This window comes from Bacillus sp. B1-b2 (assembly GCF_009183415.1).
GTDB lineage: Bacteria > Bacillota > Bacilli > Bacillales > Cytobacillaceae > Niallia.
Genome location: NZ_WEHU01000002.1, coordinates 1 through 57,671, shown reverse-complemented (window position 1 = coordinate 57,671; position 57,671 = coordinate 1). Strand labels below are relative to the sequence as shown.

Here is a 57,671-nt window from a genome sequence, read left to right as displayed (position 1 = left end):
GCATTTTGTTTAGAACTATCCATCATATGTAACAACAGGGAATTATACTCTTCATCTGATAAATTCCCTTTTACGTCTTCTTCTCTCCTAATTTCCGTATTAGGTGCTACCAAACCATATAACCAAATATATGGATTACTTGCCTTAATAGAATAAACGGTTGTTAAATTAAGACTACCTTTTTCTGATTTTTCTCCATCCTGCACAGTAACCTTAGGGGCCAGTTCCTCGATAGATCCTGGTTGATTTAGATAATATGGTGTTGGGATAAACAATAGGATAATTAATACCCCAAAAAGTATGGTTAACCATCTTTTCTTAAAAATGCTTCTTAACGTATTCATATTCACATACTCCTTAGGATCATTTAGCTAATTTCTTTTTCGTTTCTATTATACATTTACCTTGCTTCTATTAAAAAGATATGAATTTCCAATAGAATTTACATGAGAATATACTATGTTCTTAAATAAACCTTATCTAAGGATTTTCTCCTTTATTAAGATTTCTTTTAATAACGCTACCCCTTTTGTTATCTCTTCAGGTGTTAATCCTCCGTAACCCATGACAAACCGATTTGCATGTACACCTTTATGTAAACTATATTCGTCAATAGGATAAATTTTGACTCCTTTTGTTTCTATCACCTTAGCCAATTCCCTATTTATATGGACATCTGGTAATTCTACCACTAAATGCATGCCAGCAGACTTTCCTATAATTCTGGCTTTTTTAAAATATTTTTGAACAGCATGAACAAGTAATTCTCTTTTATCTTTATAAATTTTCCTCATTTTTCTTACATGTTTATCTAGATGGCCTTCTTCAATAAATTGTGCTAATACTAATTGCTCTATTGAAGAGGTATGCCTATCCGTGTACCACTTTGCCTTCTTAAATCTTTCCACTAAATGTTGTGGCAAAATAAGATAGCCTATTCTTAATGCTGGCGAAAGAATTTTACTAAATGTACCTACATATATAACATGATTTGGTGCAATCCCTTGAATAGCAGGAACAGGAGCTCCTTCATAGGTAAATTCACTATCATAATCATCTTCTACTATATAGCTATCCATTCTTTGTACATAATCAATCAATTGTAGCCTTCTTTGGATAGACAATATCCCACCTAATGGATATTGATGAGAAGGTATAACAAAAATACATCCAGGTCGTTCTTTCGGTAAATAAGCTGGATTGATTCCAAACTCATCAACTGCGACTGGAACAAGCGATGCATGAGCAGACGTGAATATATTGCGCATTTCATCTGTGACAGGATCCTCGATTGCAACTGTTTCTCCCTCAGTAATTAGAACATCAGTAATTAATTTTAATGCTTGAGTGGCTCCTGAGGTAATAATGATTTGTTCTGTTTGGCATGAAACTCCTCTAACTCTTTGCAAGTATCTTACTAATACTTCTCTTAATTCCTCCATACCATACGGTTCTGCATAACCAAAAATAGAATCAGAGGCATGTAAGCAAACATCTTTAGTTAACTGCGCCCACTTCTTTCTTGGAAAATACTCAATAGCAGGATTTCCACCTTTAAAATCAATATAATGCCTTTTAACCCGATCTTTACTAGTTAATTGCTCCATTAATTCTTTTTTCTCGTTATAAAGAATAGAAGTTCCTTCAGCAATAAAAGTACCAGATTGGGGTCTTACCTCTAAATATCCTTCTGAAATGAGGCGTTCATAGGCTTCTAGAACAATATTTCTTGAAACCCCTAATTGGCTAGCCAGTTCTCTAGAAGAAAAAATCCTCTCCCCTTCTTTCCATTCTTTTGCCAAAATACTTTTACGAATCTGTTCATAAATTTGTTGAGTAAGAGAAGCAGCAAGCGTGCGATCTACTTTTATAAAAATCACTGTTTTTCCTCCTAACTAAACATCCGACTCTAACTGGTACTATAAAAACAACCATTTTCTGGACCTAGTATATACCAGTATACCATGCTATGATGAAAAAAATGCAAAAAGGATTGGAGAATGCACATGAAAACTATAGGATTAATTGGAGGATTGAGCTGGGAATCTTCTGTTGAATATTATCGTCATCTTAATGTACTAGTTAGGGAACAACTAGGAGGATTACACTCAGCTAAGATACTAATGTATTCTTTTGATTTTGAGGAAATTGTATGCTTACAAAAAAGTGGAGATTGGGAAACCGCAACTCAAAGAATGATTGATGCTGCTCAAACCTTAGAAAAAGGTGGTGCTGATCTCTTGCTAATATGTACGAATACTATGCATAAAATGGCGGATGAAGTACAAGCTTCTGTTTCCATTCCTTTAATTCATATTGCTGATGAAACGGGGAAAGAAATTAAAGCAAGAAACCTGAAAAAAGTTGGCCTCCTTGGAACTAGATTTACTATGGAGCATCCTTTTTATAAAGAGCGTCTACTAGCAATGGGAATAGAAGCAATTGTTCCGAACAAGGAAGACCGAGATATCGTACACAACATTATTTTTGATGAGTTATGTAAAGGAATCCTTTTACCAGAATCTAAAAAAGCTTATTTAGACATTATGAATAAACTAATAGAAGAAGGTGCCGAGGGAATGATTTTAGGATGTACGGAAATTCCTTTATTAATAAAGAAAGAGGATAGTACCATTCCTTTATTCGATACTACTGCTATACATGCAAAGTCAGCCGTAGCTTTTGCGTTAGAAGAAGAAAAAATGGCAGTAGGTATAAAGTAAGAACGAGCAGATATTTCTGCTCGTTCTTCTCTATATATAATAATTAATGACTAAATTCTACATCTTGACTAATTGCTTTTGAAAGAGTAGCAACAATAGAAATATCCTCAAATGATAATCCTAATTGAATAGCCGTCGTTGCTATCTCAGGTCTTATCCCAGAGAGTGTAGTTTTTACTCCAATAAGCTTTAAACCATGAATAAGCTGAAAAATTTGATGTGCAACCATCGTATCTATAATAACAACTCCAGAAAGATCAATAAATAAATGAGAGACCTTCTTTTCTGCACACTGACTTAAAGTATTATCCATAATAGCAGCTGCACGTGCTGTATCAATATCCCCTACTAAAGGTAATAGTGCTCTTGTTTTACTTAATGTAATAACAGGTGAGCTCAATTCATTAATCAACTCCTGCTGAGCTGTAAGCTGATTATAGGAGTGTTGATGAACTTCCTCTGATACTCTCAATATTATTTCATCAAAAAGTTTTACAATCGCTTTGTTCCATTTATCTATTACATCTTGGTCTATTTCATTCTTACTATTCACAAACTCTCCCATTAATAAAATATATTGCTCTCTTGTACGGATAAATTCACGAATAATAAAATGTATAGGTGTATCTAAATGCTTTTGATCTGTAGCAATTCTTACTATCCAGGGTTGGAAATCTTGAAAAAATGCCTCTTCACTTGTTATAAAAATTCTGGCCAAATGATAATGGAATTCATTATTTTGCTTTTTAACATTAGCTATGACCGTAGGATCTTTTGATGCATATACACCCTTTGGATCACTCTTATCCAAACTTACATACCAATCTTCTGTTAATTCATCAGCATGATCAATGAAGTATTGATATATTTCAGTATTTTTTTGCATTTTTCCCACCTCATAATCTCTCTTTCCTCTATCAATACTTTAGGAATATAATTAAAAGTTTAAATGACAATGAGGGAAATTAGCAATTAATATCCATTACTTTTTATTTTAAATGTATTATATTCCCTGAAGGATCTTTGGTAATAATTACATCTTCTTGCTCTTGAAAGTCTATATTCATTGTGGAAAGCCTTGCTTTTATACGTTCTACTGCCTCACTATTTGGTAGCTTAATCGTATAGTACTTTAACCCAATATGCTTCTCTTCTGACGGTGGAGCACCAATTCCATTCCACACATTTAATCCAATATGGTGATGATAGGAGCCTGTTGAAAGGAAATATGCTTGAGATCCGTATTTTTGTACAATCTGAAAGCCTAAGCCTTTTACATAAAAATCAACCGTTTCATTTAAATCAGCAACGTGTAAATGAATATGTCCAAGAATCGTTCCATTTGGTAAACCACTCCATTCTAATCCATTTCCTTCAGCAAGTACTCCATCTGCATCCATCTGGAAAGTTTCCATTTTTACAAAATCGCCTTCCCATTCCCATTCATCTGAATCTCTATCTCGGTATATTTCAATTCCATTTCCATCTGGATCTGCCAAATAGATTGCTTCACTAACATGATGGTCAGAAGCACCTTGTAATGGATAACCACTTGCTAATAAATGATTTAATACCATTCCAAGATATTTTCTAGAAGGAACCAATATAGCAAAATGATAGAGCCCTGTTGTTCTTCTAACCTTTCTTTCCACTTCTGTTAGCTCCTCAAGATGTAGAAACACATTATTGGAACCAGCGCTTAAAGAAGCATGATTATTTTCTTTACCAGCTAATGTAAAGCCGATAATATTTTCATAAAACATAATTGACCTTTCTAAATTACTGACTTTTAATGTCACACTTTCTACATACTCATTTGGATATTCATGAAACCTCATCACATTCTTCCTCCTATCACTTACTTTATGTAAGTAATTATATTTTATATAGTTTATTAAGTAAAGTAACTAAATTATAAAACATAATATTTTTACTTTAAATAATAATTATTGTATACTATTAGTAAGAGGAGTGATGCACATGAACCAATCCACTATTTGTCCAAGGTTTGAAAGAGCCATGGGAATACTTAGCCAGCGATGGACTGGATTGATCATTTATCAATTATTAAATGGTCCTCAGCGTTTTTGTTCCATTGAATCTTCTATTGGGATAAGTGGGAGACTTCTTTCTGAAAGACTAAAGGATTTAGAACAGCAAGGTATTGTAAAGAGAGAGGTATATCCAGAAATACCTGTTCGAATAGAGTATTCTTTAACCGAAAAGGGCCATTCATTAGAACCTTTAATGAAAGAATTGGAAGTCTGGTCTAAAAAATGGTTAACCTTATAGAATTATAGTGAAGAAATTTTTATATAAGTATTAAAAATAGGGAGTTTTGATTTCCCCTCTGGAAATCAAAACTCCCTATTTTCTCTTCTCTCTAAAGGAAGATCTAGTCTTCGTCCTTAATATCTTTATCCTCAGGTATTGGTTCATTCCATACTTCTTCTACATATTTCTTATATTTCTCCATTTGTTTAAAATGTGTTTGAAATTGCTCTTTATTAATTAAATATCCGTTCCCATCATAGAGTGCTCTAATCTGATTTTGATAGATTAATTTCTCTACCTTTTTCTCTGAGATAGAAAGCAAATCTGCTACTTCCTGCACAGTTAAGTACATTTTACCTTCTCCTTTTAAAAAAATTTTGGATTCACGTCAATTACATCATGAATTTATTTCAGCTTAAAAATACATGCCTATAATTTATCTAACATTCCTAATTTAAGGAGAATTATATAAATGAGTTATCTTTCAAATAGCTTATTTTTAGCCTCTCTTTTTATATTTTATCAATCTTTTTTCCAAAAACAAAGAAGCAATAAAATGTAATAGCCCTCATCTTTACCTATACCATACACTGTACACTTTATAATCCAAAACAAGAAAAGGATCATCCTTTTCTTATTTCAAAAGAAGGGACGATCCTTTTTTAACTTTCCTCTATTAAAAATTGACTTTCGTAATCATTTATCCAAAATTCTGCATCCTCTATTTTCATTGGCTTTGCAAAATAATAACCTTGGATAACTAAGCATTGATTAATGGAAGATAGGAATTCTACCTGTTCTTTCTTTTCTACCCCTTCAATAACTATTTTAAGGTGTAGGGAAACTCCTAATGCAATAATTGCTCTTATTATTTCGCTATCTTTTTGGGAATTTGGAACTCCATCAATAAAGGATTTATCAATCTTTAGCGTGTTAACAGGAATCCTTTTTAAATAGGAAAGAGATGATAGACCTGTTCCAAAATCATCTAAAGATACTGATAATCCATATTTTCTAAATGCTTCTACAGATTGGATAGCTGCCTCAATATTATCAACAGCACTTGTTTCTGTCATTTCTAATTCTATTAGCTCTGTAGGAATATTGTATTTATTAATGCACAATCTTAAAGTACGCATTAACTTAGGAGAAGTGACATACGGACCAGGAATATTAATGGCAATAGGGATATGTCTATCACGCATTTGCCACGCAGAGATTTGTTTTGCCACTCTATCAATAATCCAATCAGTAACATCAAACATCTTTTCTGCTTCTTCTAAGATTGGTATGAAATTAGCTGGAGATAACTCCCCATAAATAGGATGCTTCCATCTTAGTAATGCCTCAAATCCACTTATTTCTCGTGTTTCTGCATTTATTTTAGGCTGATACACTAAATAGAAGTTATTTTCATTAATGGCTTCTTCTACATCATTTACAAGCTGATTTGCATATGATTGTCGATGTTTTTCAGGATCATATTTGACTAGCTCATTTTCATAACGAATAGAATAATGAGCAAGAACTGCTAAAGTATTCTCATAGAGTTGCTTCGCTTCTTCTTTCTCTTCACTAGTAGAGTAAGCAACAACTGTATGAATTTTCACCATTTTATCATCAATGGTAATTGGGTTAGATAAAACGGTTGATAGAATTTGAAACTCTCTCAATAAATTCTCCATTTCTTCCTTTGTTCTACTTAAAAAGACGAAACGATTTCCTTCTATCCGAAACATTTCTATTGTACTTGGTTTTAGCTTAGTACATAGGTCCTCAATATAGCATATAAGTTGATCTCCAAAATAATACCCATACATATTATTCCATCTATTCATATCATGTATGTGAATAGCAGCTACTCCATAAAAAGAAGTGGAAGTATCTAAATACTTTTCAAACTGTCTACGGTTTGGCAATTTTGTTAATGCATCATAGTAATTTAATCGATAATCCACATAACGATCTAGCAAACTAGATAAAGAGGACAGTAATAAAAGAATGACAATTCCAATCGTTACGCTAAAGATGATAAAGGACATATCCATATGATGATTATGATGAAGAGATAGTGCATCTGTTGATCTTACATAATACTTTATTGCATGCATTCCAGTGTAATGCATACTTGAGATGGCCAATCCCATTAATAGAGCTGTTAGTATTTTTACTAATATATTATTCATAAATCGCTGAAGTCTTGAAAAAATATAAAGTGAAACAAAGGAAACAACAATGGCAATGAGGATAGAAACGATAAAATAGCCCATATGATATGCATATTCTGCTTCAAGCACCATGGCTTTCATCCCAATATAGTGCATAGAACTAATTCCTATGCCCATAATAATACCTGCCATTGCTACGTCCTTCCCTTTTCTTGCGGTATTACTAGAAATAGAGAATGCTAGAAAGGCAGCTAGTATTGCAGGTAAAACGGATATAAAGGTTAAGAATAAATCATATTTCATCTCTACTGGCAGCATAAATGCACTCATACCAATAAAATGCATTGCCCAAATGCCGAATCCCATCGTAATGGATGCTAATGTAAGCCAAACATAGCGATGAAAAAAACTATTATAGACAATTCTTTCATTTAATGAAAGAGAAGTAAATGAAGCTAAACAGGCTATTACAATGGACAAAAGGACAATGGGAACGGAATATTCTCCTTGGATATAAATGACTTGATCTGGATTAGGTAGTGTAAAAATAAGAATTCTCCTCTTGCTGACGTATTTTCTTTTGGCTTCCTCCATTGTTCCTAATTACTTCTTCTTTATAAAAAAGGACTTTTTTCCTAGTTCTATATATTGAATATAAAGGATTCTTTGTGTTTACACAATCATTAATTGTCGCTTTTTGTCGTCCATTTTCTTCCACAATTTTCTGATAATCACACAAATCTGTTTTGATAGATGAGAAACTGATCTTTACTACCAAACTCCAGCTCTCCTACTTTTTGAAATAAAGAATGGTTATTCATTAAGTATTGGTATTCTTCAGAGGGGAAGTAAAGAACAATGGTAATTAATCGTTGCTTCTGATCTAAGGAGAGTAAAACATTATCTAGTATTTTTCTAAATATATGAATAGAAAAGGGATTGAAAAAATAAAAATAATTGTCTTGTTGCTTAATGGTATACTCTTCTGCTTTCCCATGATAAAAATGTATTTTCTCTCTACACTTTCCATGTCGTTTCGCGTACTGTTCTAAGTTTTGTAATGCTTGAAGATAAAAATCCTCATTCAGCTCAATACCTGTAACACTAGCCTTAGTGAAATGATGAAGAAAAAAATTCAATCTTCCTTTTCCACAACCAAAGTCAACAACATAGTCGGATGGTTGAAGTGGAACAGCATGTATCAGTTTTTCCAGATACTCATAAGGTGTTGGCTCATAGCGATGATACTCATACGACTTATTAAAACCTAATTGTATTTTTTCTGTCTCTATTTGAAAAAAATGATCAAAATGCATTTTCTATCAGCTCCACTTTAACTTTATCGGTAAATCTGTCTTAATTTGTACTTTCTTAATAAAATATTAAAGAATTATTGATAATTTTGTCATCATTTATTTATATTTATTGGTTATTATTAAGACATATTCATCATAAAGCTTTTTTCAAGTCCCCCCTTGAAAAATAGATATGGCAGAGGATGTCCTTAGTGGCATCCTCCTTTTTTTTGTACGTTTATATTTTTTTATTCTCCGCTTTAAGTGTAAATCCATTAAATATTTTCCCCATAATGTACCATATTTTAAAATGAACGCAAAAAAGACTCTGAAATCTCAGAGTCTTTTTTAGTGGAAGTATGTATAAAGATTAATTTAATACTTTCACTCTTACTGTTTTTCTTCCCCAAGCTAATGCATGACTACTTGATGGCATTAATACATCTATTTTATGGCCTTTAATCGCACCACCAGTATCCCCAGCTATCGCTTCTCCATATCCTTCTACCCAAACTTTTGAGCCTAATGGAATAACTCTAGGATCTACTGCGATTAATTTCATCGTATTGTTTTCTTTTATATTATAACCTAGTGCTGTGAAATCAGACTTGGTATCCTCATGGCTATATGCTGTAGCTGTTACATACATGTATTCTCCAGATGCTTGATTACTCTCACTACTAGAAGAAGAGTCTGTAGAAACATTTACTACATTAGGTGTAGTCGCTTCTTTAGCTGCAACTGCTTGTGCTTGTTCTTCTTTTATTGCTGCCTCTGCATTACTAATTTGACTTAATACTGCATTCTTTTGGCTCTCAGCAAGTTCTACTTCCTCTGAAATAGCAGCAAATTTTTGCTGTACTTCATTTACTTTACTTTGTCTTTTTGCAAGATTTTCTTGCAAATCATTTTGTGTTGCCGCAAGTTGATCATACTGACCAGTTAATTCTGTTTCTTTCTGATCAATTGCTTTTTTCTCTTTTTCTATTTGATCTAAATCTGCCTGTTGTTGTTCTAATATATCTTTATCACCATCAAACAACATAGTAATAGCTGTAGCTCTACTAATAAAGTCTCCAAAATCCTTCGCGTTTAGTAGTACTTCTATCACCATATTTGTTGAATCTGTTTTTTGCAAGGATACAAGACGCTCTTTCATTACATCTTTACGAGCCAATACCTTATCTTCTAAAACAACAATTTCTTCTTTTTTCTGTTCAATTTGTTGTTTTGTTTCTGTTATTTTCGCTTGAAGATCAGCAATTTTTTCTTTATTTCGATTCATCTCTGTTTCAACTGTATTCAATTCAGTTTGAACAGCTTCAAGTTCTTTCGAAATAGATTGCTTTTCTTCTTCTTTTTCGTTAATTAGATTCTCACTCTGATCTAATTGACTTTTTGCTTTATTAAGTGTTTCTTGACTCGTCTCTGCGTGAACCATGATAGATGATGTCATAAATAGGACACCACTTAATGAAATGGCCATGATTTTTTTTAAGGAACTCATCTTAAAACCCCTTTCTCTATCTGTTATAACACAAGAAAGGGGCTTATAAATTACGATTCTATTAAAATAGTAAGACATTTAATTTAAAAATAGTTTACAAGCTAGCAAGCAAAAATAGATTTTTTTCATGAGAGAGTAAGGATACTCCTATTTATCCACACGTGTAATCTTTGTAATAAATCTATTAATTACTAATTTTTATCTTTTTCAGTTATGGATTTTATATCCATCATTAACCTAATCATATCTACACATGGAATTCCATTTTCAAAGATTGGTTCTTGATAATGTCGAAGGAAAAAATCCTTATCAACATATGTTATACGAAAACCACATTTTTGATATAGAGCTAATTGATTGATGCTACTGTTTCCAGTTCCAACCTCTATGGTTTTATAACCTAAATCTTTTGCTGTTTCTATGGCATGTAAGACTAATTTTTTTCCTATCCCCATGCCTTGCTTTCTTTCTTCTACTGCAATATTAACTAACTCTATTGTTTCTGGACGTGTTGGTAGAAGTACATAAACACCTACGATTTGATCTTGTTCTTTCGCAACATTGCATATTCCTCTTTTTATATACTCCATCACTAGCGTTTCTGAAGGATCTGCTGTTAACAATAAGCACAATGGAAATTCATCTTTATTACTTAAAGCTTTGATATCTATTATGCTCACATCCCTTTATTATTGATTAAACTTTTTTTCTGATAGAATAAATCTAATAGACACCCGATAAATATCCCTGTTGTATATCGAATAAGATCAACTAATAGAAAACCTTTCCCTAATACAAGTGCGCCTAACGTTGTCGACCGCAATGTTTGAATCCATTCTGCTTGATAAGTTTGACTAAACTCTATTCCAAAACTAAATAGAATACTACCTATTAGTGCAAAATTAGGGCTTCTTTTAGGGAAGAGAAATCGAAAGCCAAAATAAATCATCATTGCCCATAAGGCATCACCTGCGTTATCAGATATGAAAAGAGGAAGATTAGAAGCATATCTTCTAGAGGCTAAGCCTAGGAACATAATGATGAATATAGCGATTAAATAGATGAACCTTTTCTTCGTTCTATGTATAGTCAACTTGACACCTACTTTTTTTCCGAAAAACAGAATTAACTCCCTAGATTTTAGAGGTTTTAGTATCCTTTTTTTCTTAGTAAGAATAAAAGGAATAATGCATTTAAACCTTTAGCATTATTCCTGTATTGATCAACCAAAGAATAAATCTAATATATTTGAACCAGCCGAAGTTTCTTTATTATAGAACTCTGAATATCCACATTTCTTACAGAAAACAACTGTGAATGTATTGTGTTGCATATCAAAAAGCTTCGAAAGTCCTGTTCCTGTCATTGCTACATCTTTCGTTCCTACATTCGTTCCACCGCATTTTATACAGCCTTTACTTTCCACTATTGAGCATCTCCTTTTATAATGAAATGTTTCTGTATACATGTATACGGATATAGGATTCCTTTTGTTTCACATATGCACGAATTTTTTGAAATGACATAATTCTAGAAAAGCTGCTCCCTTACATCTCTTCTTCCTTCGTATATTGTTCGATAAGCCGTTTTGGAACGTCTGTCGTTTTCTTTATGTTTAGATCGTAAAATAAACCAGATTGCTTTCCTATACAGTGTGTATAATCTGCAGTAACAATTTCAAACTCCATTTCCCATTTCTTGTCCCCTAAATAAGTAACCCAGCATCGTCCAACTGGTTTATCAAAAATCGTTAAATATTTCTGATATTGACATTCTGTTTGTATTAAAATGGGAGATATCTTTAAGGAGAACATTTCATCAAACGGGTAAAACTTGTCTAAAAATGCCATACGTAAATCCTCAAACCATCTAACATAGACAATATTGCTCACTATCCCCATGACATCTATATCATAGCCATTAATCTTTAATTCCTCTTCCATTAACATTCTTCTTTGTTTCATTGAATAATCCTCCTTATTAATAACTCATATATGTTATTCAAAGAAATCAGTAAGGTTGATAAAATGGTTATTAGCTCTATTTATTACCCCTCTAGGATAAGAAAAAAGGTTCTGCTAGTATGATTAAACTAGCAGAACCTTTTCTATTTATAAGGTAAATTTATTAACAAGCTTTTTCAGTTCCTCTGCTTGCTTTGCTAGATGCTCTGAGCTTCCAGCAATTTCTTCCATCGATCCACTTGCTTGTTGAGCAGAAGCTGCCGTTTGTTCTATACCTGCTGCAGACTCTTCTGAAACAGCAGCTACCTCTCCTATGGAATGATTCATTTCTTTACTGTTAGAGGCAATTTCGGCTAGAGAGTCTGAAACAGCCGTTATATTTTGAACCATTTCTTTTACTGCCTGACTTATTTCATCAAATGTCATACCTGTTTCTTCAATTTGGTTTGTACCTTGCTTGACTTCACTGTACCCATCTTTTAAAGAACTCACAACGATATCTGATTCTGTTTGAATATTAGCTACAATACTAGTTATATCATTAACAGATATGGAAACTTGCTCAGATAGTTTTTTTACTTCTCCCGCAACTACTGCAAAGCCTTTTCCTTGTTCTCCTGCTCTTGCAGCTTCAATGGCAGCATTTAAAGCTAGAAGATTCGTTTGTTCTGATATATCTTTAATAACAGAAACCAATTTAGAAATTTCTTGCGTTTGTTGATTTAATCTTTGCATTTTTTCCATAGAATCTTTCACTATGGAATTAATACTTTTCATTTGTTGAGTTGATGTGTGCATAAATTGACTTCCTTTATTGGTCAATTCAAGTACCTTATCTGAATTCACTTGTATTTTCACACCATTTTCATTGGCTTCGTTCACTTTGTGAGAGAAAGTATCCATATAGGTCGTTAATTCACTCGTATGACTCGCTTGAGTTCCTGCACCTGTTGCAAGCTCATCCATCGTTGTAGCAATTTGTTCTACCCCTATCTTCACTTCACTAGCTCCTTGGGTCAATTCTTCACTTTGTCCCAATACGTTTTCTGAAACAGCATTTATTTTCATTAATAATGCTCTTGTGTTACTAGACATTTCATTTGAAGCAAGAACTAATTGACCAATTTCATCCTGAGATTTCATCTCCAAGGATGCTTGACTCAGATCACCTGCAGCAATAGTCTTCATTCTATCTCTAACTGCCATAATAGGTTTCGAAATTTTACTAGCAGTTATAATTGCTATCGTTAAACCTATTAAAAGTACAATAATAGATACAACAGTATATACTACTAACGCAGTATTACCATATGACTGAATCTCTTCTCCAATATTAGAAATCTCTGATTCTCTATTTGCTGCCAATTCTTTAAAACCTTTCAAAATTTCACTCTCTAATGGCAATACTTCTGTTTCCATAATCCGCATTGCTTCATCTCGGTTTCCTGCATCATATTGTTCAAATACAGAATTTGTTGCTTGTCCCCATTCTATTTTCCTATTTACAAGCTCTTGTGCTTTTTCAGAATCACTTAATTTCAATATCTCATTTTCCAATGCAATACTTTCTTCTATAAAACTATCAAATTCTTCTTTAAAGCTGGGATCTCCATAAAGTAAGTATCCACGAAGTAATGATGTTCTCTCCGTCATATTTATGGTCATTTTTTCATCAACTATTAAAAGTGGAATTTGATCTTCTATCAGTTTATTAGAATTTGTATTAATGCCCTTTATAGCATAAAAATTGTAAACACCTAATAATACAACAATGAACAAAACTAACGAAAAACTAAACAAAAGCTTCTTTCTAATACTGTTTAAACGTAATAAATTCTTCTTCATTCCCTAATCTCCTTACATTCTCAAAATGTGAGAATCCCCCAATACTCACGTGTCCTTCTTTTCTACAACCCAAACTATGTATGATTGGCCGAAACCACTCGGTAGTTATATCGACTAATTAAACTAGATGTATATATACATTTGGATTATTTTTCTAAAAAAAATGATCATATAGTGATAGATACAGACTTACTTTATAAAGGAATGCGTCATTCCATGTAGAATACTATTTAGACTAAATAATATTGTCAGGAGATAGAAATGAAAAATAATTTTCCAAACTTAGAAACAGATCGTTTATGTTTAAGAAAGGTTACTCCAGATGATGCAAAAGATGTTTATGCATACTTATCAGACATAGAGGTAGTAAAGCACATGGGATTAGATCCATACCTTTCACCCGAACATGTCCTAGAGGAGATTAACTGGTATCAATCCATATTTGAGGAAACTACTGGTATACGATGGGGGATTACTTTAAAAAACTCCAATACTGTAATCGGTAGTTGCGGATTCTTAAATTGGAAACAGAAGCATTATAAAGCAGAAATTGGATATGAACTAAGCAAAACACATTGGGGGCAAGGAATTGCTGGAGAGGCATTAGAAGCAGTAATCAAGTACGGATTTAACCACCTAAACTTAGAGCGTATAGAAGCATTAATTGAACCATTAAATATCTCTTCTCAAAAATTGGTAGAGAAAAAAGGATTCACACGAGAAGGTTTATTAAGACATTATGAGTTCACGAGTGGAAAATTTGATGACCTTTATATGTACTCTATTTTGAAAGGAGATTTGTTCAAGGAGAAATAAGCGTTTTACCTATAGGTTTTTTTGCCTTTCTTGCATGAATGAAAATAACTACCGTTCTGAGGTGATGTCTTTTGATTTTATTTTCTCTCTTTGTTGTGAACAAGCTCTGCTTGTAACATTTTTTTGTATGATATTTATAAATAGAAAATAAATCGAATAGAAAGGTAAGGTAGACCAAATGATGATACCCATGGTTTTAGGTTTGTTAGTAGGCATAGTCTTTGTAGTAGTTACCAACAAACTTAAAAAATTCAACAAATCATTTATTCCAATCATTCCAGGATTAATTTTAATCCTAGCTGGGATAAGTTCACTCTACTTAGCTATTGTTGTGATTAGAGGATTTGGAGGAGCTGCAAACCTATTCTTATCCGTGCCGCTTTTTCTATTCGGAATAGTCTGCTTATTTAGTTCAAAAAACAAATCCCTTCAAGAATGATAGGGATTTGTTTTTTCTTTATTTAATATAATTATACCTTAGAGCTTTTTAAGTAAAAGTCTATATAAAACTTCTAAAAGGATTAACCCATAAAATATGCTTTAATAAGCTTCTTTTACACTTTCAACGTCAATCTAGCAACTGCCTCCACATGCATTGTTTGAGGAAACATATCCACAGGCTGAACTTCTTCTGTAAGATATCCACCATCTTCTAAAATGCGAAGATCTCGAGCTAAAGTAGCAGGATTACATGAAACATACACCACTTTTTTCGGCTTCATATCAATGATAGTCTGTAAAAGGGCCTCATCGCAGCCCTTTCTAGGCGGATCTACCATTAAAACATCAGCTTCATTTCCTTCTTTATACCAGTTGGGGATAACTATTTCTGCCTCTCCAACAGCGAAATCCACATTGTGGATATCATTTAATAGAGCATTTTTTCTAGCATCCTCAATTGCCTGTGGAACAATTTCTACACCAAAAACCTGACTAGCATTTTTGGCTAAGAAGAGTGAAATAGTACCAATTCCACAGTAAGCATCAATTACTTTTTCATGCCCCTCTAATCTTGCATACTCTAAAGCCTTGTCATATAAGACTTTTGTTTGCTCTGGATTCACTTGATAAAAAGAGCGAGCAGAAATAGCGAACTTAACATCCCCTATATAATCAGTGATTGTTTCTTCTCCCCATAAAACTTTCGTAGTGTCTCCCATGATTACATTTGTTTTTTTGTTATTCACATTGTGGATAATTGATTTTAAATTCGGAATATTATCCACTATTTCTTCCACAATTGCACATTTATTGGGGATATCTTGTGTACGAGTTATAAGCACAACCATTATTTCACCAGTAACTTGTCCACGTCTTACCATAATATGACGCAGTTCACCTTTATGGCGAGCTTCATCATATGCTTTGATCCCATACTTATTACAGATATCTTTCACTTTATTCACAACATCATCGTTTTCCTCTTGTTGAATTAAACATTGGTCCATGTTAATAATTTGGTGTGAACGCTGTTGATAAAAGCCTCCAATTAGTCCGCCTTCTTGCTCACCAATTGGAACTTGCGCTTTATTGCGATAGCGCCAAGGTTCACTCATGCCAAGTGTAGGATGAACAGTTGTGTTAATTTTTCCAATACGCTCTAAAACATCCTTTACATGTTTATGCTTCATTTGAAGCTGTCCCTCATAACTGAGGTGCTGTAATTGACAACCTCCACATTCCTTATAAATAGGACAAGGTGCTTCCACACGAAACGGACTTTTCTCTTGAATTTCCATTAAACGGCCAAAACCAAAGTTTTTATTTGTCTTTACTACTTTTACTTTTGCTTTTTCACCAGGAAGGCCATTGGGGATAAAAAGTGGATAACCCTCTACTTTCGCAACACCTGAACCATCATGGGTTAAATCTTCAAATACTATATCTATTATATCGTTCTTCTGAACGGGTAAAGTTCTACTCATCATCGTCTTCCTTTACATCAATTTTTCGGAAAGAGTGAAACAGTGGTTATTGTATCATATTATAGAGGATGCTAAAAGCTGAGGTTTTTAGGTAATCCATTTCATAGGTGTTACATTGCTATAAATTATTTTGTGAGGGAGAAAATTTAGGAATTTTTGTCTTTCTTTGTTTTTCCTATTCATCACCACTTGAGCTTTGGGATCCCTTCTCTTGTAAATCAAAAGGTAATCATGTACAGCTTTGAGCGTTTAAAATGGAAATCTCTTTTTGTACAATTTCTTCGATCGTTCATTTTCCTTATGGACGATCCTTTTTGTAGATGACTCCTGTCTTGATCTTACAAAATCACTGTGAGGAGTCTTCTACGAACCACTCTTCTTTGATTTTGTTGCTTTTGTGGTTCTTCTACCTCTTCTTGGTACCATTCTTCTTCGTTTTTTATCCTTTTCTGGTTCTTAGACCTCTTCTTGGAACTATTCTTCTTCGTGTTTTATTCTTTTCTGGTTCTTAGGCCTCTTCTTGGTACCATTCTTCTTCCCTTTCTATCCTTTTCTGGTTCTTTGGCCTCTTCTTGGTACCATTCTTCTCCGTTTTTTATCCTTTTCTGGTTCTTTGGCCTCTTCTTGGTACCATTCTTCTTCGTTTTTTATCCTTTTCTGGTTCTTAGAGCTCTTCTTGGAACTATTCTTCTTCGTGTTTTATTCTTTTCTGGTTCTTAGGCCTCTTCTTGGTACCATTCTTCTTCCCTTTCTATCCTTTTCTGGTTCTTAGAACTCTTCTTGGTACCATTCTTCTTCCCTTTTTATCCTTTTGTGGTTCTTAGGCATCTTCCTTTGTCCCTCTTTTCCAAAACAAAAACAAAAAGTGAGAGGGATACTTCTTCTCCCACTCACTCTGCTGATTCTACTTCTTTATTTGTTTCCAATCGGTCGGGTCTGTCTTCGTCTCTAATTTCAGCAAGTGGTACAAATAAATCAAAATGACGATATAAGTTAATGAATTCTGCTGGTAATAATCCACCGAATTCTCCATCTAGATTTAATTGTACTTTATCATCTGACATTACTTTAATGTGGTTAGCATTTGTATAAATAACACTCGGATCATTTATATGCTCTCCTCTAAGAGCTAGAGATGCGATTCGAATAAAATCTGCTAAATTTGCTTTTTTTAATATCAGTAAAGAAAATAAACCATCATTTATGGAAGCACCTGGAGCTAGTTTCTCGAATCCTCCGACTGAATTTGTTAAACCTACTAGGAATAACATGGCTTCTCCTTCAAATAACTTGCCATCATATTCAATCTTTACATGAGTTGCTTTTAAGAATGGCAACATTTCTATTCCTTTTAAATAATAAGCTAACTGACCTAACATAGTTTTTAACTTACTTGGAACCTCATATGATATTTCTGTCATATGGCCTCCACCGCTTATATTGATGAAATATTTATCATTCATTCTACCAATATCGATTGGAATAGTTTCCCCTTTAGCTATAATTTCGACAGCTGCCATAATATCTCTAGGAATATGAACAGCCCTCGCAAAATCATTGGTTGTCCCAACAGGTATTACCCCTAATTTTGGACGGTATTCTTGTTCTGCCATGCCATTCACTACTTCATTAATCGTGCCATCGCCACCAGCAGCAATAACTAAGTCAAATTTTCTCTCTACTGCCACTCTTGCAGCATACGTTGCATCTTCAGGACCAGTAGTAGCATGACAGGAGGTTTCATATCCTGCTTCTTCTAATCTTTTTAATACATCTGGTAAATGTTTTTTAAAGGCTTCACGGCCAGAGGTAGGATTATAAATAATTCTTGCCCTTTTCATTTTCATCATCCTAAATTCTAAATTTCATATTTTTCCATAACCATTAACATCATATACGATAGCTTCTTCTTAATCAATATTTTACCCTTTGGTAAGAAAGCTTTATTTTGCGCCTATATTAGCACATTATAACCCTTTTTACGCAAACTCAATCTACTTTTCTAAATACTAGTTAATAATCAAACGTTTGATTAACTATTTAACGACATATTATATGATTTTCCCCACAAAAAAGGACAACTCTATAATCGAGTGTCCAGAATTATTTAGCATTCCAATGCACTTATTTCTGCTTCTTTTTCGTTCCTGTTAGTAAGCGAACTCCGCCTATTATTAATAATAAACATACAAGGCCAGTTTGGAAATATTGATAGAATAAAAATCGAACATCAATATCAAATATATCTCTTATTTTTGGTGAGAAGATTGGTAGAACAACATTCACTAATAAATAATAAAAACCAACCACAAATAATCCAATACCTATCCATTTTTGATAATTAATTAAATAGGCAACAACGGGTATATCTTCTAGTTCTTCTTCTCCCACTTTCGATGCCTTCTGTAGTCCATCGAAAAAACTATAAAACCATATAATTGGAATAACAAATAGAAAAAGTCCTAATCGCAATTCATTTAGAATAAAGATGGAAAATAAGAATGCAGCCATTAATTGAATCCCTCTTTGTTGGAGACCTAAATATAAATGACCTGCTCCTGGGAAAACCGATAAAAAAGTTGCAAGAAATTTGCTCTTTTTCCCATCCTCTTTTGTTTTTTCAAACTCTTGAAAAATGGTGATGTCCTCTAATTCGTATCCATCTTGCTTTTTATTAAATTGTTGTGTAACATCATAAAATCCATAAATCCATATTACTGGTAAAATAGCGAGGAAGAGCAGAAATTCTTCTGTTTGTGTGAGAAATGTGACAAACAAAATCATGATGCCTAATCCTAAAAAAGTAGTTAATAATGTGATGCCTCGGTAAACTAGACCTAATTGAATATGTCCAAGTCCTGGAACAAAAGATAATACAATACTATAAAACCTTTCTGACTCGACCGTTTTTATTAATAATTGCTCTTCTGTGCCTAGATTAGCAGCATCTGTATAATGAACTCTTTCTTTCAAATATCTACTTGTTGTTATTAATGTATCAATAAAGCTAATACAATATAAGATAAATCCCACTACTATAATTATAAATGTGAGTCGTCCATCATAGAATGAAACCTGAACAATTATCGATAAGAGAGCTAGCCCAAATACGGCTAGTCCATATAAAAATCCTCTGATTTTATTTCCAATATAAAAGAGCCCACCTCCCGGAAAAAAAGCTAAGATTATAGCTATAATGGGGTTTTTCATTTATTCCTTTCCTCCTTTTTGCTTCCATCCAAAGTATCCATCCAAGCAAAAGTCCTATCTACTATTCCATCTTTTGAATTAATTGTATCCACTGTTACCTCAGCCTTTTGAATGTTTTCTGTATGTCTTATAATGGAATGAAAAAATCCTGTCGACATCAGAATTAATGTAAAGCAAGCTGCAATAGCATAGTGAAAAATGGATGTATGATAGAATGCACGCTTAGTCTGTTTTTTTGTTATTTCGTTAGATGGTTCTATAGCAATCTTTTGCATAATTCCATCCATAAAAGCAGTTTCATTCGAAATAGAAGGAAGTCCATCCTCTTGTGCATCTACAGCATCTATATATATATCTAAACATTGATCACAAGTGTATAAATGATCCTCTAAAAGGCTTCTCTCTGTCTCTCCCAATTCATCTTTTACATACTTTAGCCAATGCTCATAGGAATAATGTGTGGTCATAAAAAGTCTTCCTCCTTCCAATGATTCTTGATCCAGATTCTTGCTCGATAAAGCTTTGTTTCAATGGTCTTCACTTGAACATTTTGCTCCCTGGCAATTTCCTGATAGCTTTTCTCCTCGATGTAAAACCCATAAATTACTGTACGATAGTTTTCAGGAACTTCCTTGAGTCGACGCTGGACAAGTTTTTTTCGTTCCCGATTCATTACTTCTAATTCTACTTGCTCTCCATCGCTACCACCTAATTGCCATTCCATATCATCCATCATATCTTCTCTTCTTCTTTGTTGCTTTCTTCGTACATCAATAGCGTAATTCAATGCTATTCTGGTAATCCATGTTTTAAAGCCTTGATTTTGATAATTGGGGAGAGAGGTGTAAATCTTAAGAAATACTTCTTGCGTGGCATCTTCCGCTTCTTTTTGATCCTTTAAAACACTATAGATAGTTCGAAAAAGATGATCACGATATTTTTCTACTAATAAGCGGAATGCATGATTATTCCCTTCCACCACTTTATCAATTAAAAGTTGATCTTTAATGGCCTCTCCCCCCTTTCTAAGCCGTTATAATAATAGACGTTTGTTAAACCCCTAATCCCTACACTACTTCAAAAAAAAATGGTTAATTTCATCTCCATAAGTAATAGTACCATTATAGAGTGAAACTTTTTACCTTAACTTTCGTATATGTGGTAGATAATGATGTAAAGGAGAATGTACATTGTATTATTTATTGGCTTTATTGTTTTTATCACTGAATCCTTTTTTATGGAGTGCACATGCCAAAAAGAAAAGTTTTTTACGTTTGCAGATTACACGATTAATTGTTGGTGTTCTAATATTATTCAGCTTAGATTACTTCCTATTAATTGATCATTCATCACAAGCCTTCACTCTATGGGGATTAATCTTTATCGCTTTTTCGTTATTCATTGATTTATTTTATCTGAATGTAAAAGGCTATAAAATATTTGCTACCTTATTCCTTTCTTCTATTTTAATTATCCTTTATCTCGTATTTATCTATCCACTTACTATTACTAGTGATAAATATGAGTTTGTTGCAGCCAAAACGACTATTGCAGAAATAGAGGATGAATCGACTAACGAAAAACATATTGCTGTTGTCCCTGAGAAATATGCTCGTTATCGTAGTGAGAAGAAGCTTGGCGAACTTGCTCACGCATCTTATTACGACCTTGGTGATTCCACCTTACAAAAGATAGATGACCATCTTTATTGGGTCACTCCAATTGAATACACAGGATTTTTCCGATGGTTAAAAGGACAGGAAGTTCCAGGATATATTAAAATGAGCGCAGAGGATGAGAATGAAGATGCTATTTTAGTGGAATCTTCCATGAAATATGTTCCTTCTGCTTATTTCCAAGATGATTTACAAAGACTAGTTAGAAGTAAAAACAAAGATACTGTTTTATTAGAGGCAAGTTTTGAACCTGATGATGAAGATAAAGCTTATTATGTAGTGCCTTATGGTTATTATAATAAGTTTCGACAAATTACTGATATTAAAGGGATTTATATAATTGATCCAGCAACCGGGAAAGTGGAAGAACACACAATGGACAATATTCCAGAATTTATTGATCATGTAATTCCTACTAGTGTGGCAGAAGACTGGAATGAGTGGTATGGAAAGTATGTCCACGGCTTTTGGAACACTTTATTTGCTAAAGAGGATATGAAATTGCCAACCACTTGGGAAGGCGAAGATGAGGTAAATGGTGTATTTAACAATGACTTACAGCTGAACTGGTTTACAGATTTCACCCGTCCTAAAACAGACAGTGGCAGTATGGTTGGTTATTCCATGCTAAATGCTAAAAATGGTAAATTAACCTTCTACACAGAGGCAAATGGCTCTCTAAATGGTAAATCAGCCATTAATGTAGCTGAGAAAACCTTCCGGGCGCAAAAGTATGAAGCGGGAACACCATTACTATATACGATCTATGGTCAATTTACATGGGTAGTGCCATTAATGGACAGTAATCATGTATTAAGAGAAATTATGCTCATTAACGCGAAAGATGAGAAGGTCTATAGTTACCATACTGAGAAAACAAAGCTATTTAATGACTATAAATATGCGTTAGCTACTCTTCTAAAAGATGATAAGACCGTTCCTAATGATTTAGCAATAAAAGAAAAAGTGAGTGGTGTAATCAGCTTTGTTTATAAATCAGAAGTAGAAAATAGCACAGTTGTTAAATTTATGATTGAAGGAAATAAAACAATATTCCAGGTGTCTTCTATTGATTTCCCTTACAGTATATTCTTAGACAAAGGGATGCAAGCAACTATAGAATATATCAATACAGATGAGACAATTGCTTCTGTAGAAAATTTAGTAATAGATGAACAAGAACTGAAATAAATATTCTATAATGAGAGAAGGGAACAAGCCGTTTCCCTTCTTTTTCATAAATTATAAATAGAGAATTTATTAAAGGAGAATGTACTTGATTATTATTCTACTTGCCTCTTATTTAATCGGCTCCTTCCCTACTGCTTTAATTATTGGCAGAGTATTTTATGGAATTGATATTAGAAAACATGGAAGCCAAAATCCAGGAGCAACTAATTCCATTAGAGTACTAGGTAAGAAAGCTGGAATTGCCGTTTTATTATTAGACATAGGAAAGGGAGCTTTAGCTGCTTGTTTACCGTATTTATTAATGGTGGATATCAACCCCTTATACACTGGACTAATTGCTGTAGTTGGCCATTGTTTCCCAATATTCGCAGGGTTTCGTGGTGGAAAAGCTATTGCAACAACAGCGGGTACTCTTTTAGTAGCTAACCCATTACTCTTTCTCATTACTTATATCACGTTTATTTTAGTGGTTTTCTTAACCAAATATGTATTTATAGGAAGTATATCTGTTGGTATTACCATTCTGCTCTATGCTGTTATGTCATCTGAAGTAAACCATGATTGGTTATTTGTCTTATTTTTAATTTTATTAATCTTCCTGCACCGCTCTAATATTATTAATTTCATTCAACATAAAGAACCAAAAATCAACGATAAAAACGTAAAAAAAGATCGAATTAATCCTAAAAAGATAGGATAATCAAGAATATTGGACATGCTCCCCTCCATTTCCGAGGAAATTGTAATATTACTTCTTTTCCTGGGAAATAGGAGGAGAAAATGTCGAAAATAGCTAGCTATATTTAACGTAAAAAAATAGAGGCATGGGGAATATCCCCATGCCTCTGTTCATACTTATTATTAATCTAAATCTGCACCATTAGTGGAGATTACATTCTTATACCAGTCGAATGATTTTTTCTTCTTACGCTCTAAAGTTCCGTTACCATAATCATCTTGATCTACGTAGATAAAGCCGTAACGTTTAGACATCTCGGAAGTACTTGCACTAATTAGGTCAATACAGCCCCAGCTTGTATAACCAAGAAGTTCAACACCATCTGTATCAATAGCTTCTCCCATTTGATCAATATGCTCACGTAAGTAATCAATACGATAATCATCATTGATTGATCCATCTTCTTCTACTGTATCATAAGCACCTAAGCCATTTTCAACAATGAAAAGAGGTACTTGATAACGATCATACATTTTCTTCAATGTAATACGAAGTCCTTTAGGATCAATTTGCCAGCCCCAATCAGAAGCTTTTAAGTATGGATTACTGATACCGCTAAAGAAGTTACCTTTTTCTTTCAATTTATCAGGTGCACCACTAGCAACCATTGTCATGTAATAGCTGAATGATAAGAAATCTACTGGATGTTGTAGTAATAATTCTTCATCTCCAGGTAACATTTCAATTGTAATATCATTCTTTTCAAAGTATTTTTTCATAAAGCTTGGGTAATATCCTCTTACTTGAACATCTGTAAAGAATAAGTTCTTTTGATCTTCTTCTAATGCTGCTAGAACATCGTCTGGATTACATGTTTCTGGATATACCTCCATACGAGCTAACATACAACCAATTTGTGAATGAGGGATAATTTCATGACCAGCTTTAACTGCTCTTGCACTTGCTACGAACTGATGGTGAAGCGCTTGGTAGATAGCTTGTTCTTTATGCTCTACTTCATCAATTAAGATACCACTACCAATATATGGAGAGATAGTAGACACATTGATTTCATTGAAAGTTAACCAGTATGTTACTTTATCTTTATAACGATTGAATACTGTTTCTGCATAGTGAACAAAGAAATCTACTACACGACGATCTGTCCAACCATTATATTTTTGAACTAAGTTTAGTGGCATTTCATAGTGAGAAAGAGTTACTAAAGGCTCAATTCCATATTTATTCAATTCATCAAATACTCTGTCATAGAAAGCTAGTCCTTCTTCGTTAGGTACTTGTTCGTCCCCATTTGGGAAAATACGTGGCCAAGAAATAGAAAGACGGAATGTTTTAAAGCCCATTTCTGCAAATAGAGCAATATCTTCTTTGTAACGATGGTAGAAATCAATTCCACGACGTTTAGGGAAGTTTTCTCCTTCTTTTGTAGACAATAATTCTTCTAGCTCTTTCTTACTTAATACATCCATTTCAATTCCGCTTTTGCGCTCTTCTTTAGGAACAAATGTAACCATATCGAAAATAGAAAGACCTTTTCCACCTTCATTATAAGCACCTTCTAATTGGTTAGCAGCAGTAGCTCCTCCCCATAAAAAACCTTCAGGAAAACGAGAATTACTCATGATTATTCCTCCAAATCTATTTATGAATTCTTAAGATTTTAATTCATTTACTCTATATTTATATCCTATCTTTAATTAATCTATTAGTAAAGAATACGATTACATCTAGTTATAAGTATAGAAGGTTGTTACTTGTTTCATTAATGTAACACTGTGTAACTTTCAGAGTGAATATGATATGATGGTCCTAGTGGTATTCTTTTTAAGGAAGGAAAGATAAAAAATGTTTTCTTATGAAGTAATAGCTTCATTTAATGAATTAGAAACTTCCATTTATAACTATGTTTGTCAACACAGTGAAAAAGTGGCTTATATGCGCATTCGGGAACTTGCAGATGAAACCCATGTTTCAACCGCAACTATTTTACGATTTTGCCGAAAATTGGGCTGTGAAGGTTTTTCTGAGTTTAAAACAAAACTGAAAATGGAATTAGGCAGTAACCAAAATGCTCAGATAAAAAGCTCTAATCACTCTGTACTCGAGTTTTTTGAGCGAACATTAAACGGTGATATAGAAGATCGTATTAGTGAAGCAGCAGATTTAGTAGCGAAATCAGATACTGTTATTTTTATAGGCAATGGTAGTTCAGGAATAATGGCCGAATATGGGTCTAGGTATTTCTCTATTCTTGATAAAACTTCTATCTATATTAAAGACCCATTCCAACCTTACCACTCAAATAATCGTGATAGCAAAGTCGTTGTAGCTCTTTCTGTTTCAGGGGAAAATTATTTCACTATTATGCACATTAATCAACTGAAACAAGAAGGTAGTAAAATAATTAGTATAACAAATGATAAACTATCTACTCTTGCTAAAATTTCAGATATTAATATTTCTTATTATGTAACAGAAGAAACCTTTAAAACGTCAGATATTACTACACAGGTACCTGTTGTATATATTCTAGAAGCCATAGCTCGTGAAATTCATAAAATGCGTTCACATAAATAGATATTCATTAGACAAATTAATCCTGATTAGTTTGTCTTATTTTATGTAGATGGGTATAGATAGAGAATTTCGAGCTTCATTTCTTCTATGAACGACCTTTTTCTCGTTTTATTTAAACATCGGGAAATCCTCATTTATTCCACAAAGAAACACCACAGGAATACCATAAACTCCTCCTGTGGTGTTTCTTTTCTATTATCGCTTATTAATTTCTTCTAACAATAGCTTATTTACCATTTGTGGATTTGCTTGTCCTTTTGTTGCTTTCATTAACTGTCCAACAAGGAAACCAACAGCTTTTTGCTTTCCATTTTTAAAGTCATCAATAGATTGTGGATTATTATCTAGTACTTCACCAATGATTTTTAGTAATGCACCTTCATCAGAAATCTGTACTAAGCCTTTTTCTTTCACTATTGCTTCTGCATCTCCACCGTTTTCAATCAACTCTTTAAAAACTTGTTTAGCAATTTTGCTAGAAATGGTTCCATTCGCAATCAATTGAATCATTCCTGCTAAATTCTCAGGCGTTAATTTTACTTCAGAAAGTTCTTTTTGCTCTGCATTTAAGTAAGCTGAAACTTCTCCCATTACCCAGTTAGATGCTGCTTTTGCTTCTGCACCGCTTGCTACAGTTGCTTCAAAGAAATCTGCTGTTTCTTTAGTAACTGTTAAAACTTTAGCATCATACTCTGGTAAGCCTAACTCTTCTATATAACGCTTCTGTCTTGCATCTGGTAATTCAGGTATTTCTGCTTGAATACGTGTTTTCCAAGCCTCATCAATATGAATATCAAGTAAATCTGGCTCTGGAAAATATCGATAATCATCTGATCCTTCTTTTACACGCATTAATAAAGTTTTGCTAGTAGCTTCATCAAAACGACGAGTTTCTTGATCAATGACTCCACCTGCTGAAACAACCTCTCTTTGACGTTGTTCTTCGTATTCTAATCCTTTACGAACAAAGTTAAAGGAGTTTAAGTTCTTTAATTCTGTTTTTGTTCCGAATTCTTCTTGACCTACTGGACGAATCGAAATATTTGCATCACAACGTAGGGAGCCTTCCTCCATTTTACAATCAGACACACCTGTATATTGAATGATAGACTTTAATTTTTCTAAATAAGCATATGCTTCATTTGGTGTGCGAATATCTGGCTCAGAAACAATCTCAATTAGTGGTGTACCTTGGCGGTTGAAATCCACTAATGAGTAGCCTTTTTCATGGTTTAACTTTCCGGCATCCTCTTCTAAATGAACACGGGTAATTCCTATTCTTTTTTTATATCCATCTACCTCAATATCTATATATCCGTGTTCCCCAATTGGTTTATCAAATTGAGAGATTTGATAGGCTTTCGGATTATCTGGATAAAAATAGTTTTTGCGGTCAAACTTTGTTACATCCGCAATTTGGCAGTTTAATGCCATGGAAGCCTTCATACCATATTCCACTGCTTTTTTATTCATAACAGGTAAAACACCAGGATAACCTAGGTCAACTACCGTTGTATTAGAATTCGGTGCAGCTCCAAAATGGTTTGGACTTGCAGAAAAAATCTTTGATTCTGTTTTTAATTCTACATGGACCTCTAGCCCTATGACTGTTTCAAATTCCATCTTTTTCACCCCTTACAGTGTTGGTTTTTGTTTATGATGTTCTGTCGATTGCTCAAAAGCATAAGCCACTTTATAAACAGAAGCTTCATCAAAGTGTTTTCCAATGATTTGTAATCCAAGTGGTAATCCATTAGAGAAGCCACATGGAACAGAAATTCCTGGTACTCCTGCAAGGTTAACTGGGATTGTTAGAATATCATTAGCATACATTGTTAATGGGTCGTCTACATTTTCGCCAATCTTAAAGGCTGGTGTTGGAGTAGTTGGCCCAATAATCACATCAAATTTCTCGAATACGTCTTCGAAATCTTTTTTAATTAAAGTACGAACCTTTTGTGCTTTTTTATAATAGGCATCATAATATCCAGAGCTTAAAGCAAATGTACCAAGCATGATTCTACGTTTTACTTCATCTCCAAATCCTTCTGCACGTGAGCGTTTATAAAGCTCAATAAGTGTTTCTGCATCTTCTGCACGGTAGCCATAGCGTACACCGTCAAAACGTGATAGGTTAGCTGAAGCCTCTGATGAAGATAATAGATAGTAAGTAGCAAGCGCATATTTACTATGTGGTAGAGAAACCTCTTCCCATGTTGCTCCTAATTTTTCTAGTACCTTTAATGCATCTAATACAGATTGACGAACTTCTTCGTTCACGCCTTCTCCTAAATATTCCTTAGGAACAGCAATTCTCATTCCTTTTACATCACCTGTTAAACTTGCAGTAAAATCAGGTACAGAAACATTTGCAGAAGTAGAATCCATTGGATCTAATCCAGAAATAGACTGAAGTAAAAACGCATTATCTTCTACATTACGAGTAATAGGACCAATTTGATCTAGAGAAGATGCAAAAGCAACTAATCCAAAACGAGAGATTCTTCCATAAGTAGGTTTTAAACCAACTACACCACAGAAAGCAGCAGGTTGGCGAATAGATCCACCTGTATCAGAGCCTAGTGAGAATAACACTTCTCCAGCAGCTACTGCAGCCGCAGATCCACCTGATGAACCACCTGGTACTGTTTCCAGATTCCATGGATTTTTTGTTTTTTGATAATAGGAGTTTTCTGTAGATGATCCCATTGCAAACTCATCCATGTTTAATTTACCAATCGTTACAGCACCTGCTGCTTGAAGCTTCTCCATTACCGTTGCATTATAGATAGGTTGGAAATTCTCTAAAATTCTACTAGAACAAGTTGTTCTTAAATCCTTTGTAACTATGTTATCTTTAATCCCTATTGGCATTCCAAATAAACTGTCAGAAGTTTGGCCATTAACTAATTGGCTATCTAACTCACTAGCCTTAATATATGCATTTTCTTCATCTAATGTAAGAAAAGCTTGTACTTTATCGTCTACGTCTTTAATACGGTTATAAGATTCTTTTACTAAATCCGTAACAGATATTTCTTTCTTATGTAGTAGTTCATGTAAATCCGTCATTTTTTGATCAAACAAACTCATATTTTTCCCCTCCTTATTCAATGATAGATGGCACCTTAATTTGGCCATTTTCATGATCTGGTGCGTTTTTCAGCACTTCTTCTACAGGCAATCCCTTTGTAGGAATATCTTCACGCAATACATTCTTCATATCTAACACATGAGAAGTAGGCTCTACTCCATCTGTATCTACCTCGTTTAATTGTTCAGCGAAGGTAATAATAGCATCCAGTTGTTTTTGGAAAACTTCTGCTTCTTCTTCAGATATTGCCAGCCTTGCTAGGTTAGCTACGTGCTTAACTTCTTCTTTTGTAATTCTTGACATTTTATGTCACCTCCATCAAAATACGCACAACGCAATAAACTGATAATATCAAACAAATCCGTAATAAAGCAATAAGGAAAGGGAAACTAACTAGTAGGAAAGCAAATACGATTTTATTAAGCCTGAATCCTTATCATTTCTTTTTTCTATTATTTTCTATATAATTTTATAAAAATCCTTATGTAAAGAGAAGAACCTTTGAGTAGAAAAATAGGAAAATAAACGAATTTCCTATACAATACAAGTAAGTACGACTTAAAAAAGTTAGGTGACAAAAATTATGAAGGAAATAGATCCATTAAAATTAGAAAATCAATTATGCTTTCTTCTATATGCTAGTTCCCGTGAATTAACCAAAAGATATAAAACACTACTGAAAGAATTAAATGTAACCTATCCACAATATTTAGCACTTTTATTATTGTGGGAACATAAAAATCTTAGTGTAAAAGAAATGGGAGAGCATCTATATTTAGACTCAGGCACACTTACTCCTATGTTAAAAAGAATGGAACAGCAAGGTCTGCTTGAAAGAAGAAGATCCATGGAAGATGAGCGCTCAGTGGTTATTTCTTTAACAGAAAAAGGCGCATCTTTAAAGAAGCAAGCAGAATGTATACCCGCAGAAGTGATGAAATTATCTGGTAAAAACACAGAAGAAATGCAAGACTTTATGAAATCTCTTCATCTACTACTGCAATCCTTATCCAAAACGAATATAAAAGGAGAGTAAGGGTATTTCCCTCACTCTCCTTTGTCTATTTCCTTCATTAATCTGTTACTACCTCTAATTGCACATCAATATTGCCTCTTGTTGCTTTTGAGTATGGACAGAAATGATGAGCTTTTTCTACAAGATCTTCTAAAACAGATTTTTCTACTCCTGTGCTCTTCACTGTTAATTTCACTGCTAATTTAAACCCGTTATCCGTTTCATCCTGTAGTAAACTAACTGTTGCTGTTGTTTCTGAATTTAATTTCACTTTTTCTCTTCCCGCAATTAGGTTAAGTGCACCATCAAAACAAGATGCATATCCTGCAGCAAATAATTGCTCTGGATTTGTTGCATCCTCTAATTCTTTTGCTCTTGGTGTTCCAGGCATAGCCGTGTCAAATTGAATCACATAATCTTCTGATTCTACTCTTCCTTCTCTTCCACCTGTTGCTGTTGCTGATGTTTGTAACATTGCCATTCTAAATCCCTCCATTTATTATATTATTTTATTTTCAATTACATTGTACACAATTCAATTTTACAAAACAAATAATTTACCTCAACTCTTCTTATTTTATTTCACTTTTTAGACAAGTATTAAACGTCTAGTGAATAAGGAGATCTTAAGCTATAATACATGTCCCAATAAAAAAATACCCAAAAAGATATCTTCCTGATTTCTTCTTGAGTATTTTCTCCATTATTCTATTTACTAAACCATTTCCCGATTGTCGAGAAGAAACCTGTTTTCTCACCTTGATTAACAAATTCATGTTCCGTTTCATGGCTAGATTCTTTTACATAAATTTCATCTTTATCAATAGCATGATCATAAGCAATTAACAACCCAATCTCACTATCTCCATCCTTATTCGTGACAATGGTATATTCCATTTTTAATTGGTTTGCAACCTTCATATACTTCGATAAGTAAGAGTAATCTAAATGTCCGTTTAAATAGAGCTTTGCTCCGCTATTACTCTTAATGGCTTCCTCTATTTCGGTGTATACTTTCTTTTCAATAACCTGGGCTTGAGTTAATGCTATAACCACTCTTTCCCTAAGTGATCCAAGGAATTTTCTTCGTTCTTCAGGCTTTGTCTCTTTAGCTCCATACATCCCCTTTTGGAGATAATCATCTAAATTAGGGTCTGACAATGCTCAACACTCCTTCATAACATTCATACTCCTACTATACTCTAAATGCCCAATAAAAAACCGTTGTCCTTCTTGAAAAATATAAAAAAAGAGTGAACGAAACAGATAATAACTCTGCTTCATTCACTAACAAATCGCTTATTATTATTGATAAATGTGAATAAAAGGCTCTTCATCATCTACATCGCGAATAATCAACGCTTCTGGTCCATATACCGATGTAATACTAACCTGAACAGATGATTGATCATTAGGTGGAAAATGCTCCATAACCTGACCTGCAACAAACTGCGTAAACCCTACTGCTTCTGCTTCTCCATAAAACTGAATTGGAATCTCTATGCTTAAACTATGCATTTTATTATTAACATAAAAGGCTCTACCAACCACTCCATTAAAGTTAGGAAAATACTCTTCAATATCTTGTTTAAAATACGAAAAAGCATCTGCATCATCTTTATAATCACTATTAGAATTAGGGAATAAAACATACTTCTCGTTTAATGCCTGCCAATCTCCAACATTGCTACTACTTTCATCTACTTTAGAGTATGCTAGAAAGTTCCCTGGCACTACAGAGGAGCTTTCTTTCTGCTCAAAAAGGGAAATAATAATAGGTACTTTTTCTAGTCCCTCTATTTTTCTTAGCCTTTTAACTACTTCAGCGGCAATTTTCTTGCCTTCATTTTCTAAATCTGCTCGATCTATTGTCACTTGTTTAGAAGCTTGACCTTCTTCTTCAAAATTATAAACAGAATTTAAAGCCAATCCAATCGAGATTCCACCAAGCTTAAGGCTGTTATCATCTGTTTTAATAAGATAATTATGCTCAAGTACATGTGCTAAATAAATAGGCTGCTCATTATTCCCAGGATTTAGCCCAACCTTATCTTTATCATTTTCTGATCCATTTCTATATAACCATTTTGTTATCGTGCTAGAATCTAAATATTGACCTTCTTGAAAATAATAAGTATCCGGATCATATGCATTTTGTGCTACTCTCATTAACCCAGTTTCGAATTCTGCCATATCATAACGTGTATTTAGATTATTTACTACTAATCCTCTTGCTTCGGAGGCTTTAAAGGGCACTACTACCTTATAGTAATCATCCGAAATCTTATAGTTTGGAATGATTGCTGTTTCTGTATTATTCTCCGCGTCTTCTGTCTTAACTTCCTCTTCCTTATTAAAGTTTGGGGCACAAGCTGATAATAAGAATACCAGACCAACCACCATACTTAGATATTTTATCATTCTTTAAGCACACCTTTATTTTTCAATTCTTCCATAAGCCTATTTTCGTCCCAAATTTCAATCTCTAACTGCTCTGCTTTTGTTAATTTACTTCCTGCATCTTCCCCAGCTATCACAAGATCTGTTTTCTTGCTAACACTGCCTGTTATTTTTCCACCAAGCATTTCAATGTGCTCTTTTGCATCGTTTCTAGAAAGTTGCTCCAATTTACCAGTCAATACAATCGTTTTACCTGCAAATGAAGAATCAACTTCTTCTGATGCTACTGGCAGTGGTCCAGTATAAGCCATATTCACCCCTGAAGCTTCTAGTTCCTGAAGTAATTCAGAAACCTCCTCTTGTTCAAAGAACGTAACAATAGCATCTGCCATCTTATCTCCAATCTCATTAATGGCTAACAATTGTTCCTTTGTAGCTTCACGAAGCTCTTTCATATGTTTAAATTCCATGGCAATCGTCTTAGCAGCCTTTGCCCCTACATGTCTAATTCCTAAACCAAATAAAAGCTTCTCAAGTGAATTCTGTTTAGAGGCTTCAATTGCCTGCAGTAAATTGTTCACTGATTTCTCGCCCATGCGTTCAAGCTGAATCAACTGTTCGAAGGTTAATTTATATAAATCTGCTACATCCTCAATTAGTTTCTCTAAGAAAAGTTGGCTAATAACACGTTCACCAAGACCATCAATATTCATGGCATTTCTTGAAACAAAGTGAATAAGTCCTTCTCTTATTTGCGCAGGACACTTAGGATTGATACAGCGTAATGCCACTTCTCCCTCTAACCGAACTAGTTCACTTTCACATTCTGGACAAACTGTTGGCATGTTGAACTCTATCTCTTCTCCGGTTCTTCTTTCCACTAAAACATTAACTACCTCTGGAATGATATCTCCAGCTTTTTTTACAACAACACTATCGCCAATTTTAATATCCTTCTCACGAATAAGATCTTCATTATGTAGAGAAGCTCTTCTAACTGTTGTTCCTGCGACTTTAACAGGTTCTAATAAAGCGGTAGGGGTTAGGACACCAGTTCTTCCAACACTTAACTCAATATCAATTAATTTTGTCACTACTTCTTCTGCTGGAAACTTATAAGCAATAGCCCATCTTGGACTTTTAGCAGTAGTTCCTAGCTGTTCTTGCTGTGCAAGACCATTTACTTTAATGACGATTCCATCAATTTCATATGGTAGATGTGGACGCTTCTCTTGCCATCCTTCAATATACTGAAGAACTTCTTCTATTGTTAAACACTTTTTTCGTTCTTTATTTGTCTTAAAACCTAACGTATCTAAGAGATCTAACCCTTCACTATGGGACTGAACACCTGTCTCGCCTACATCACCAATAGCATATAGGTAGATATCTAGGTTACGAGAAGAAGCAATTCTTGGATCAAGCTGTCTTAGTGATCCTGCTGCTGCATTTCTTGGGTTAGCAAATGGCTCTTCCCCATTCTCATCCTTTAGTTTATTCAGCGCCTCAAAGGATTTTTTGGGCATAAATGCCTCTCCTCTTACCTCTAAACTAACAGGTTGATTGAGGCGAAGAGGAATGGAGCGGATAGTTTTTAAGTTAGCAGTAATATCTTCGCCAATGGTGCCATCTCCTCTTGTTGCACCTTGTTCAAAAAGTCCATTCTCATAACGGAGAGAAACTGCTAATCCATCAATTTTCAATTCACATACATAAGAAAAATCTTCTCCTACTGCACTGTGAACTTTACGATCAAAATCACGCAAATCTGCTTCATTAAAAGCATTTCCTAGGCTCAGCATCGGCCTTTGATGCTGAACCTTTGAAAACACATCTAATATATCTCCTCCTATACGTTGGGACGGAGAATCATTTGTCTTTAATGCAGGAAACTGCTCCTCTAACTGTATTAGCTCATTTAATAATGCGTCATATTCAGAATCAGGGATAGATGGATTGTCTAGGACATAATATTCATAGCCATATTTATTTAATAGTTGATGTAACTCTTTTACTCTCATTTCTGCCTGGTTTATATCCATATAACCTTTCCTTTCCTTTATCCTTTTTGAATAGGAGCAAATTTTGCTAGTAGTCGTTTAATGCCTGTCGGGCTTGGGAATGCAATGTCCAATTCCTTTGAGTCACCTTCTCCTTTAACACTAACAACTGTTCCAGTTCCCCATTTTCCATGGACTGCTTTATCTCCCACATTCCAGCCAATACCTTCTCCACCTGTTGAAGTTGTATTAGAACGAATAAATGCTTTTCTAACAGGCTGTGAAACAGCAGAATGAGATGGTCGAGATGATGATTTTGGTTTTTGGACGGGATTAAGGCCCTCTAATAAAGCTTCTGGAATTTCCTTAATAAAGCGTGAAGGAGGATTCATGTTTGTACGACCGAATAATGTTCTCATCTGTGCGTTTGTTAAGAAGAGCTGCTGCTCTGCCCTTGTGATCCCAACATATGCAAGACGACGCTCTTCTTCCATTTCTGTCTCTTCCATTAATGATCGTGAATGTGGGAATACCCCTTCTTCAAGACCAATTAAAAATACAATTGGAAATTCTAGTCCTTTGGCAGAGTGTAAGGTCATTAATACAATAGAATCTGCTTGATTTCCATCTTCATCTAATTTATCAATGTCAGCAACAAGAGCTAAATCGGTTAAAAATGATATGAGTGATTTATCCTCGTTTGTATCTTCAAAGTTTTTGGAAACAGACATAAATTCTTCTATATTCTCTAGTCTACTTTGTGCCTCAATTGATTTTTCTGCTTTGAGCATTTCCACATATCCAGATTTATCAATAATTTGTTCTACTAATTCCGTAACAGATAAATAATCCTGCATACGGTTAAAGTTTCGTACTAAATCTCGAAATTCAGCTGCAGCTTTTGTAATTTTAGGACTTAGACCTATTAACTCAATAGCATCTAATGCATCAAACATAGACATATCATGCATCGCTGCGAAATTAGCAATTTTATCAATAGAGGTGGAACCAATTCCACGTTTTGGAACATTAATGACTCTTTGGAAGCTAATATCATCGTCAGGGTTAGAAACTAAACGTAAATAGGCAAGTGTATCTTTAATTTCTTTTCGATCGTAGAACTTTATACCTCCCACGATAGAATATTCAATATTCGCCTTTAGTAGCATTTCCTCCATCACACGAGATTGAGCATTTGTACGGTAGAGAATAGCAATATCAGATAAACTTAAATCTCTCGTTCTTCTTAGTTCTTGAATTTTTCCAATAACGAATTGCGCTTCCCCTTGTTCACTATCTGCTCGATAGTAATGAATCATGTTTCCTTCATCATTTTCTGTCCAAAGATTTTTGTCTTTACGACTAGAATTATTGGAGATTACTTGATTAGCTGCTTGGAGAATTGTTTTGGTTGAACGATAATTCTGTTCTAACATAACTACCTTAGCATTGGGATAATCCTTCTCAAAGGATAGAATATTAGAAATGTCTGCTCCACGCCAAGCATAGATAGACTGATCCGAGTCTCCCACTACACATAGATTGCGGAATCTACTTGCAAGAAGCTTTACAAGCATATATTGCGATCTGTTTGTATCCTGATATTCATCCACATGAATATACTGAAACTTACGTTGATAAAATTCTAAAACTTCAGGAACTCGTTGGAAAAGATGGATTGTCTGCATAATCAAGTCATCGAAGTCTAGTGCATGATTTTTTCGTAGACGTCTTTGATATTCTGCATAAACATCACTTACTATATTGGAAAAATAATCTCCTGCCGTCTTTGCATACTCTTCTGGAGTTATTAATTCATTTTTAGATGAACTGATACTTGCTAGTATTGCACGAGGATCATATTTCTTTGGATCGATATTGCGATCTTTTAATATTCCTTTAATAACAGACTGCTGATCTGTTGTATCTAGTATCGTAAAGTTTCGATTATAGCCAATTCGATCAATGTCTTTTCTTAGAATCCTTACACACATAGAGTGAAAGGTTGAAATCCAAATATCTTCACTTGCTCCACCTAAAACAACCGCAATTCTTTGACGCATTTCCTTTGCTGCTTTGTTTGTAAAGGTAATAGCCAAGATATTATAAGGATTCACTCCTTTTTCTACCATAAGATAAGCAATTCTTTGTGTTAATACTCTAGTTTTTCCACTGCCTGCTCCTGCCATTATTAATAGCGGACCATCTGTTGAAATAACCGCATCTTTTTGTTCAGGATTTAATCCATTTAAAATTTTATCTGTTAAAAATTGCATTCCTTTTCTTCACCACCATAAGAACATATATTCTATTTTAACTTAAATCTCTATTGAAGTTCAACGTTTAATAGATTTCATTTTTACCGTACGTAAAGCCGCATCCATATCTGAATATAATATATTTCCCACTACGATAACATCTGCATATTGGGCCATTTCTTCTGCTTGTTCTACTGTTTCAATTCCGCCACCATAGAAAAGAATGGTTTCAGCTAATTTTTCTTTTGCTGCTCTTACATAACTAGGCTTCCCATATTTCCCACTATATTCTAAGTAAAAAATCGGGAGATGGAATATTTTTTCTGCCATTAAAGCATATGCCGCAACATCTTCTTCTGTAAGATCTGTATTAGCATGTGTTAATTGAGCAACTTTACAATCATCATTTAACACACAATAGCCCTGTATGAGAAATTCATCCCAATCCATCAGATCTCCATATTCTTTTACGGCTTCATGATGAAGTCCCGTAATCCATTTAGTGTCCGTACTATTTAATACAGTGGGAATAAAATATAAGTCAAATCCAGGGGAAACAGAATCTATTGTAGAAATTTCTAGTATACATGGAACAGTGTATCGACGCACGCGGGACATTAAATTTAACACATTTTCCAATGTTACTCCATCTGATCCACCAATAATAATGGCATCTGTTCCTGATTCGCATATTATTTCAAGATTTTCATCTGATATTTCTTTATTAGGGTCTAATTTAAATACATGACGCCATTCTCGCACATCATACATGCAGACTTCCTCCATTCTATCATTACATCATTTCATTATAGCATTAGATAATGTATGACAAAAGAAATCCTTATGTTTGAATAGATGTAAATATTTCATGTTCTTAATCGGATAGAGAAGTGACAATTCTCTTCTCTATATTGGACGAATGGGAGGGAATATTGGTTTCATTTATTCCAGTAAAAACAAAAACAGAGAAGGGATATCCTTCTCTGTTCGAACCTTACTCTTTCGTATTTATAGGGTTGTCCTTCTTTATACGATCTAAAGCCATTTCGTAGGCATCATTTCCATAATTAAGACAACGCTTCACACGAGAAATAGTCGCTGTACTAGCACCTGTTTCTTTTTCAATCGTATGATAGGTGTTTCCTTCTCTTAACATTCTAGCAACCTCTAATCGTTGAGATAGAGACTGAATTTCATTAACTGTACATAAATCATCAAAAAAGAGATAACATTCTTCTAAAGATTCTAAAGAGAGAATGGACTCAAATAACTGATCTAACTCTCTTCCTCTTAACTTATCTATTTGCATAATATACCTCCACTTACATATTCATTATTCAAAAGAAATAGCTTTATCTAATCCAGGTTTAGAAGGTACAATATTAATCCATGTTTTCCCAGGCACTAATCCTACTGGTTTTCCATTGTTAAAAGGAAGCGGTCGTCCATTAACATCTTGCCAGTCAACTTCTTGCCATTTTCCTCTTTGTATTAAATACGCCTTTCCTCCTGAAGTTAAATCAATCGATCTTCTTCCACTATCTCCTACTAACTGATGCTCTGCTTCTATAATAAAAACATTATCAACTGCTACAGGTTCTTTTGTTTCTAAATCTACCGTTTGTTCACCATCAGATGTTCTTATATATTTTTGTATATCTTCTTCATAAATAAATTGAGAATTATAGGTTGAAATAGATCCATATGAAATAGATACCATATTACTATCCGTTCCTTCAAGAGATTCTACTTCATCCATACTTAAAAATGGTAATTTCTCTGGAGCTGTCTCCAAAGAATAGTTATTTTGCTTTGCTCCTTTTTCTATATTAGCAAAACTTATGTACGAATTATGTGGAGCAACTCGATCTGTAGATCTTTGAAATAAAGTCCCATCATATTGCATTCCATTTATATGATCAATATAACCACTATCTAAGAGTTCTTTAGCCTTCTCACTATAACCATGAGCTACGTAAAAACTATTATACCCTTTAGCTAGTTCTAAAAAGTAGTCTCTAGCACTACGTACTGGTCCTACACTTTCTGGTTTAGTACTTTGGTAAACAGCTAAAAAACGAGTTACTTCACCTTCCGCTAACACCTCATATACCAGATCTGCATCTGTTAGTCCTGTTTGTGGTCTAGCAGCAGAATGATTATTAATCATAACACTAACAGCTCTATCTGTGCTTTCTTCCTGACTCGGTAGCCCTGTTAAAGGATAGGAAGGAGTTTCGACTGGTTCAACAACAACTGGTTCAACTTCTTTTTCTACTTTCTTCTCTTCTTCTTTCTCTACTGATTCCTTGCTACAAGCAGTTAGTATAATCAACATTAAGCACAATAGAAATAAACTGTTTTTCTTCATAGTTTCCCCCTAAACTTCATTCAATAGTAGATTTAGTAAGATTTCCATGCTTCTACTATAGTAATTAGAGTGTAAATGACAATCATTTACACTCTAATTACTATTCTTCTTCTCATCACTATAAAATATATCAGAATATTCATAAAAGTTAAAGGTACTCTTTTATATTTTAACGCATTATCGCTGGAAAGAGTACATTTTTATTCATGACATCATACAATCCTTTTTGTGTTATTCTAATATAAGGTAAATGGGTAGAGGTAAAAAAGACAATAGTATAAAATGGATCTTCAAAACAATATCCCTTTTCCTTAATATATTGAATTAACTCCTTTTCTTTCTCCATTAACTCTCCTAATGAAAGATCTGACATCATCCCTTTAAGAGGTAATGGTATTTCAATATCAATTTTATTGTTTTTTACTAAAACAATTCCGCCTCCTATTTCCTTCAACCGATTAAAAGCTTTTATCATATCTGGTTGGCTCTTTCCTAAGAGTACAATATCTCCATCTCCTGTATAGGAACTTGCAAGCCCACCAATTTCCTTGGTAAATCCCTTAAGTAACGTGTTTATTCGCCATTCGCCTTCACGATCTAATAGCATAAAATAGCACTCATCATGATCTTCAGAAAGAGTTCCATCTGAAACATTTATGGCAATGGAATATGGTTTTGTAATAACAGCATTCTCCATTTTAATACCAAATGGCATAGAAAATTGCATATCTTCATTTGTGACATTCCAGTCAATTTGCAAAGGACTCAAATCATAGGTGTTCCAGTCAATTTTTGGATAGACCCCTGGCACTTCCTCTCCTTCTTTTTTTACCCAAATTCCTTTTGCTAATACAGAAATAGGAGTAGGATTATCCTTTGCTTGCAAAAAGTTAATATTAGCCACTCTTCCTGTTGTGATATTGCCATGGAGATAATCCATTCCAAAATGTTTCGCTACATTTATTGTAGCCATACTATAAGCGTCCACTAGTGGTACTCCATGATTGATAGCTATGCGAATAAGATGATCAATATGTCCATCTCCATAAAAAGAGGAGGGCGAGCCGTCTGTTGTCAGCATAAATTGATCATATTGGTTAATTCCAAGTTCATGTATCTCATCCAATATGTTTGGTAAATCTGGTCGTATCGAGGAATATCTTAATGTAACTTTATAGCCTTGAAGTAAACGATTAAGAACTTCTTTTCCAGTCATGGCTTCATGATCACTATCTACTCCTAATAGCATTAATTTAGCTAATGTTTTCTCAGAAGCACCTGGAAAGTGACCTTCAATCGGCTTCTTCAATCGCTTTGTTTCTTGTATCCAATGAAGAATCATATCATCTCCATCTAGGAGTCTCGGCCATGCTGTCAGTTCTCCGCCTTGCAAGACCAAATCATGTTCAAACCAACTTTTCACATTACTATGTGAAAAGACCTTTTCCTCTTCTTTTAATTCAGTTTGAGCATCGTAACGACACCACCAATATGTGGTAGATGGTATATTTCTCATAAACTCCATAAAAGTAAACGCTTTCTTTTTTTCTAATTGCATAGCCAATACAAGGTTGTCATTTATAAGTGTTGTTGTACCGAATTGTGATGTATATTGAGCTAATGTTAGGGGATTATAAATTTGAAAAGGATGAGCATGTGGTTCCATATATCCTGGAACTAAAAATAGGTTAGTGCAATCGACTATTTCCGCATTTGATCTATTCATTGGCCATTCGTTTCCAACATAAATAATGCGATCATCGTAAATCCAGATATGAGCAGTAATCCATTTACGCAAAACAAAATTTAAGTATGTTGCATTCTTCAAAATAATGGTAGGTGATTGTTCACCTTGAAGGATAGAAACGTGATCACGTAAAACCTTGTTTTTCCAACGATATCGAGGTAATAACACTACTCTTCTCCCCTTTTTCATGAAGGTAATCTTTATATTAATCAAATTTTTTGAAGATGATTACTAACCATATTTGTACAATAATGTCATTCTATAAAGATTAACATTATTTTACCATATAAAAGCAAAGCAAATATTACTATTTTGTTAAATTTATGTAGGAGGAATGAAAGTTATGAATCCAAAACCTAACATTAGTTTAGTGGATGCCTTAATACGAATTACTTGCGGTTTTACTTTTCTAGCATGGAGTACTGCTAAGCTTTCAAGAAAGCCGTATAAACAGTCTTATTTACTAATTGCCCTGCTTGCAGGAATGAAAATTGCTGAAGGTATTGTTCGCTATTGCCCTATAGTGGCGTTATTTGATAAGAAAGATCTTATCCCAAATATGGGTTCAAAAAATAACCATGAACAACACCGCGCACATAAGCCAAATCCTAATGATAATACACATAAACAGGAATCTTCTCATGAACATCACGAATCTCCTGGTCATGAAGGGAAAAAAACATCATCTCCTGCAGTGGCAGAAATGATGGCAGAATTTAGCCCAGAAAAGATTTTTTCAGCTGATGATATGAAAAAATAGTATATGCTTTATAGTGGGAACCTATGATGGTTCTCTTTTTTTATTTAATGGAGAATTGTTTTTAGTGGTTGGATTTTTATCGGAGGGGGGAACGACCTTTTTAGGAAATTTGGACTTTCATCTTGCCGATGAACGACCTTTTTACTTCTTTTAATTAAATTTGGGCTTTCATCTCGCTGATGAACGACCTTTTGCTTCTTTTTATCAAATTTGGGCTTTCATCTCGCTGATGAACGACCTTTTTGCTTCTTTTTGTCAAATTCGGGCTTTCATCTTCAGGTTAAACTAATCCATACTTTTCCAAATATCTAGTCACATTCATTTTTTTGTTTATTTAAAACTAATCGTGGTAAATACTAAATACAATAAAGGAATGAGGAGTGATTAATATGTCAAAACCGATAAACCCTTTAAATCAATACTATACAGACAAGTATCCGAAGCAATATCAAGAACCACCGGCTATTCAAGCTAAGATGAAGCCAGTGCCAGACTGTGGAGAAACTAGTTACAAAGGAACTGGGAAATTAAAAGAACGCAAAGCGCTTGTTACTGGAGGAGATTCTGGAATTGGACGTGCTGCTGCTATTGCATATGCTCGTGAAGGAGCAGATGTAGCCATTAACTATTTACCTTCCGAACAACAGGATGCAGAAGATGTAAAAAAACTAATCGAGGCAGAAGGCAGAAAAGCTGTACTTATTCCTGGTGACTTAAGTGATGAATCCTTTTGCAAAAAAATGATAGAAACTGCTAATAAAGAACTAGACGGATTAGACATTCTTGCCTTAGTTGCAGGGAAACAGCAAGCTGTAGAAGATATTATGGACTTATCAACAGAACAGCTTCGTTCCACCTTTGAAATTAATGTATTCTCTTTATACTGGGTAGTAAAAGCTGCTTTACCATATTTACCAGAAGGTTCCTCTATTATTACAACTACCTCTGTCCAAGGGTATAATCCAAGTCCAAATCTCTTAGATTATGCGGCTACCAAATTTGCTATTAATGGCTTTACGCGCGGTTTAGCTAAACAATTAGCTCCTAAAGGAATTCGAGTAAATTCTGTTGCTCCAGGACCAATCTGGACTGCTCTACAAATTTCTGGTGGACAACCTAGTGAAGTTATTCCTGAATTTGGCGAACAAGTTCCTTTAAAACGAGCTGGACAACCTGTAGAGTTATCCAATGTTTATGTATTCTTAGCTTCTAATGATGCAAGTTATGTCACAGCACAAATTTATGGTGTGACAGGTGGCGTAGAGCTTGCTTAGGATTTGATTATAGTGTTCTATTTATGGCTTTGAGTTAATTGCTCAGAGCCATTTGTATTATTGGAATTCAAAAATTATCTTTTATAAACCCTTATGAATGTATTTTTGCTTTTTCTTGGTTCTTATAACTCTCCTTGAAACCACTTCACCTACTTTTTTCTTCAATCTGGTTCTTATAACTCTTCTTAGAACCACTTCTCCTGCTTTTTCTCACCAATCTGGCTCTTATAAATCCTCTTGCCACCACTTCACCTACTTTTTCTCACCAATCTGGTTCTTATAACTCCTCTTGCCACCACTTCACCTACTTTTTCTTCCCAATCTAAATCTTATAACTCTTCTTAGAACCACTTCACCTACTTTTTCTTCCCAATCTAAATCTTATAACTCTTCTTAGAACCACTTCACCTACTTTTTCTTCCCAACCTGGCTCTTATAACTCTTCTTAGAACCACTTCACCTACTTTTTCCCCACTATTTTGGTTCTCGCAACCCTTTCCATATCCCACTGTCAAAATTGACTCTATCCATATAAAAAACAAAAGAACCCTCCATAACAAAACTGTTATAAAGGGCCACACTCTTATTCTTATACCAATGCTTTAATTGCCTTAAATCCTATATCTTTACGATAAAAAACACCATCGCTATCTAATTTCTCTAATTCTGCATATACTTTATCTTGTGCTTCTTGTAAATTACTACTTTTAGCAGCAATTAACAAAACACGTCCACCATCTGTTACAAATTCACCATCTTGATTAAGGCTAGTTCCTGCGTGAAAAATAGAGACGTCTTCCATTCTATCTAAGCCTTTTATTACTGTACCTTTTTCATAAGCTTCTGGATATCCTTTAGAAGCAATTACTACTCCTATCATATCCTCATCATGCCATTCAATAGATGGAACTTTATCATCTAATATAGATAAAATAACCTCTACTAAATCTGACTTCATACGTGGCAAGATTACTTGTGTTTCTGGATCGCCTAGTCTAGCATTAAATTCAATTACTTTAGGTCCATCTTCCGTAGCAATTAATCCTGCGTATAAAATTCCTGTAAATGATCTTCCCTCTTCTATCATGGCTTTAGCTGTTGGCTTTACAATCGTTTCAATAGCTGTTTGAACAATGGATGGGTCGATATGAGGTACTGGAGAGTAAGCTCCCATTCCCCCTGTGTTTGGTCCTTGATCTCCGTCAAAAGCACGTTTATGATCTTGGGCAATCTCAAGTGGAAAAACGGTTTCTCCATTCACAAAGCTCATCAAGGAGAATTCTTCGCCTGCAAGGAACTCTTCTATAACAACAGTTGCTGAGGCACTTCCAAATTTCTCATCAACCAACATATCTTTTATACTGTCTAATGCATCTTCCAAAGTTAGAGCAACTGTTACACCCTTACCAGCTGCTAAGCCATCTGCCTTAATAACAATGGGAGCTCCTCGGTCCTCTATATATGCTTTAGCTTCTTCATAATTAGAAAAAGTTTGATAGTCCCCAGTTGGAATTTGATATTTTTTCATTAAATCCTTTGCAAAAGACTTACTGCCTTCAATCTCTGCTGCACATTGTTCCGGGCCAAATACCTTTAATCCAGCCGCTTTAAATTGATCCACTACACCTAAAAGTAGAGGAACTTCTGGGCCGACAATGGTTAAATCGATTTTATTGGATAATGCAAATTCTACTAGATTAGGAATATCTGTTTCTTCAATATCTATACGTTTTGCTACATCCGTCATTCCTACATTACCTGGAGCAACATAAACAGTCTCCACTCTTTTGCTTTCCCTTACTTTTGTACAGATAGCATGCTCGCGACCACCGCGTCCAATAACAAGTATTTTCATTATCTATGTCCCCCAAGCTTTCAGATCTTAGTGTTTAAAATGTCTAACCCCAGTTAATACCATAGCAATTCCGTACTCATTTGCTTTCTTAATAGAATCTTCATCACGAATGCTTCCACCAGTTTGAATGATAGCAGTTACACCTGCTTTAGCTGCCGCTTCCACCGTATCATCCATTGGGAAAAAGGCATCAGATATAAGAACGGCTCCTACTGCTTTTTCTCCAGCTTGCTCTAGGGCAATTTTTGCTGAGCCTACACGATTCATTTGACCAGCACCTACACCTAACGTCATTTCACTGTTGTTCACTACAATCGCATTCGATTTAACATGCTTAACCACTTTCCAACCAAATTTTAGTGCTTCCCACTCTTCATCACTTGGTTTCTTATCAGTTGGAATGGAAATAGTAGCATCCTCTAATGTATAACGGTCAAAATCTTGTACTAATAATCCACCTTCAATGGATGTTAATTTCATTTCTTTATCGCTACCAGTGTTAAATGGTATGGTTAATAAGCGAATATTCCTTTTCCCTTGTAAAATTTCAAGTGCCTCTGCGGAAAAGGCAGGTGCAATAACAATTTCTAAGAAAATTTCATGTAGTTTCTTTGCTGTTTCAGCATCTACTTCTCTGTTCAATGCAATAATTCCACCAAAAATAGATACAGGATCTGCAGCAAATGCTCTTGTGAATGCACTGAAAATATCTTCTCCAATACCTACTCCACATGGATTACTATGCTTAATAGCAACTGCAGCTGGTTCAGAGAATTCTTTGACAATCTGAATAGCCGCATCTGCATCATTGATATTATTATAAGAAAGCTCTTTTCCGTGTAATTGTGTAGCATTAGCAATAGAAAATGCTGATCCTAAAGGCTTACGATAAAAAGCTGCTTTTTGATGTGGATTCTCTCCGTAACGTAGAGATTGCTTCAATTCATATGTCACCGTTAATTTCTCTGGTGTTTCTTCTTGTGTCAACTCAGTCATATATTCTGCAATCATAGCATCATAGCTTGCTGTATGACGGAATACTTTAGCAGCTAGCCTACGTCTTGTTTCGAATTGTACTTCTCCATCCTGCTTTAATTCAGAAATAATAGTTTCATAATCAACTGGATCTACAACCACCGTTACATATTGGTGATTTTTCGCAGATGCACGCAACATTGTAGGTCCACCAATATCAATATTCTCAATAGCATCCTCTACCGTTACATCAGGCTTTGCAATGGTTTGTTGAAATGGATATAAATTCACACATACAATTTGAATAGGATTAATATGATGCTCTTCTAGCTCGGCAACATGACCAGGTTCGTCAAATTTTGCAAGCAACCCACCATGAATATAAGGATTCAATGTTTTTACTCTTCCTTCTAAAATCTCAGGAAAACCTGTTACATCACTTACACTTTTAACAGGTATACCACTATCTTGAAGAGCTTTCTTTGTTCCACCTGTAGATATCAGTTCATATCCCAATTCATGTAGTTGCTTAGCAAATTCAGTAATTCCCGATTTATCTGATACACTAATTAACGCTCTTTTTTTCATAATTATACCCCCTGATTTTCGATCTGGTCTTCATTCAGTAGTTGTTGTATGACTTTAGGATAAAGTTGATGCTCTAATGCATGAATCTTCTCTTGTAAACTCTCTCTTGATTCATTTCTATCTATTTGTATAGCTTGCTGTGCAATTATTGGACCTGTATCCATTCCTTCATCTACATAATGAATGGTAATCCCTGTTTGCTCTACTCCTGCTTCTAAAGCCTGACCAATGGCATCTTTTCCTGGAAAGGAGGGTAGTAGAGAGGGATGTACGTTAATTATTCTGCCCGAATAGGCCTGTAATAAGGTATTTCCTATTAATCTCATATAACCTGCAAGTACAATTAAATCTATTTCCTTGTCGATCAAATACTGTAGGATTTCTTTCTCATACTCCTCTTTATTTGGATAATTCTTAGCAGTAAAAACAAAGGAGGGAATGCTCGCTTTTGCTGCTCTATCAATGCAATAAGCAGATTTTTGATCACAAACTAATAGATTGATAGAGCCTGATAAATTTCCATTTTTAACGGCATTAACTATCGCTTGAAAGTTTGATCCACTTCCAGAAGCAAATATAGCAAGACGTTTCATCTAAGTTCCTCCAAGCTTATTTTAGGAGTATTTTGTATTCTCCGTCATTCGTTACATTACCTATTGTATAAGCTTTTTCACCAAGGGCATGAAGAAAGCTAAGCACTTGCTCTTCTAATGCTTTATCTACTGCTAATACCATTCCAGTACCCATATTAAAAATATTGTACATTTCTTTTCTATCTAGTTCACCAATTTCCTCCATCTTACGGAAAACAGCTGGTACTTCCCAATTTGCTTCATGAAGCTCCATGCCTAATCCCTCTGGTAGCATTCTTGGAATGTTTTCTATAAAACCGCCACCTGTAATATGAGCAAGACCCTTAATCTCAAATTTTCTCAAGGCTGCAAGAATTGATTTCACATAAATTCTTGTAGGTTTTATTAATTCATCCCCCAATGTAGATCCAAACTCTTCCACATAATCTGTTAGAGACATATCTGCCTTTTCAAAGAATAACTTACGAACAAGAGAGTAACCATTACTATGAATTCCATTAGAAGCTAATCCAATTAAAACGTCTCCCGCCGTAATTTTTTCACCTGTAATGATTTGCTCTTTTTCACAAGCTCCAACTGCAAAACCAGCTAGGTCATATTCTTCTTCCTTATACATGCCTGGCATTTCAGCTGTTTCACCACCTACTAGTGCACAGCCTGCTTGTTCACAGCCATCTGCTATTCCTTTTACAATGGCTTCAATTTTCGTAGGAACTGCTTTACCACAAGCAATGTAATCAAGAAAATAAATTGGCTCTGCTCCCTGTACAACAATATCATTTACGCACATCGCTACAGCATCTATACCAATGGTGTCATGTTTGTCTAGCATAAATGCAAGCATTAACTTGGTTCCTACTCCATCTGTTCCAGATACAAGGACAGGGTTTTTCAAGTTTAATACCGATAGATCAAACATGCCGCCAAAACCACCTAATCCTCCCATTACTCCAGGACGAATTGTTTTATTCACATGCTTTTTCATTCTTGTAACAGCTTCATATCCAGCTTCAATATTAACTCCTGCTTGCTTATACGCTTCAGCCATTTTGCTCCTCCTTACATTATCAGAAAAGTCTGTTTTATTATCCTCAATGGAAAAGCGACATGTAGATATGTCGCTTTTCCTCCATAAATTTTTTATACTTTTTCATACGATTGTATCGCTTCTGGATATATTTCTGTTGGGTATTTTCCTGTAAAACAAGCTAAACAATGACCTCTTGTTTCACCATCATCTGTACGACCGATTGCATCAATCATTCCCTCTGTACTTAAGAAAATCAGGGAATCTGCGCCAATAATTTCTCGTAATTCCTCTACTGAGTACTTAGAAGCAATTAACTCTTCTTTTGTAGATGTATCAATACCATAGAAACATGGGTTTTTAATTGGTGGTGAGCTGATTAACACATGTACTTCTGTCGCTCCAGCTTCTCTTAGCATATTAACTATTCGCTTACTTGTCGTACCTCGTACAATGGAATCATCTACCATGATGACTCTTTTCCCCTCTACTACTCCACGAACAGCAGATAACTTCATCTTAACCCCTTGTTCACGAAGAGATTGAGATGGCTGAATAAAGGTACGACCAACATAGCGATTCTTAATTAAGCCTAGTTCATAGGGAATACCTGTTGCTTCTGCATAGCCAATTGCTGCTGAGATACTAGAATCAGGAACTCCTGTAACTACATCCGCTTCAATTGGAGCTTCAACCGCCAGTCTTTTCCCAAGATTTTTTCTAGCTGTATGCACATTGATTCCATTAATATTGCTATCAGGTCTAGAAAAATAAACATATTCCATTGTACACATGGCAATATTGGATGCAACGGAGAACATCTCTGAACGAAAGCCGTTATCATCAATAACTAATAGCTCACCAGGAAGAATATCTCGAATAAATTCAGCTCCAACCACATCAAATGCACAAGTCTCTGAAGCTACTACATAACCTTCTCCAATTTTACCTAAAGATAATGGGCGCATTCCATTCGGATCTAATGCAACCATTAATTCTGTTTCTGTTAAAATCAGAAAAGCATATGCTCCTTTAATCATCGTTAAGGCATTCTTCACTCTCTCTTTAAATGCAGCAAATCCACCACGTCTAATTAAATGTGCAAGTACTTCTGTATCAGAGCTTGTTTGAAAGATACTCCCTTGAGCTTCTAATTGACTTTTTAATGCTGTAGCATTTACTAAGTTCCCATTATGAGCAAGTGCCATGCTACCACTTTGAAAGTGGAAAAGGAGTGGCTGAACATTTTCATATCCGCCACCTCCAGCTGTCGCATAACGAACATGACCAATTGCAGCTTTTCCTGTTAACTCTTTAATTGCCTCTTGGGTAAATATTTCAGAAACTAATCCTTCTCCTTTAATTCCTTTTAATTTTTCCCCATCTGTTGCAACAATTCCTGTTCCTTCTTGGCCGCGATGTTGCAGGCTATGAAGTCCGTAATATGTCAGTTGTGAAGCATCCTCATGTCCCCAAACACCAAAAATACCACATTCTTCATTTAACCCTCTTATTTCAGCAAGCATGGAATTGCTCCTCTCCAGGAATCCTCTAGGGAATTAACCTGTTCATTTACTAGAATTTTTTCCCCTTGGCTAATGGTAAGAAGTGCTGTATCTGTTACTTCTCCAACTAATGTAGCAGGAACTAAACTTTCAAAAGCTGCTTTGTTTTCTAATTTAATAGAAAGTAAGAAACGCGATTGTGATTCACTGAATAACGCTGTAGTAGCATCAATCATCTCTACATTCACATCTGCTCCTAATCCATTTGAGCTAAACAAGCTTTCTGCAACAGCAACGGCTAATCCGCCTTCTGCTAAATCATGAGCAGACTCCACCACTCCTGCACGGATAGCTTCTAAAACAGCTGCTTGATGAGCTTTTTCTACTTCTAAATCAAGCTCTGGAGCTTTACCAGAGATAGATCCTTCGACCATCTTTTGAAGTTCACTTCCACCAAACTCTTGCTTTGTTTCTCCTAATACATAAATAAGGTCCCCAGCAGACTTAAAGCTTTGTGTTGTAATATCTTTTGTATCTTTAATTAAGCCAACCATTCCAATTACAGGTGTTGGGTAAATAGCTGTTCCATTTGTTTCATTATATAAAGAGACATTTCCTCCAATTACTGGCGCATTTAATGCTAAGCAAGCCTCACTAATACCGTCTGCTGCTTTTTCAATTTGCCAAAAAATTTCAGGCTTCTCTGGATTTCCAAAGTTTAAGTTATCTGTAATCGCGAGTGGCTCTCCACCTGAACAAATGACATTACGAGCTGCTTCTGCCACAGCAATTTTCCCACCCATTTCTGGGTCTAAGTATAAATATCTTGCATTACAATCTGTTGTCATTGCTAATGCTTTCTTTGTTCCACGGATACGTACTACTGCTGCATCAGAGCCTGGCGCAACTACTGTACTAGTACGAACCATATAATCATATTGATTATAGACCCACTCTTTACTTGAAATGGTAGGTTGTTTTAATAGATTAGTAAGTGCCTCTCCATAATTCTCTACATGAGGAATAGTAGAATCCATTGCTTGGAACTCACGATAGTAATTAGGTTCACTTGATGGTTTATGATAAACAGGTGCATCTTCTGCTAGAGCATCTGCAGGAACATTTGCTACTACCTCTCCTTTATGAAGAAGACGAAGCATTTTATCATCTGTTACCACACCAATTGCTACTGCCTCTAAATCATATTTATGGAAAAGATCTTTGATTTCTTGCTCTCTTCCTTTTTTCACTACAATTAACATACGTTCTTGTGATTCTGATAACATCATTTCATATGCTGTCATTCCTGTTTCACGCTGTGGAACTAAATCTAAGTTCATTTCAATTCCTGAACCAGCTTTACTTGCCATTTCCGCACTAGAGCTTGCTAGTCCAGCAGCTCCCATATCTTGAATACCAACTAATGCATCTGATTGAATTAACTCTAGACAAGCTTCTAGTAAAAGCTTTTCCATAAATGGATCTCCTACTTGAACAGCTGGTCGTTTCTCATCAGAATTCTCCGTTAATTCTTCAGAAGCAAAGGTAGCACCATGAATACCATCACGCCCTGTTTTTGCGCCTACATACATAACGGTGTTCCCAACACCATGCGCCTGACCTTTTTTAATATCTTCATGATTAATAAGACCAACACACATTGCATTCACAAGTGGGTTTCCAGCATAAGAAGGATCAAATGCTATTTCGCCACCAACTGTAGGTATCCCAATACAGTTTCCATAACCGGCAATCCCTGCTACTACTTCTTTGAAAAGATATTTCGTACGTTCATTATCTAATTCACCAAAACGTAGAGAATTCAGAATAGCAATTGGTCTAGCACCCATAGAGAAAACATCACGGATAATTCCGCCTACCCCAGTTGCAGCACCTTGATATGGTTCAATAGCGGAAGGGTGATTATGACTCTCTATTTTAAAAGCAACTGCCTGACCATCACCTATATCAACAATCCCCGCTCCCTCACCAGGTCCTTGCAACACTTGTGGACCAGTTGTAGGAAACTTCTTTAGAACAGGTTTTGAATTTTTATAGCTACAGTGTTCAGACCACATAACTGAAAATAAACCAATCTCTGTGTAGTTTGGAAGGCGACCAAGAATACCTTCTACCATCGCAAATTCTTCATCTGTTACACCCATTTGTTTGTATATTTCTTCTGCTTTAATTTGCTGTGGACTTGGCTCAAGCATTAACGACATTTGCTTCCCTCCATTGACTAACAATTGATTTGAATATTTTTAGACCATCTGCTCCACCTAGTAATTCATCTACCGCTCTTTCTGGGTGTGGCATCATTCCAAGAACATTTCCTTTTTCATTTGTGATTCCTGCAATATCTTCTAAACTACCGTTCGGATTAGTTCCTTTATAAGTAAAAACAATTTGATTGTTCTCTTTTAATTGTTTAAGAGTTTCCTCATCACAATAATAGTTACCTTCACCATGTGCAATTGGAATTGTAATAACCTCGTTCATGTCATATTCAGAAGAAAACATAGTTTCGTTATTGGCTACTTTCAATTCAACAGGCTTACAGATAAACTTTAAGCTTTCATTTCTTCTCATAGCACCAGGAAGTAAACCTGCTTCTAGTAAAATTTGAAATCCATTACATACACCAAGTACAGGCTTTCCTGCTTCTGCTGCTTTAACAACTTCTTTCATGACATTACTAAATCTAGCAATAGCACCAGTACGAAGGTAATCTCCATAAGAGAAACCACCAGGAAGTAAAATGCCATCGTAACCTTCTAAGCTATCTGTATCATGCCAAACATATTCTACTTCTTCTCCAAGCTCATCCTTTACAGCATGAAACATATCAACATCACAGTTGGATCCAGGAAAGACAATTACTGCAAATTTCACTGTGCAACAACCTCCTCTACCTCATAGCGGTAGTCTTCGATTACAGTGTTAGCTAATAGTTTCTCACACATTTCTTTTACAAGTTCATCTATGCTTCTATCAGATTTATCAATCGTTAACTCTAGATATTTTCCAATACGAACATCTTCAACTTCTTTATAATTTAAAGAATGAAGCGACCCTTTCACTGCATTTCCTTGTGGATCTAGAACACTTTCTCTTAATGTGATATATACTTTAACTTTAAACATGTTGACTTCCCCCTAGTCTTGCTAATATATTTTCATACGCTTCTGTTAAGTTTCCTAAGTTACGGCGAAAAACATCTTTATCTAACTTCTCTTTTGTTTCACTATCCCATAATCGACAAGTATCTGGTGAAATTTCATCCGCTAACAGAATATTTCCATCCTTATCTATACCAAATTCTAATTTATAGTCTACTAAAATAATTCCCAATTCCGAGAAAAATCTGATTAGAACTTCGTCTACTTCAAGAGCTTTTATCTTTAAAAACTCGACTTCTTCTTTAGATGCTAGCTTTAATTCTTCGATATGGTCTTCTGTAATCAATGGGTCACCAAGAGAATCATCTTTGTAATAAAACTCGACTAGTGGCTTTGATAACGGAAGTCCTTCTTCTATTCCTAATCTTTTTGAAAAACTGCCTGCTGCAAGATTTCGAACAACCACTTCTAAAGGAATAATATCCACTTTTTTCACAAGCTGTTCCGTTTCAGATAATCGCTCTACAAAGTGAGAGGGAATACCGAAATCTTTTAGCTTTTGAAATAGTAAACTAGTAATCTCATTATTTAAGCGGCCTTTACCATTAATAGTTGCTTTTTTCTCTCCGTTAAAGGCAGTTGCTGAGTCCTTGTATTCTAACCATACAATATTTTCATCAGATGTTTGATACACTCTTTTCGCTTTTCCTTCGTACAATAAAGCTCTCTTTTCCATTTTGAAGAGTCTCCTTATCAAAAAAATTAGGGATAAAATCGAATTTGTATTACGTGTTAAACATAATTTCTTCTAAATGAGTTGGTTGATTTTCGTTTCAGGTATAACCCCTTCTTCGAAAATCAACCGGAAAATAATACAGTTTTTTATTTAATCATTAGTAATTAAAGTCCAAGTCGATCGAAAATCGTATCAACATGTTTAATATGGAAATGATAGTCGAAGCAATCATCAAGTTCCTCTTTTGAAAGTTTGGAAGAGATTAGCTCATCACTTTCTACTAGGCTTCTAAATGGCACTTGTTTTTCCCAAGATTCCATTGCTCGTGGTTGAACAGTATCATATGCTTCTTCTCTTGTTAAACCTTTGTCAATTAGAGCAAGTAATACTCTTTGTGAATAGATTAATCCTAGAGTACGATCCATATTTCGTTTCATATTTTCTGGATATACCGTTAAGTTTTTCACGATATTTCCAAAACGATTTAACATATAGTTCAATAAGCTAGTTGCATCAGGAAGAATAATACGTTCTGCTGATGAATGGGAAATATCTCTTTCATGCCATAGTGATACATTTTCATATGCTGTTAACATATGACCACGAATTACGCGAGCAAGACCTGTCATATTCTCGGAGCCAATAGGATTACGTTTATGTGGCATTGCTGAAGATCCTTTTTGCCCTTTTGCAAAAAATTCTTCCACTTCTCTTGTTTCACTTTTTTGAAGTCCTCGAACTTCTGTTGCAAATTTTTCTATAGAAGTAGCAATTAATGCTAGGGTAGACATATAATCAGCATGACGATCACGTTGCAATGTTTGTGTGGAGATTGGTGCTGGCTTAATTCCTAATTTTTCACACACATATTGTTCTACAAATGGATCAATATTTGCATAAGTTCCAACTGCTCCGGAAATTTTTCCGTATTCAATACCCTCAGCTGCAGCTTTAAATCTGTCTAAATTTCTTTTCATTTCTTCATGCCATAATGCAAGCTTCAAACCAAAAGTAGTTGGTTCTGCATGAACTCCATGAGTACGACCCATCATTACTGTATATTTATGTTCTTTTGCTTTATTTTTTAGTATTTCAATAAAGTTCTCTATATCTTTTAAGAGAATCTCATTTGCTTGTTTAATCAAGTAAGAAAGAGCTGTATCCACAACGTCTGTTGAAGTTAAACCGTAGTGAACCCATTTTCTTTCTTCCCCTAATGATTCAGATACCGCTCTTGTGAAAGCAACAACATCATGTCTTGTTTCCATTTCAATTTCTTGGATGCGAGCAATATCAAAAGAAGCATTTTCACGTATTTTTTTTACATCTTCCTCTGGAATATCTCCTAATTTCACCCATGCCTCACATGCTAGAATTTCTACCTCTAACCATGCCTGAAAACGATTTTCTTCTGTCCAAATTCTTGCCATTTCTGGTCTTGTGTAACGATCGATCATTTTTTATCCTCCGATTTTTTCTGTTTGTAAGTTCCAAATGTTAGAATTCTCCACTTCATCAAGTGCTATCTCTACAGAAGATCGAAGCAATGTTACATGCCCCATTTTCCTATTTTCTTTAGGCTCAAGTTTCCCATAAAGATGGATTTTCCAATCTTGTAGTTCTGATATTCTATCTATAATAGTTGCTTGATGTTGACCGAGAATATTAACCATTACAACAGGTCTTAATAGCCTAGTACTAGCTAATGGCCAATTACAAACAGCGCGAACATGCTGTTCAAATTGTGAAGTTTCACATGCCTCTATTGTGTAATGACCAGAATTATGTGGTCTTGGAGCCAACTCGTTAATGTATATATCATCATCTGCTGTTAAAAACATCTCCACAGCCAAAGTTCCTACTAGATTTAGATGTTCTGCTAGCTTATTTACTTTTTCCATTGCTAAATCCTTTGCGTAGTCACTAATACGAGCTGGAACAATAGATTCATGAAGTATATTGTTAAGATGGATATTTTCACTTACTGGAAAAACAGTACTTTCGCCTTTTCCATTTCTGGTAATAATGACAGAAATTTCTTTGTGAAATGGAATCCATTTTTCTAAAACACAAACTCCATTTTCTAAAAGCATTCCGGCTTCTACAATCTGGCTACTATCTTTAATTACATACTGGCCTTTTCCATCATAACCTCCCCGAGCAGTTTTTAAAACAGTTGGATATCCTAATTCCACTAATCCCGAATGAATATCTTCTATCTTTTCTACTACTACGTAAGGAGCTACCTTTATACCAGCCTGCTCAATTGCTCGTTTCTCTTTTATACGATCTTGAGTTATTTCTAAAAGACTTGACCCCTGAGGTACATTTGCATGAACAGTTAACCAGTCAAGGCAGTCAGCATCAATATTTTCAAATTCATATGTAATGACGTCGCTTATGGCAGCAAGCCTTTTAATAGCAGCTAAATTATCATAAGCATCTACAATCTTGTAATCTGCTACCTGACCACATGGAGAGTCTTCCGTTGGATCTAAGACAGCTATTCTAAAGCCTTGAGCTTTTGCTGCAATGGCCATCATACGCCCCAACTGTCCTCCACCAATTATGCCAATTGTTTGACCAGGTAATATCATTTGATTAGACAAGCTCATCACTACTTTCTAATACTTCTTTTTTAGTTTTTTCTCTAAATGTATCTAGTCTATCAACCAAACCTTTGTCTGTAGCTCCTAATATCTGAGCAGCTAATAGTCCAGCATTCTTAGCCCCAGCCGTTCCAATAGCTACTGTAGCAACAGGTACACCACCAGGCATCTGCACGATAGATAGTAGTGAATCTAAACCATTTAGTGCTTTTGATTGAACAGGAACTCCTATAACAGGTAATGTCGTTTTTGCCGCAACCATTCCTGGTAAATGAGCTGCTCCTCCTGCACCAGCAATAATTACTTTTAATCCTCTATCTCTAGCACTCTCTGCATATTCAAACATCAAATCAGGAGTTCGATGAGCCGAAACTACTTTTTTCTCATAATCTACTTCTAATTGATCTAAAATAGCACAAGCATGTTTCATCGTTTCCCAATCAGATTTACTTCCCATTATAACGCCAACGGATGCAGTCATATTTCCCCTCCTGAATTCCAAATAAAAAAGCTCTAGACAGAAAACTTCTACACCAAAAGAGAGAAAGTATCTGTCCAGAGCTCAAAGAAACCTGAATGGAGTATAATCTACTACTCGTTTCAGCTCATTTTCATTCACTTTCCCTCATAGTCCAGTTATTTACGGTTACCGGGTAGAAACTTATGGGCCATATTCCCATTATTATATGAGGGTTATTATTTATATTTTTGTCAGATTTTTTAACCATTTATCACTATACCATCTTAACAAGCAAATTTATGGATTGTCAACCTAAAATCGAACATTTATCTTTATCTTCTATTAATCGTTCGTGATTTAACCTTCTATTTGTATTGCTTCGAATATAATTTGTTGAGAAATAGGCTCATATGATAGCTGACCATTATTTTTAACTTCTTGAAAGATTGGCTTTTCCATTCTTTTTATAGGCATATAGCCTTCCTTCTTTATACGATCTAAACATTCTGATATGCTTTCATTTGTCTGAACCTCAAACTTCTTTTTCTTGCTCATTAAATAACTTTCCTTTCTTCACACTTTTCACCCAGAAACCACCATAGATTGTCTTAGGTTCATAAGCAATAATAAATGCCTTGGGATCTAACTCCTTGATTGTCTGATATAGTTTTAGCTCATATTTTCTAGGAGTCAATATTTGCATCGCAAGTCGATTTCCTTCTAATCCATGAGCTTCCCAGTTTGTCACCCCATACCCTTTCTCACGTAGAGCCTTTGGGAGGTTCTTATCATACTCTTTTGAGATGACATTTACTGTTATATATCCAAGGGCAAGTTTTTCTTCAATTTTCATTCCTACAATGACACCAATCCCATACCCAACAGCATATGCAACTAAGTTTTGGATTTGATCTAAATTATCTAGAACTAATCCTAAACCTATTACATATATAACTACTTCTATCATACTAATGAATGCAGCTAAATATCTCTGTCCTTTTAAAGTCAAAATCATTCTTATGGTAAAAAAGGAAACATAAACAATATTTATTACTAATATTATTACTACCATTGTAACACTATTTTCAAGCATCTACTGACCCACCTCAATATATATTAAATGATTCTATATTTATAATTTCCTATAAGTAGAGTAGTAAACCTTAATATCCTCTAATTTATCATATACTGTATAGAAATTTATTATTATACTTTCATTGCTCTATTTTAAAGGGGAATTATTAAAAATAAAACAAAAAAAGACCTAAAAGCTTATGCTTTTAGATCTTTTTGGTTGCCTGGCGACGTCCTACTCTCACAGGGGGAGAGCCCCCAACTACCATCGGCGCTGAGAAGCTTAACTTCCGTGTTCGGTATGGGAACGGGTGTGACCTTCTCGCTATCGCCACCA

At 34.7% G+C, this 57,671-nt stretch carries 54 protein-coding genes, 1 rRNA gene, 1 pseudogene and 1 riboswitch (1 of these 57 running past the window's edge); of the genes and pseudogenes, 10 read left to right on the top strand and 46 right to left on the bottom strand.

The genetic code is table 11. The features are described from left to right. Nucleotides 1–344 carry the start of a SepM family pheromone-processing serine protease gene (locus tag F9279_RS02315; protein ID WP_152111030.1) on the bottom strand. The gene continues 694 nt to the left of window position 1, outside the view, so the window shows 344 of its 1,038 coding nt (coding positions 1–344); it begins with the start codon at nucleotides 342–344; its stop codon lies off the left edge, out of view. Between the two features lie 132 nt (nucleotides 345–476). Beyond that, nucleotides 477–1,880 carry a PLP-dependent aminotransferase family protein gene (locus F9279_RS02310; protein WP_152111029.1) on the bottom strand — a complete coding sequence of 468 codons (1,404 nt, stop codon included), beginning with the start codon at nucleotides 1,878–1,880 and terminating at the stop codon, nucleotides 477–479. A 126-nt stretch (nucleotides 1,881–2,006) separates the two neighbouring features. On the opposite strand from F9279_RS02310, the gene F9279_RS02305 reads away from it, so the two are divergent. Next, complete coding sequence (locus F9279_RS02305; protein ID WP_152111028.1) at nucleotides 2,007–2,723, top strand: aspartate/glutamate racemase family protein; 717 nt, start codon at nucleotides 2,007–2,009, stop codon at nucleotides 2,721–2,723. Between the two features lie 43 nt (nucleotides 2,724–2,766). Here F9279_RS02305 and F9279_RS02300 read toward each other — a convergent pair whose 3' ends face one another. Both F9279_RS02300 and F9279_RS02295 read right to left on the bottom strand, forming a co-directional pair. Then, entirely contained in the window at nucleotides 2,767–3,609 is an 843-nt protein-coding gene (locus tag F9279_RS02300) for an STAS domain-containing protein (protein ID WP_152111027.1), read from the bottom strand. 103 nt (nucleotides 3,610–3,712) lie between these two features. After that, the gene (locus tag F9279_RS02295) at nucleotides 3,713–4,561 is read right to left on the bottom strand and encodes a VOC family protein (protein WP_152111026.1); all 849 of its coding nucleotides are present in this window, start codon (nucleotides 4,559–4,561) and stop codon (nucleotides 3,713–3,715) included. 142 nt (nucleotides 4,562–4,703) lie between these two features. Between F9279_RS02295 and F9279_RS02290 the strand changes: the two genes are divergently transcribed. Beyond that, nucleotides 4,704–5,015: a winged helix-turn-helix transcriptional regulator gene (locus F9279_RS02290; protein WP_152111025.1), complete on the top strand. Its 312-nt coding sequence runs from the start codon at nucleotides 4,704–4,706 to the stop codon at nucleotides 5,013–5,015. Between the two features lie 103 nt (nucleotides 5,016–5,118). Here the strand turns inward: F9279_RS02290 and F9279_RS02285 are convergent, their stop codons facing one another. The 9 genes from F9279_RS02285 to F9279_RS02245 all read right to left on the bottom strand — a co-directional run bounded on the left by F9279_RS02285 (nucleotide 5,119) and on the right by F9279_RS02245 (nucleotide 13,776). Continuing rightward, entirely contained in the window at nucleotides 5,119–5,349 is a 231-nt protein-coding gene (locus tag F9279_RS02285) for an excisionase family DNA-binding protein (protein WP_152111024.1), read from the bottom strand. 310 nt (nucleotides 5,350–5,659) lie between these two features. Beyond that, nucleotides 5,660–7,759, bottom strand: a complete 2,100-nt coding sequence (locus F9279_RS02280; protein WP_152111023.1) for a putative bifunctional diguanylate cyclase/phosphodiesterase — start codon at nucleotides 7,757–7,759, stop codon at nucleotides 5,660–5,662. 137 nt (nucleotides 7,760–7,896) lie between these two features. Next, nucleotides 7,897–8,481: a class I SAM-dependent methyltransferase gene (locus F9279_RS02275; protein WP_152111022.1), complete on the bottom strand. Its 585-nt coding sequence runs from the start codon at nucleotides 8,479–8,481 to the stop codon at nucleotides 7,897–7,899. A gap of 349 nt (nucleotides 8,482–8,830) precedes the next feature. After that, nucleotides 8,831–9,967 carry a 3D domain-containing protein gene (locus tag F9279_RS02270; protein ID WP_152111021.1) on the bottom strand — a complete coding sequence of 379 codons (1,137 nt, stop codon included), beginning with the start codon at nucleotides 9,965–9,967 and terminating at the stop codon, nucleotides 8,831–8,833. A gap of 191 nt (nucleotides 9,968–10,158) precedes the next feature. Further along, a complete protein-coding gene (locus F9279_RS02265) occupies nucleotides 10,159–10,638 on the bottom strand; it encodes a GNAT family N-acetyltransferase (protein ID WP_152111383.1) in 480 nt (159 codons plus the stop codon). A 5-nt stretch (nucleotides 10,639–10,643) separates the two neighbouring features. Beyond that, on the bottom strand, nucleotides 10,644–11,060 hold the full coding sequence (locus F9279_RS02260) for a DUF2809 domain-containing protein (RefSeq protein WP_226793127.1): 417 nt from the start codon (nucleotides 11,058–11,060) through the stop codon (nucleotides 10,644–10,646). Between the two features lie 129 nt (nucleotides 11,061–11,189). Next, on the bottom strand, nucleotides 11,190–11,393 hold the full coding sequence (locus F9279_RS02255; RefSeq protein WP_152111020.1) for a zinc ribbon domain-containing protein: 204 nt from the start codon (nucleotides 11,391–11,393) through the stop codon (nucleotides 11,190–11,192). Nucleotides 11,394–11,514: 121 nt separating this feature from the next. Then, nucleotides 11,515–11,931 carry an acyl-CoA thioesterase gene (locus F9279_RS02250; protein WP_152111019.1) on the bottom strand — a complete coding sequence of 139 codons (417 nt, stop codon included), beginning with the start codon at nucleotides 11,929–11,931 and terminating at the stop codon, nucleotides 11,515–11,517. 147 nt (nucleotides 11,932–12,078) lie between these two features. Continuing rightward, nucleotides 12,079–13,776 (bottom strand): methyl-accepting chemotaxis protein, encoded by a 1,698-nt coding sequence (locus F9279_RS02245; RefSeq protein WP_152111018.1) that lies wholly within the window; start codon nucleotides 13,774–13,776, stop codon nucleotides 12,079–12,081. A gap of 261 nt (nucleotides 13,777–14,037) precedes the next feature. Between F9279_RS02245 and F9279_RS02240 the strand changes: the two genes are divergently transcribed. Next, nucleotides 14,038–14,592 carry a GNAT family N-acetyltransferase gene (locus tag F9279_RS02240; protein ID WP_152111017.1) on the top strand — a complete coding sequence of 185 codons (555 nt, stop codon included), beginning with the start codon at nucleotides 14,038–14,040 and terminating at the stop codon, nucleotides 14,590–14,592. A gap of 178 nt (nucleotides 14,593–14,770) precedes the next feature. Next, entirely contained in the window at nucleotides 14,771–15,031 is a 261-nt protein-coding gene (locus tag F9279_RS02235) for a hypothetical protein (RefSeq protein ID WP_152111016.1), read from the top strand. A gap of 115 nt (nucleotides 15,032–15,146) precedes the next feature. On the opposite strand, the gene rlmD is transcribed toward F9279_RS02235, so the two are convergent. The 5 genes from rlmD to F9279_RS02210 all read right to left on the bottom strand — a co-directional run bounded on the left by rlmD (nucleotide 15,147) and on the right by F9279_RS02210 (nucleotide 20,709). Further along, entirely contained in the window at nucleotides 15,147–16,517 is a 1,371-nt protein-coding gene (gene rlmD, locus F9279_RS02230) for a 23S rRNA (uracil(1939)-C(5))-methyltransferase RlmD (RefSeq protein ID WP_152111381.1), read from the bottom strand. Nucleotides 16,518–17,407: 890 nt separating this feature from the next. Beyond that, on the bottom strand, nucleotides 17,408–18,358 hold the full coding sequence (locus F9279_RS02225) for a diacylglycerol kinase (protein WP_152111015.1): 951 nt from the start codon (nucleotides 18,356–18,358) through the stop codon (nucleotides 17,408–17,410). Between the two features lie 283 nt (nucleotides 18,359–18,641). After that, entirely contained in the window at nucleotides 18,642–19,727 is a 1,086-nt protein-coding gene (locus F9279_RS02220; RefSeq protein ID WP_152111014.1) for a hypothetical protein, read from the bottom strand. Beyond that, nucleotides 19,724–20,194, bottom strand: a complete 471-nt coding sequence (locus tag F9279_RS02215) for a hypothetical protein (protein WP_152111013.1) — start codon at nucleotides 20,192–20,194, stop codon at nucleotides 19,724–19,726. The genes F9279_RS02220 and F9279_RS02215 overlap by 4 nt, the downstream gene beginning before the upstream one ends. Then, nucleotides 20,191–20,709, bottom strand: a complete 519-nt coding sequence (locus tag F9279_RS02210; protein WP_226793124.1) for a sigma-70 family RNA polymerase sigma factor — start codon at nucleotides 20,707–20,709, stop codon at nucleotides 20,191–20,193. The genes F9279_RS02215 and F9279_RS02210 overlap by 4 nt, the downstream gene beginning before the upstream one ends. Before the next feature lie 208 nt (nucleotides 20,710–20,917). Between F9279_RS02210 and F9279_RS02205 the strand changes: the two genes are divergently transcribed. Further along, nucleotides 20,918–22,594, top strand: coding sequence for a hypothetical protein (locus F9279_RS02205; RefSeq protein ID WP_152111011.1), 1,677 nt, complete (start codon nucleotides 20,918–20,920; stop codon nucleotides 22,592–22,594). Between the two features lie 79 nt (nucleotides 22,595–22,673). Continuing rightward, a complete protein-coding gene (gene plsY / locus F9279_RS02200) occupies nucleotides 22,674–23,294 on the top strand; it encodes a glycerol-3-phosphate 1-O-acyltransferase PlsY (protein ID WP_152111010.1) in 621 nt (206 codons plus the stop codon). A gap of 161 nt (nucleotides 23,295–23,455) precedes the next feature. Here the strand turns inward: plsY and F9279_RS02195 are convergent, their stop codons facing one another. Then, a complete protein-coding gene (locus F9279_RS02195; protein ID WP_152111009.1) occupies nucleotides 23,456–24,916 on the bottom strand; it encodes a glycoside hydrolase family 1 protein in 1,461 nt (486 codons plus the stop codon). Between the two features lie 223 nt (nucleotides 24,917–25,139). Between F9279_RS02195 and F9279_RS02190 the strand changes: the two genes are divergently transcribed. Next, complete coding sequence (locus F9279_RS02190) at nucleotides 25,140–25,871, top strand: MurR/RpiR family transcriptional regulator (protein ID WP_152111008.1); 732 nt, start codon at nucleotides 25,140–25,142, stop codon at nucleotides 25,869–25,871. Nucleotides 25,872–26,066: 195 nt separating this feature from the next. Here F9279_RS02190 and gatB read toward each other — a convergent pair whose 3' ends face one another. From gatB to gatC, 3 genes are read right to left on the bottom strand one after another with little or no spacing between them, the layout of a single operon-like run. Next, entirely contained in the window at nucleotides 26,067–27,494 is a 1,428-nt protein-coding gene (gatB, locus tag F9279_RS02185; protein WP_152111007.1) for an Asp-tRNA(Asn)/Glu-tRNA(Gln) amidotransferase subunit GatB, read from the bottom strand. 12 nt (nucleotides 27,495–27,506) lie between these two features. After that, nucleotides 27,507–28,964: an Asp-tRNA(Asn)/Glu-tRNA(Gln) amidotransferase subunit GatA gene (gene gatA, locus F9279_RS02180; RefSeq protein WP_152111006.1), complete on the bottom strand. Its 1,458-nt coding sequence runs from the start codon at nucleotides 28,962–28,964 to the stop codon at nucleotides 27,507–27,509. A 13-nt stretch (nucleotides 28,965–28,977) separates the two neighbouring features. Next, the gene (gatC, locus tag F9279_RS02175; RefSeq protein ID WP_152111005.1) at nucleotides 28,978–29,268 is read right to left on the bottom strand and encodes an Asp-tRNA(Asn)/Glu-tRNA(Gln) amidotransferase subunit GatC; all 291 of its coding nucleotides are present in this window, start codon (nucleotides 29,266–29,268) and stop codon (nucleotides 28,978–28,980) included. A 280-nt stretch (nucleotides 29,269–29,548) separates the two neighbouring features. On the opposite strand from gatC, the gene F9279_RS02170 reads away from it, so the two are divergent. Continuing rightward, on the top strand, nucleotides 29,549–30,001 hold the full coding sequence (locus tag F9279_RS02170; protein ID WP_152111004.1) for a MarR family winged helix-turn-helix transcriptional regulator: 453 nt from the start codon (nucleotides 29,549–29,551) through the stop codon (nucleotides 29,999–30,001). A gap of 37 nt (nucleotides 30,002–30,038) precedes the next feature. On the opposite strand, the gene F9279_RS02165 is transcribed toward F9279_RS02170, so the two are convergent. The 9 genes from F9279_RS02165 to F9279_RS02125 form a co-directional block, all read right to left on the bottom strand. Continuing rightward, entirely contained in the window at nucleotides 30,039–30,461 is a 423-nt protein-coding gene (locus tag F9279_RS02165; protein WP_152111003.1) for an organic hydroperoxide resistance protein, read from the bottom strand. A gap of 227 nt (nucleotides 30,462–30,688) precedes the next feature. Continuing rightward, a complete protein-coding gene (locus F9279_RS02160; RefSeq protein WP_152111002.1) occupies nucleotides 30,689–31,141 on the bottom strand; it encodes a YueI family protein in 453 nt (150 codons plus the stop codon). A gap of 144 nt (nucleotides 31,142–31,285) precedes the next feature. Further along, nucleotides 31,286–32,401 carry a CamS family sex pheromone protein gene (locus F9279_RS02155; RefSeq protein WP_152111001.1) on the bottom strand — a complete coding sequence of 372 codons (1,116 nt, stop codon included), beginning with the start codon at nucleotides 32,399–32,401 and terminating at the stop codon, nucleotides 31,286–31,288. Further along, entirely contained in the window at nucleotides 32,398–34,422 is a 2,025-nt protein-coding gene (gene ligA, locus F9279_RS02150) for an NAD-dependent DNA ligase LigA (RefSeq protein ID WP_152111000.1), read from the bottom strand. The genes F9279_RS02155 and ligA overlap by 4 nt, the downstream gene beginning before the upstream one ends. Before the next feature lie 17 nt (nucleotides 34,423–34,439). Beyond that, on the bottom strand, nucleotides 34,440–36,656 hold the full coding sequence (gene pcrA, locus F9279_RS02145; RefSeq protein WP_152110999.1) for a DNA helicase PcrA: 2,217 nt from the start codon (nucleotides 36,654–36,656) through the stop codon (nucleotides 34,440–34,442). Nucleotides 36,657–36,716: 60 nt separating this feature from the next. Beyond that, entirely contained in the window at nucleotides 36,717–37,409 is a 693-nt protein-coding gene (locus tag F9279_RS02140) for a heptaprenylglyceryl phosphate synthase (protein ID WP_152110998.1), read from the bottom strand. A gap of 223 nt (nucleotides 37,410–37,632) precedes the next feature. Beyond that, entirely contained in the window at nucleotides 37,633–37,947 is a 315-nt protein-coding gene (locus tag F9279_RS02135) for a YerC/YecD family TrpR-related protein (protein WP_152110997.1), read from the bottom strand. A gap of 24 nt (nucleotides 37,948–37,971) precedes the next feature. Then, nucleotides 37,972–39,009, bottom strand: a complete 1,038-nt coding sequence (locus tag F9279_RS02130; protein WP_152110996.1) for a DUF3048 domain-containing protein — start codon at nucleotides 39,007–39,009, stop codon at nucleotides 37,972–37,974. Between the two features lie 169 nt (nucleotides 39,010–39,178). Continuing rightward, nucleotides 39,179–40,924 (bottom strand): adenine deaminase C-terminal domain-containing protein, encoded by a 1,746-nt coding sequence (locus F9279_RS02125; protein WP_193224406.1) that lies wholly within the window; start codon nucleotides 40,922–40,924, stop codon nucleotides 39,179–39,181. A gap of 175 nt (nucleotides 40,925–41,099) precedes the next feature. Here F9279_RS02125 and F9279_RS25520 point away from each other — a divergent pair. Together F9279_RS25520 and F9279_RS02115 are read left to right on the top strand one after the other, a co-directional pair. After that, nucleotides 41,100–41,297, top strand: a pseudogene (locus F9279_RS25520) (DUF2892 domain-containing protein); the annotation flags it as partial. 608 nt (nucleotides 41,298–41,905) lie between these two features. Continuing rightward, nucleotides 41,906–42,790, top strand: a complete 885-nt coding sequence (locus tag F9279_RS02115) for an SDR family oxidoreductase (RefSeq protein ID WP_152110993.1) — start codon at nucleotides 41,906–41,908, stop codon at nucleotides 42,788–42,790. Between the two features lie 589 nt (nucleotides 42,791–43,379). Here the strand turns inward: F9279_RS02115 and purD are convergent. The 15 genes from purD to rrf form a co-directional block, all read right to left on the bottom strand. Beyond that, nucleotides 43,380–44,645, bottom strand: coding sequence for a phosphoribosylamine--glycine ligase (gene purD, locus F9279_RS02110; protein WP_152110992.1), 1,266 nt, complete (start codon nucleotides 44,643–44,645; stop codon nucleotides 43,380–43,382). Between the two features lie 27 nt (nucleotides 44,646–44,672). Beyond that, nucleotides 44,673–46,208, bottom strand: coding sequence for a bifunctional phosphoribosylaminoimidazolecarboxamide formyltransferase/IMP cyclohydrolase (gene purH / locus F9279_RS02105; protein ID WP_152110991.1), 1,536 nt, complete (start codon nucleotides 46,206–46,208; stop codon nucleotides 44,673–44,675). A 2-nt stretch (nucleotides 46,209–46,210) separates the two neighbouring features. Next, nucleotides 46,211–46,801: a phosphoribosylglycinamide formyltransferase gene (gene purN / locus F9279_RS02100; RefSeq protein WP_152110990.1), complete on the bottom strand. Its 591-nt coding sequence runs from the start codon at nucleotides 46,799–46,801 to the stop codon at nucleotides 46,211–46,213. A gap of 16 nt (nucleotides 46,802–46,817) precedes the next feature. Continuing rightward, entirely contained in the window at nucleotides 46,818–47,849 is a 1,032-nt protein-coding gene (purM, locus tag F9279_RS02095) for a phosphoribosylformylglycinamidine cyclo-ligase (RefSeq protein ID WP_152110989.1), read from the bottom strand. 92 nt (nucleotides 47,850–47,941) lie between these two features. Further along, complete coding sequence (gene purF / locus F9279_RS02090) at nucleotides 47,942–49,354, bottom strand: amidophosphoribosyltransferase (protein WP_152110988.1); 1,413 nt, start codon at nucleotides 49,352–49,354, stop codon at nucleotides 47,942–47,944. After that, a complete protein-coding gene (gene purL / locus F9279_RS02085) occupies nucleotides 49,339–51,558 on the bottom strand; it encodes a phosphoribosylformylglycinamidine synthase subunit PurL (protein WP_152110987.1) in 2,220 nt (739 codons plus the stop codon). Before purL ends, purF begins: the two co-directional genes overlap by 16 nt. Further along, the gene (purQ, locus tag F9279_RS02080) at nucleotides 51,542–52,228 is read right to left on the bottom strand and encodes a phosphoribosylformylglycinamidine synthase subunit PurQ (RefSeq protein ID WP_152110986.1); all 687 of its coding nucleotides are present in this window, start codon (nucleotides 52,226–52,228) and stop codon (nucleotides 51,542–51,544) included. Before purQ ends, purL begins: the two co-directional genes overlap by 17 nt. Then, nucleotides 52,225–52,479 carry a phosphoribosylformylglycinamidine synthase subunit PurS gene (gene purS, locus F9279_RS02075; protein ID WP_152110985.1) on the bottom strand — a complete coding sequence of 85 codons (255 nt, stop codon included), beginning with the start codon at nucleotides 52,477–52,479 and terminating at the stop codon, nucleotides 52,225–52,227. The genes purQ and purS overlap by 4 nt, the downstream gene beginning before the upstream one ends. After that, nucleotides 52,472–53,191, bottom strand: a complete 720-nt coding sequence (gene purC / locus F9279_RS02070) for a phosphoribosylaminoimidazolesuccinocarboxamide synthase (protein ID WP_152110984.1) — start codon at nucleotides 53,189–53,191, stop codon at nucleotides 52,472–52,474. The genes purS and purC overlap by 8 nt, the downstream gene beginning before the upstream one ends. A gap of 164 nt (nucleotides 53,192–53,355) precedes the next feature. Further along, nucleotides 53,356–54,648, bottom strand: a complete 1,293-nt coding sequence (gene purB, locus F9279_RS02065) for an adenylosuccinate lyase (protein WP_152110983.1) — start codon at nucleotides 54,646–54,648, stop codon at nucleotides 53,356–53,358. 3 nt (nucleotides 54,649–54,651) lie between these two features. Then, entirely contained in the window at nucleotides 54,652–55,806 is a 1,155-nt protein-coding gene (purK, locus tag F9279_RS02060; protein ID WP_193224405.1) for a 5-(carboxyamino)imidazole ribonucleotide synthase, read from the bottom strand. Then, nucleotides 55,793–56,281, bottom strand: coding sequence for a 5-(carboxyamino)imidazole ribonucleotide mutase (purE, locus tag F9279_RS02055; RefSeq protein WP_152110981.1), 489 nt, complete (start codon nucleotides 56,279–56,281; stop codon nucleotides 55,793–55,795). The genes purK and purE overlap by 14 nt, the downstream gene beginning before the upstream one ends. Before the next feature lie 127 nt (nucleotides 56,282–56,408). After that, nucleotides 56,409–56,510: riboswitch (purine riboswitch) on the bottom strand. Nucleotides 56,511–56,617: 107 nt separating this feature from the next. Beyond that, entirely contained in the window at nucleotides 56,618–56,815 is a 198-nt protein-coding gene (locus F9279_RS02050) for an NETI motif-containing protein (protein WP_152110980.1), read from the bottom strand. Beyond that, nucleotides 56,793–57,353: a DUF2179 domain-containing protein gene (locus F9279_RS02045; RefSeq protein WP_152110979.1), complete on the bottom strand. Its 561-nt coding sequence runs from the start codon at nucleotides 57,351–57,353 to the stop codon at nucleotides 56,793–56,795. Before F9279_RS02045 ends, F9279_RS02050 begins: the two co-directional genes overlap by 23 nt. 203 nt (nucleotides 57,354–57,556) lie before the next feature. Beyond that, nucleotides 57,557–57,671: ribosomal RNA gene (gene rrf, locus F9279_RS02040) — 5S ribosomal RNA — on the bottom strand; the annotation flags it as partial.

Bases quoted from the DNA above. Each gene is read 5' to 3' on its own strand.
- F9279_RS02045 (WP_152110979.1), bottom strand. From the start codon at position 57,353: ATGCTTGAAAATAGTGTTACAATGGTAGTAATAATATTAGTAATAAAT.
- purE (WP_152110981.1), bottom strand. From the start codon at position 56,281: ATGACTGCATCCGTTGGCGTTATAATGGGAAGTAAATCTGATTGGGAA.
- F9279_RS02050 (WP_152110980.1), bottom strand. From the start codon at position 56,815: ATGAGCAAGAAAAAGAAGTTTGAGGTTCAGACAAATGAAAGCATATCA.
- purH (WP_152110991.1), bottom strand. From the start codon at position 46,208: ATGAAAAAAAGAGCGTTAATTAGTGTATCAGATAAATCGGGAATTACT.
- rlmD (WP_152111381.1), bottom strand. From the start codon at position 16,517: ATGAGTAGAACTTTACCCGTTCAGAAGAACGATATAATAGATATAGTA.
- gatC (WP_152111005.1), bottom strand. From the start codon at position 29,268: ATGTCAAGAATTACAAAAGAAGAAGTTAAGCACGTAGCTAACCTAGCA.
- gatA (WP_152111006.1), bottom strand. From the start codon at position 28,964: ATGAGTTTGTTTGATCAAAAAATGACGGATTTACATGAACTACTACAT.
- F9279_RS02270 (WP_152111021.1), bottom strand. From the start codon at position 9,967: ATGAGTTCCTTAAAAAAAATCATGGCCATTTCATTAAGTGGTGTCCTA.
- F9279_RS02300 (WP_152111027.1), bottom strand. From the start codon at position 3,609: ATGCAAAAAAATACTGAAATATATCAATACTTCATTGATCATGCTGAT.
- purL (WP_152110987.1), bottom strand. From the start codon at position 51,558: ATGTCGTTAATGCTTGAGCCAAGTCCACAGCAAATTAAAGCAGAAGAA.
- plsY (WP_152111010.1), top strand. From the start codon at position 22,674: ATGTACTTGATTATTATTCTACTTGCCTCTTATTTAATCGGCTCCTTC.
- purB (WP_152110983.1), bottom strand. From the start codon at position 54,648: ATGATCGATCGTTACACAAGACCAGAAATGGCAAGAATTTGGACAGAA.
- pcrA (WP_152110999.1), bottom strand. From the start codon at position 36,656: ATGCAATTTTTAACAGATAAAATTTTAAATGGATTAAATCCTGAACAA.
- purF (WP_152110988.1), bottom strand. From the start codon at position 49,354: ATGCTTGCTGAAATAAGAGGGTTAAATGAAGAATGTGGTATTTTTGGT.
- F9279_RS02135 (WP_152110997.1), bottom strand. From the start codon at position 37,947: ATGCAAATAGATAAGTTAAGAGGAAGAGAGTTAGATCAGTTATTTGAG.
- purC (WP_152110984.1), bottom strand. From the start codon at position 53,191: ATGGAAAAGAGAGCTTTATTGTACGAAGGAAAAGCGAAAAGAGTGTAT.
- F9279_RS02225 (WP_152111015.1), bottom strand. From the start codon at position 18,358: ATGAAAAGGGCAAGAATTATTTATAATCCTACCTCTGGCCGTGAAGCC.
- F9279_RS02240 (WP_152111017.1), top strand. From the start codon at position 14,038: ATGAAAAATAATTTTCCAAACTTAGAAACAGATCGTTTATGTTTAAGA.
- gatB (WP_152111007.1), bottom strand. From the start codon at position 27,494: ATGGAATTTGAAACAGTCATAGGGCTAGAGGTCCATGTAGAATTAAAA.
- purS (WP_152110985.1), bottom strand. From the start codon at position 52,479: ATGTTTAAAGTTAAAGTATATATCACATTAAGAGAAAGTGTTCTAGAT.
- F9279_RS02115 (WP_152110993.1), top strand. From the start codon at position 41,906: ATGTCAAAACCGATAAACCCTTTAAATCAATACTATACAGACAAGTAT.
- F9279_RS02295 (WP_152111026.1), bottom strand. From the start codon at position 4,561: ATGAGGTTTCATGAATATCCAAATGAGTATGTAGAAAGTGTGACATTA.
- F9279_RS02165 (WP_152111003.1), bottom strand. From the start codon at position 30,461: ATGGCAATGTTACAAACATCAGCAACAGCAACAGGTGGAAGAGAAGGA.
- purN (WP_152110990.1), bottom strand. From the start codon at position 46,801: ATGAAACGTCTTGCTATATTTGCTTCTGGAAGTGGATCAAACTTTCAA.
- F9279_RS02250 (WP_152111019.1), bottom strand. From the start codon at position 11,931: ATGAAACAAAGAAGAATGTTAATGGAAGAGGAATTAAAGATTAATGGC.
- F9279_RS02235 (WP_152111016.1), top strand. From the start codon at position 14,771: ATGATGATACCCATGGTTTTAGGTTTGTTAGTAGGCATAGTCTTTGTA.
- ligA (WP_152111000.1), bottom strand. From the start codon at position 34,422: ATGGATATAAACCAGGCAGAAATGAGAGTAAAAGAGTTACATCAACTA.
- purK (WP_193224405.1), bottom strand. From the start codon at position 55,806: ATGAGCTTGTCTAATCAAATGATATTACCTGGTCAAACAATTGGCATA.
- F9279_RS02220 (WP_152111014.1), bottom strand. From the start codon at position 19,727: ATGAAAAACCCCATTATAGCTATAATCTTAGCTTTTTTTCCGGGAGGT.
- F9279_RS02290 (WP_152111025.1), top strand. From the start codon at position 4,704: ATGAACCAATCCACTATTTGTCCAAGGTTTGAAAGAGCCATGGGAATA.
- F9279_RS02170 (WP_152111004.1), top strand. From the start codon at position 29,549: ATGAAGGAAATAGATCCATTAAAATTAGAAAATCAATTATGCTTTCTT.
- F9279_RS02305 (WP_152111028.1), top strand. From the start codon at position 2,007: ATGAAAACTATAGGATTAATTGGAGGATTGAGCTGGGAATCTTCTGTT.
- F9279_RS02195 (WP_152111009.1), bottom strand. From the start codon at position 24,916: ATGAGTAATTCTCGTTTTCCTGAAGGTTTTTTATGGGGAGGAGCTACT.
- F9279_RS02280 (WP_152111023.1), bottom strand. From the start codon at position 7,759: ATGGAGGAAGCCAAAAGAAAATACGTCAGCAAGAGGAGAATTCTTATT.
- F9279_RS02285 (WP_152111024.1), bottom strand. From the start codon at position 5,349: ATGTACTTAACTGTGCAGGAAGTAGCAGATTTGCTTTCTATCTCAGAG.
- purM (WP_152110989.1), bottom strand. From the start codon at position 47,849: ATGGCTGAAGCGTATAAGCAAGCAGGAGTTAATATTGAAGCTGGATAT.
- F9279_RS02245 (WP_152111018.1), bottom strand. From the start codon at position 13,776: ATGAAGAAGAATTTATTACGTTTAAACAGTATTAGAAAGAAGCTTTTG.
- F9279_RS02190 (WP_152111008.1), top strand. From the start codon at position 25,140: ATGTTTTCTTATGAAGTAATAGCTTCATTTAATGAATTAGAAACTTCC.
- F9279_RS02215 (WP_152111013.1), bottom strand. From the start codon at position 20,194: ATGACCACACATTATTCCTATGAGCATTGGCTAAAGTATGTAAAAGAT.
- F9279_RS02140 (WP_152110998.1), bottom strand. From the start codon at position 37,409: ATGTATGATGTGCGAGAATGGCGTCATGTATTTAAATTAGACCCTAAT.
- F9279_RS02155 (WP_152111001.1), bottom strand. From the start codon at position 32,401: ATGATAAAATATCTAAGTATGGTGGTTGGTCTGGTATTCTTATTATCA.
- F9279_RS02130 (WP_152110996.1), bottom strand. From the start codon at position 39,009: ATGAAGAAAAACAGTTTATTTCTATTGTGCTTAATGTTGATTATACTA.
- F9279_RS02275 (WP_152111022.1), bottom strand. From the start codon at position 8,481: ATGCATTTTGATCATTTTTTTCAAATAGAGACAGAAAAAATACAATTA.
- purD (WP_152110992.1), bottom strand. From the start codon at position 44,645: ATGAAAATACTTGTTATTGGACGCGGTGGTCGCGAGCATGCTATCTGT.